Source organism: Streptomyces sp. NPDC001492 (assembly GCF_053597275.1).
Map to the genome: position 1 here is coordinate 1 of NZ_JBSFHW010000057.1, position 54,615 is coordinate 54,615.

The following is a 54,615-nucleotide window of genomic DNA, read 5'->3' on the forward strand; positions in this document are numbered from 1 at the left end:
TGGGGGTCCCTCCGTAGCGCTCCGGGCGGCGTTCTCGCTCCACACGTCCGCAGTCGGTGTGCTGCTTGTTGGGGCGGTGGGTCCCGCGCCCACGCAGACACCCCCGCCGCCCGCCTCGCGGCGACGTCAGCTTCCACAGGTGATCTGCCGTGCCGTTGCCGTCCCACCAGCAGCAGCCCGCTGTTGCAGTTGGCGATCTTGTAGTAGCCGTCGCCGGCCGGGACGAGCTGCCAGAGGTGGTCGGCGTAGAGGCCGGAGCCCGCGGCCGTCAACGTCCACGGCCGGCTGCTGCCCGTGCTCGGCGTGGCCTGGACGGCTGAGGTGCCCTGCGCGGTGCCCGCACCCGAGGTGTCGAGGGCGAGAGCGCTGTTCTTGTTGGTGATCACCACGATCGACATGGACCTCACCGAGATCGGCCGCCCCGCCGCTCCGAAACTGCTGGAGACCATCGACTCCGAGGCCGTGCCTGGGGTGCACACGGTGCCGTGCCGGCTGGTGGTGCGCGAGTCGACCTGACCGCCCTCGCCGCGGCGTTGACGGATACCCGCCGGGCTCCCGACGATGATCGGCATGCGTTTCCTACGGCGACTGCGCGGTGACCTCTCCGCGGGAGAGAACCTGGAGCTCTACGTCACGGCTCTCCTCTCCCTGACCCTCGCCGTACTCGGCGTGTTCGACGTGGCCGGCGGCAAGGTCCTGGCCGCCGCCACCCTGGCGACGCTCGCCCTGCTGGCCGGGAGCCTGCTGGGCAGCAGGCGCCAGATCGCCGACCTGGCCGCGGAGGTCCGGGCCGGCCGCTCCGGCGAGGTCTCCGCGGCGGACTTCTTCAGCCGGGACAAGCCCGAGGCCGTCGAACAGGTGCGCGCCGCGCGGGACATCAGGATCGTCGGGATCACCCTCGCCCGCACCCTGCGCAACCTCGTCGACGAACTGGAGCACCGCGCCACGGCCGGTGCGGTCGTCAAGGTCGCACTCATCGACCCCATGTCCACGGCACCCGCGGAGGCCGCCCGGCGCAGCACCATCGCCGACCGGCCCGAGGTCTACGAGAACCGGTTGCGCCCCTCGATCGACCTGCTCAAGGAGCTCGTGGAGAGGCCGGGAGTGGACGGCAGGGTCGAGGTCAGATTCCTGCCCTTCGTGCCCGCCCACGGGCTGATGCTCCTGGATTCCGGACGGTCCAACGGCATCATCCACGTCGACGTGTATTCCCACAGCTCCGCCAGCGGCGATGCCGTCTTCACGGTGCGGCCGGGGCGGGACGGCCACTGGTACGAGCACTTCCAGACCGAATTCGAGCGCGTGTGGGAATCGGGTCGTCCGGCCGGTGCGGCGGACGGCTTTCCCCCTGCCCGGTGACGGGTGGGACGAGCTGTTCACCGGACGTTCAGGCAGGCGACAATTTGTTCGGTCCCCAGTGAGTAGGTTCCCTTTCATGGCGACTGCACAAGCAACTGACAACAATCCCGGCGAGCTGAAAGACGTCCCGGGCTGGTTTCCGCCGCTGGACCAGGTCCTGTTCACCTGGTTCCTCGAGCGTCAGGAGACGCGTGGCTTCAGGGGCGACTTGCTGGAACTCGGCGCCTACATGGGCAAGAGCGCGATCCTGCTCGGCCGGCACCGCCAGGACGGCGAGGAGTTCACCGTCTGCGACCTCTTCGGCGGTGACGCCCCGGACGGAGCCAACCAGGCCGAGACGGCGAAGTCGTACTCCTCGCTCACCCGCCAGGCCTTCGAGCGCAACTACCTGTCCTTCCACGACGCCCTGCCCAGGGTGATCGAGGCCCCCACCTCCGTGATCTCGAAGGAAGTGGCCCCGGGCAGCTGCCGCTTCGTCCACATCGACGCCTCGCACCTGTACGAGCACGTCCACGACGACATCGGCGCGGCCCGCGACCTCCTGGTGCCCGAGGGCATCGTCGTCCTCGACGACTTCCGCTCCGAGCACACCCCCGGCGTCTCGGTCGCCACCTGGGAGGCCGTGCTCAACCGCGGACTGCGCCCCATCTGTCTCAGCACCCAGAAGCTGTACGGCACCTGGGGTGATCCGCAGCCGGTGCAGGAGGAGCTGCTGGCGATGCTCAGGGACCGCACGGACGTCGGCCTGAGCGTCCAGGAGGCCGCGGGACACTGCCTGGTCCGCACCCGCGCCCAGAAGGGGATCCAGCCGCCGCCCTTCCCGCGCTCCCGGTACTACACGGCGCCCGAGCCCCCCACATCCCCGACGCCCGCCCCCGCTCCCACTTCCGCCGTCCCCGCGGCTTCCGTGCGCCGCCGTCCCCGCTCCCGGGTCCGCCGCATCGGCGTGGACCTGCTGCCCCCGATCGTCACCCGGGCGATACGCCGGGCCCTCGCGCCCGGCGACCAGGGTGCACCGCGGCGTCCGTTCGCGCAGTAGTCCGGATTCCGTCCGCGGTGAGCGGGCGGGCCCCGCCTGCCCGCTCCGTTTCCGCCGGGCCCTGGCCGAGGAGAAGCTCCGCTAGCCCTTCCCGGCAAGGTTCTGCGTGCCGATCACGGAGATGAGATCCAGCTTCTCGGCGGCCTCGGTGCCCGGTTCGGCCGAGTACACGAGGATGTGCAGGTCGTTCTCCTCCACCCGGAGCAGGTCGCAGTCCAGCGTGAGCACACCCACCTGCGGATGCTCGACCGTCTTGCGCGAGCCCGCCAGCCGGCCGACCACGCCCGCGTCCCACAGCTGGGCGAACCGCTCGCTCTTCGCGCGCAACTCCGTTATCAGGCCTCGCAGTCGACGGTCGGCCGGATAACGGGCGGCGGCCGTCCGCAGCTCCGACACCATGCCGACCTGAAAGGCGCTCCATTCCTCCGGTGTGTGCCGCACCCGGCTGGGAAAGCCGAGGAAGTTGCGCCACACGCCGTTGCGTTCGAAACCCCGCAGGCCGGACGGGTCGCCCATCACCGCCGCGTACATCGGGTTGGCCAGCAGCAGCGTCATGGCCGCGTCGGAGACCGCGACGGGCGTGTCCACCAGCCGGTCGAGGAGTCGCTGGACGCTGGGCGTGATGAACCCCGGCACCACGTCCGGGCCCGGCGGCACCAACCCCGCCAGACCGTACAGATACGCGCGCTCGTCCCCGGACAGCCGCAGCGCCCGGGCCAGCGCCTCGACGACCTGTCCCGAGGGGTTGGCCGCCCGTCCCTGCTCGAGACGCGTGATGTAGTCGACCGAGATCCCGGCCAGCAGGGCCAGCTCCTCGCGCCGCAGACCGGCCGCCCGCCGGTGGCCGCCGGAGGGCAGCCCCGCCGCCTCCGGGGCGACCCGGTCGCGCCAGCGCCGCAGCGCCCGTCCGAGTTCCGTCGCCGTCATGCCCCCAGTGAACACCGCGGTCCCCGCATGTGCCTGGTACTCCGAGTCCCAGGAAGAAGGGTCTCCTGGCTGCTGGGGGTGGGGCGCCGCAGTCTGGACGCATGACGACAACACTGATCACCGGAGCCAACAAGGGCATCGGCCACGAGACCGCCCGCCAGCTCATCGCCGCAGGTCACACCGTGTACGTAGGGGCTCGCGACGCCGAGCGCGGACGCCGGGCCGCCGAACGGCTGGGCGCGCGCTTCGTCCTCCTCGACGTCACCGACGACGCCACGGTCGAGGCCGCGGCCAAGACCGTCGAGGCCGACGGCGGACTCGACGTACTGATCAACAACGCGGCCATCGAGACCAGGGGTGAGGGCAACACCGTGCCCACCCCCGAGACCGTGACCGCCGACCAGATGCGCAACACGTTCGAGACCAACGTCTTCGGCGTCGTCCGCGTCACCCACGCCTTCCTCCCCCTGCTGCAGCGCTCCGCCGCACCGGTCGTGGTCAACGTCAGCAGCGGCCTGGCCTCGCTGACCCACCTCTCCGACCCCGACCACCCCGCGCACTTCTACCCGGGCGTCGCCTACCCGACCTCGAAGACCGCGGTCAACATGCTCACCGTGCAGTTCGCGAAGGCGTTCCCGAACATGCGGATCAACGCCGTCGAGCCCGGCTTCACCAAAACGGACCTCAACGGCAACACCGGCACCCAGACCGTCGAGGAGGCGGCCCGGATCATCGTGCGCATGGCGCAGATCGCGCCCGACGGCCCGACCGGCGGCTTCTTCGACGTCAACGGCCCGCTGCCGTGGTGACGTCTCCCGACCGACAGGCGCCTGCGGCTCCACAGTCCGAGCGGCCGCTCCTTCTGACCGCCTTCGTGCAGTCCGCCCCGGGTGCGACAAAACGGGCTTAGGTGAATATTCGGCGCTCTCCGCTCGTACTCATGGGTGCGACCAGCGAGCGGAGGTGTCGGCTGATGACCGTCGACGACCGGCAGATCCAGGACCGTTCCCACCGGCATGCGGGCAGCCCGCCACGGCTGACACGGCGGGGAGTGGAGATCGCGCTGGGCGTCCTGTGGCTGCTGGACGGGGCGCTGCAGTTCCAGCCGTCCATGTTCACCCGGGGCTTCTTCGTCGACACGCTGGGCATGGCGAACATGGGCCTGCCCGGGCCTGTGGCGACGGTGGAGTACGACCTGACGAGCATGCTCGCCGCACACCCCGCGCTGTGGAACGCGCTGTTCGCCTCGCTGCAGGTCGCGCTCGGCGTGGGCCTGCTGTGGCGGCGCACCGCCCGCCCGGCCCTGGCCCTCTCGGTCCTGTGGGCGCTGGGGGTGTGGACCGTCGGCGAGGGCTTCGGCGGCTTGTTCATGGGCGGCACCGACCTGCTGACCGGCGCCCCGGGCGCGGCGCTGCTCTACGCACTGGTCGCCCTTACGCTGTGGCCGCGGACCGGCCCCGCAGGGCCGAGCATCGCCGATGGCGGGGTGCTGGGTGGTGTGGCGGCCCGCTGGGCGTGGCTCGTGCTGTGGCTCGGCATGGCGGCACTGGAGTTGGAGCCCGCCGCCCATGTGCCCGCCGCCCAGCTCTCCCACACCGGCGAGGACGAGCCGGCCGTGATCGCCGCCGTGAACCACACGGTCGGCGGGCTCGTCAGCGGATGGGAGGGGATGTTCGTCCTCGTCCTCGGGCTGCTCCAGGTGGCTGTCGGTGTCGGTGTCCTGGCCCCTCGCACGCGGCGCGCCGCGCTGTCGGCCGGCATCGCCCTGGCGGTCGCCGCCGGCCTCCTGGGACAGGACCTCGGCGGACTCCTCACCGGCCACGCCACCGACCCGGGCACCGGCCCTCCACTGCTGCTGTTCGCCCTGACGCTGTGGCCCCGCGCGACCACAGATGTCGGACCGGAGTCCCGCCGAGTTCCCGCCGATTTCCGTGGTCTGGATCACACGCTGTGAATTGAGTGGGGGCACCTGCGGGTTTCCGTACCCCTGCATGACGAGCGACGCCCGGATGCAAGGATGAGGCGCCATGACAGCAGGGTGGTGTTCTCGCACGATACGGGCCGCGGTGTTCGCGGCCGTCTGCGTGCTGCTCGCCGCCCTGGGCCACATCCTGATGTCCGGCAGCGAGGTGCCCGCCTGGGCGCTGGCCACCGGAGCGGGCGCCACCGGGGTCGTCGGCTGGTGCCTGGCGGGGCGGGAGCGCGGGCTGCCGTTGATCGTGGCGGTCGTGGTCGCCGTCCAGACGGTGCTGCACGAGGCGTTCTCGCTCGCCCAGTCGGTGACCGAGGCGTCCGGCGCGTCGGCCGCCATGGACATGCGTGGCATGGGCGCGATGCACATGGACACCATGGACATGGCCCACATGGATCACATGGGTCATACGGCGGCCGGCACTGCGCCGTCGGCGGGCATGCTCCTCGCCCACCTTTCGGCCGCGCTGCTGTGCGGGCTGTGGTTGGCGTACGGAGAGAAGGCCGCCTTCCGCATTCTCCGGGCCGTCGCCGGCCGGCTTGCCGCGCCGCTACGGCTGCTGCTCGCCCTGCCGGACACCCCGGAGCGCCCTCGCCCGCACCTGCGGCGTCGCCGCTCGGACCGCGAGCCCCGTCTTCTCCTTCTCGTCCATGCGATCGCCTCTCGGGGGCCTCCCGTGGGGACGGCTGTCGCCTGACGACAGCCGGCTTCCCGAGGCTGCCCGTGCGCGCCTCGGGTCATGGCCGTACGGCCGCACCGGCGCCGTAGCGCCCTTGTGCCGTAGGCCGTCCCCCACTCACCGGACCCCTCGCGCCCTCGTGCGCCCCGGTCCGGATCAAGGTCGACCTGAGAAGGACACCAGGTGATTACCTCTGCCCTGCCGACCTCGCGCGCCACGGACAAATCGGCGGCGCTCGACGAGTCGATCACGGCCTGGGCTCTCGCTGCCCGGAGCGGCGATGCGGACGCCGTCGAGCAGTTCGTACGCGCCCTGCAGCGCGACGTCCAGCGCTACGTCGCCCACTTGTGCGCCGACCCGCAGGCGGTCGACGACCTCGCGCAGGACACGTTCCTGCGCGCACTCGGCAGCCTGCACCGCTTCGAGGGCCGCTCCTCGGCGCGGGCGTGGCTGCTGTCCATCGCCCGCCGAGCGGTCATGGACAGCTACCGCCACGCCGCCGTCCGGCCCCGCCTGTCCGACGCGGCGGACTGGCGACTGGCCGTCGAACTGTCCCAGCCGCGCGACCTGCCCGGCTTCGACGATGGCATCGCCCTGCTGGACCTGCTGGCCGCCCTGCCCGACGAGCGCCGGGAGGCGTTCGTCCTCACCCAGCTGGTCGGTCTCCCGTACGCGGAGGCCGCCGAGGTCAGCGACTGCCCGATCGGCACGGTCCGCTCCCGCGTGGCCCGCGCCCGGGCGAGCCTGCTGGACCTGCTGGAGGACGCGGAGGAGCCCGCCGTGCCGGCGGCGGTCTGAACCGTCGTACGAGGGTGCCGGGGCGACAGCCCCGGCACCTGCACTGAGTTGACCGCCACGATCGTCTTCGAGGTCTACAGGGCAGCCCTTCACTGACCGCTGCGCCGCAGCCGCACGCGGTACGAGTAGTACTCGGGCAGGAAGTGGCTGATGGCCAGTTCGACGAGCTGACCGGCGACCGTCCGGTAGACGCGGTCGATGCGCAGCAGGGCGCGGCCGGGCTCGCAGCCCACATGCTCGGCGATCTCCGGGGAGGCCTCGGCGACGGTGATGCTCTGCTCGGCCTCGGCGATCGGTTCGGGCAGCCGCTGGTCGAGCAGGCCGATGACGGTGAAGGCGTTCGGTGTGCCCGGCAGCATCAACTCGTCGAGGGTCTCCAGCAGTCGGCCGACGGCGGGCGGCAGCCAGACCGACGTGTGGCAGAACGCGACGCCCTCGTGCAGCCGGAGAAAAGCCAGCTTGTGCACCCGGTCGGTGTTCAGGCCCAGTCGCCCGGCCGCGTCGAGGTCGACCCGTCGGTGCAGGGGCGTGACGACGTCCATACGGGTGTCGATGGACAGGCCCATCAGGTCGTCCACCGAGCCGAACTGCCGCAGATACTGCTCCTCGCGGGGAGCGGCGAACGTGCCGCGCCCGGGCACCCGGTAGACCAGTCCCTCGGCCACGAGGTCCTGGAACGCCCGGCGCACGGTCTGCCGGCTCACGCCGTAGGTCTCGGCCAGCTCCGCCTCGGTGGGCAGCCGGACACCGTCCGGGTAGTCGTGCCGCAGGATCGCCGCCCGCAACTCCTTCCCGAGCCGCGCGTACGTGCTCTCCCGCTGCGGTTGCTCAGCCATCGAGACCGCCCCTCGCCACCAGCTGCGCGGCGATCACGTTCCGTTGGATCTCGTTCGTGCCCTTGCCGACGATCATCAGAGGCGCGTCGCGGAAGTACCGCTCCACGTCGAACTCCGTCGAGTAGCCGTAACCGCCGTGGATCCGCACGGCGTTGAGCGCGATCTCCATCGCCGTCTCCGACGCGAACAGCTTGGCCATGCCCGCCTCCATGTCGACCCGGCGCCCGGCGTCGGCCTCCCGGGCCGCATGCAGCGTCAGGTGGCGGGCGGCCGTGAGCTTGGTCGCCATGTCGGCGAGATAGTTGCCGATGGACTGGTGGCGCCAGATGGGTTTGCCGAACGACTCCCGTTCCTGGGCGTAGCGCAGCGAGTCCTCCAGGGCCGCCCGCCCCACCCCGAGGGCCCGGGCGGCGACCTGCAGCCGCCCGGTCTCCAGCCCCTTCATCATCTGGGCGAAGCCGTGGCCCTCCTCCCCGCCCAGCAGGGCGTCGGCCGGTACGCGGTAGTCCTCGAAGGACAACTCGCAGCTCTCGACGCCCTTGTAGCCGAGTTTGGGCAGATCGCGGGAGACGACGAGGCCCGGTCCGTGCTCGGCGAGCAGGACCGAGATGCCCGTATGGCGGGGGCTGGCGGCCGGGTCGGTCTTGCACAGCAGCGCGATCAGGCCGGCGCGGCGGGAGTTGGTGATCCAGGTCTTCGCCCCGTTGACGACGTACTCGCCGTCCTCGCGGCGGGCGACGGTCGTCATCGCCTGGAGGTCCGAGCCGCCGCCCGGCTCGGTGAGCGCCATCGTGGCGCGCACCGCCCCGGTCGCCAGCCTCGGCAGATACCGCTGCTTCTGCTCCTGCGTGCCGTACAGCACCAGGAGTCTGGAGACGACGGTGTGCCCGCCCATCGCTCCGGCCAGGCTCATCCAGCCACGCGCGAGTTCCTCGGTGACGAGTACGAAGCACGGTGTGGAGACCGGGTTGCCGCCGTACTCCTCCGGGACGGCCAGGCCGTAGACGCCTAGTTCCTTCATCCGCTCGATGAGGTGCTCGGGATAGGTGTCGGCGTGCTCCAGCCGCTGGACGACGGGCTTGACGTCCTTGTCGACGAACTCCCGCACGGTCCGGACGACGAGGCGTTCGTCGTCGGAGAGAATGTCCAGGACGCTCATGGGGCGCAACTCCACATCGTCGGGGGTCAGATGACGGCGTCGGCGCGCAGCGCCCGGATGTCGTCTGGGCTGAGGCCGAGGCCGGTGAGGATCGTGTCCGTGTGCTCGCCCACCGCCGGCACGGGATCCATGCGCGCGGGGATGCCCGCGAGGTCGGCCGGCGGGAGCAGCGCCTGCACGGTCGCGCCGGGCACGGCCACCTCGCGCCAGCGCTCGCGGGCCGCCAGCACCGGATGATCCAGGAACGCGGCGACGTCGTTGACCCCGGCGCAGGCGATGCCGATCTCCTCCAGGTCCTTGAGGATCTCCTCGGCGTCGGAGCGGGCGCAGCGCTCGGCGACGATCGCGTTGACCTGGTCGCGGTGCGCGACGCGGTCGGAGCCCGTCGCGAAGCGCGGATCATCCGTCAACGCGGGCTGTCCGAGGAAGTCCGCACACAGGGCGACCCACTCGCGCTCGTTCTGGATGGAGAACAGCACCTGCTTGCCGTCGGCCGTCGTGAAGGCGCCGTACGGTGCGATGGTGGCGTGCTGGGTGCCGAGCCGGGCGGGCTGACTGCCGCCGTAGCGCGTGTAGTTCGCGGGCTGGCCCATCCACTCCGCCAGCGCCTCGAACAGGGAGACCTCCACCGGGTGCGTCCGCCCGGTGGTGGCCCGGGTGTACAGGGCGGTGAGGACGCCCGTGTAGGCGTACATCCCGGCGGCGATGTCGGCGACGGAGATGCCGACACGCGCGGTCTCGTCCGCGGTTCCGGTGAGGGAGACCAGGCCGGTCTGGCACTGCACCAGCAGGTCGTACGACTTGCGGTCGGCCCATGGCCCGCTGGTGCCGTAGCCGGAGATCGTGCACGGGATCAGCCGCGGGTAGCGCTCGGCGAGCGCATCGACGCCGAGCCCCAGCCGGTTGGTGGCGCCGGGAGCGAGATTCTGTACGAACACGTCGGCGCCGTCGAGGAGTTGGTGCAGGATCTCCATGCCACGGGGATCCTTGAGGTCCAGTGTGAGGGACTCCTTGGAGCGGTTGAGCCAGACGAAATAGCTGGAGTGGCCGTGCACCGTCGTGTCGTAACGGCGCGCGAAGTCGCCCTCGCCCGGTCGCTCGACCTTGATGACCCGGGCGCCGAGATCGGCGAGCTGCCGGGTGGCATAGGGAGCGGCCACGGCCTGCTCCAGGCTGACCACCGTGATGCCCGACAGGGGAAGCTGGTGCACCGTCATGCCTCCTGGCCCTCGTAAGGGATGTAGGGGAAGTGCTTGCGCAGCAGTTCGACCGTGCCCGTCCACGTCAACCCGTCCGGCAGCGCCGGTGGGGTACCTGCCTCTCCGCGGATTTGTACGGCCAAATCAGTGGCCCTGTCAACGACGTCTTCGGTGCCATGACCTGTGTCTCAGTGCGCTGTCTCGATGGGTCGGAGCAGAAATCCGTCCGATGGCGAGACTTTGTACGCAGCAATGCGCCGGACCGCGAGCCCGCGGCCCTCGCCGCTGTGTCAGCGCCACGTCAGTGTTTGCCCGATGCCCGTCAGCGTTGCGTCATGAGCCGGCGGATCACCGGGGCGGACAGGCATAGCGTCATCGGTGCGCCCCGTTCCGCCTCCCCGCGTTCGGGGCGCCCAGCCACTCGCCCGACCCGGACCCACTCGGGTCCCCCGTCCCCCTGGAGGCGTTTCATGGCAGACATCCTGTGCGGCGAAGACCCGGAACCTTCTGATCCGTTCCCGGTCGGACCACTGTTCGTTCCCGTCCGGCCGGGACCCCAGGGGTGTGTGACGCGTGTCTTCCGCACCCCTCTCGGCGACCGTACGGCCGTCGCCTTCACCTCCGAGAGCCTGCTGACGGCGACGCTCGGCCCCGGGCAGGCGTGGATCAGGCTCGCCGAGCCGGCTCTGCGCGCGCTGACCGAACCGCTCGGCGTCACCACCGTCACCTTGGATCCCCAGTTCACGGCCCGGGCCGCCCGGCCGGTGAACCCCGCCGTTCCCGCGCTCGCTGTACGCGTCGGCTGAGAGAGGACACGATGACCACCCTTCACGACGGTTCCGTCACCACCGTCGACGGCGACCTCTCGGTCTGGCCCGCGTCCACCACCGAGACCCGGCCCGGCGACCTGGCAGTCGGCGGCGTACCGCTCGCCGAGATCGCCGACCGCTTCGGCACACCCGTCTACGTCCTCGACGAGGCCGAGGTCCGCGATCGCTGCCGTACCTATCGCAACGCGTTCCCCGACACCGAGATCCTCTACGCGGCCAAGGCGTTCCTGTGCCGCGCGATGATCCACTGGATGGACGAGGAGGGCCTCGGGCTCGACGTCTGCTCGGCCGGTGAACTGGAGCTGGCGGTCATGAGCGGATTCCCGCCCGAGCGCATCGTGCTGCACGGCAACGCCAAGTCCCCACGCGACCTGGAATCGGCGCTGCGCCTCGGCGTGGGCCGCATCGTCATCGACAGCCCGTCGGAGATCGCCCGGCTGGCCGCCGCCGTCGGCCCCCAGGGCCACCAGAAGGTCATGGTCCGTGTCGTGCCCGGCATCAGTGCCGGCGGCCACGAGAAGATGCGCACCGGCACCGAGGACCAGAAGTTCGGCCTCAGCATCTCCGACGGGTACGCCCAGCACGCGATTGCCCGGATACTCGACCAGCCGCAGCTCGAACTCACCGGCCTGCACTGCCACCTGGGCTCGCAGATCACCAGCGTCAAGCCGTATCTGGCCGCCGTGCGGCGCATCGTGGGCCTCATGGCCCGCCTGCACGAGCAGCACGGTCTCGTCCTGCCCGAGCTCGATCTCGGCGGCGGCCATGGCATCGCCTACCGCTTTGGTGAGCAGGCGCTGGACCTGACCGTCCTGGCCCGCAAGGTCCGTGCCGAGCTCACCGAGGCGTGCGCGGCGGCCGGGCTGGCCGTTCCCCACCTGATCATCGAACCGGGACGGGCCATCGCCGGCCCCGCGGGCATCGCTCTGTACCGCGTGCTCGTCGTCAAGCACACCGGCGGTCACACTTACGTCGCCGTCGACGGCGGCATGAGCGACAACCCGCGCCCGGCCCTGTACGGAGTGCGCTATGCGCTCCGGCTCATCGGCCGCCGCACCAACGCCGACCGGGCGCCCGTCACCGTGGTCGGCCGGCACTGCGAGGCCGGCGACGTGCTCGCCGCCGACGTCGAACTACCCGCGGACGTACGCCCCGGAGACCTGCTCGCGGTCCCCGTGGCCGGCGCCTACCACCTGTCCATGGCCTCCGGATACAACCTCGTCGGCCGCCCACCCGTCGCCGCGGTGTGCGACGGCCGCGCCCGGCTCCTCGTGCGCCGTGAGTCACTGGACGACATCCGCAGCCGCGACGTGGGCCTCTGAAGCCGGTTGCAGAAGTCGTGCCGTCCCCTCTCCTCGGGGAAACCTCAGCTCACGTCAGTAGAGAAGCGAGCTTGCTCCAGGCCTCCCTCGGGAGGGACTCCCGCGATGGTGTGTTGCCGTCCACGATGTTCAGGGCCACGTGGTCCGCGCCCGCGGCGATGTACTCGTCGATGCGGGCGCGGATCTGTGAGTCGTCGCCCCAGGCGTAGACCGCGTCGATGAGGCGGTCGCTGCCGCCGTTCGCCAGGTCGTCCTCCGTGAAGCCGTTGCGGAGGAAGTTGTTGGTGTAGTTGGGGAGGGTGAGGTACATGGCGAGGTAGTCGCGGGCCACGGCGCGGGCCCGGGCCGGGTCGGGCTCCAGGACGACCTTCAGCTCCGGGGCCAGCAGCGGGGCGTCGCCCAGGCGCTCCCGGGACGTGGCCGTGTGGTCGGCGGTGACCAGGTACGGCATGGAGCCGGCGGCGCGTTCCCGGGCGAGGTCGATGGTCTTGGGCCCGAGGGCCGCGAGGAGGCGGCGGTCGGCGGGCTGGCCCGCTTCGTCCAGGGCGTCCAGATAGGACACCAGGGCCGAGTAGGGGCGCCGGTACTGCTCCGCGAACTTGGCGTGGCTGACGCCGAGGCCCAGGACGAAGCGGCCGGGGTGGGCGGAGTCCAGCTCGCTGAAGCTGGTGGCCGAGGCGGCGGGCTCGTGCTCCCAGATGCTCTGGATGCTGGTGCCGACCACGATCCGGGAGGTCGCCTCGATCAGCGGGGCCGCGTCGCGGGCGGAGGCGTTGCCGCCGAGCCAGAGCGCGCCGTAGCCCAGTTCCTCCAACTCCGCTGCCACCTCGGCGAGTTCACCGTTGCGGGACGGGTCCCCGAAGTGCAGGGCGCTGCTCCAGACGCCGTACCGTCCGACGGTTTCCTTCACGTGGGCGGTCATGAGTGGCGTTTCCCTCCGGTCGCTGTGCGTGGCAGCCGTACACCGGTGGCAACCGGAGGGTGCCGCCGGATCTTCCCGTCAGCCTTGGGGAAGCCGCGGCGCTGCTACCGTGGCTGTCATGTCCAACGAGCCGCCCGGCCTGCGGGCATCGCATGAGGACCGCGACCGGGTCGTGGAGGTGTTGCGGGTCGCCGCCGGGGACGGCCGACTCAGCGCCGAGGAACTGGACAGCCGGCTGGAAAGCGCGCTGACGGCGCGGACGCTCGGCGAGTTGGCCGAGCTCACCACCGACCTGCCCCTCGGGCCCGCGATGAACGGGAAAGACCTCCTCGTCGTCGAACAACACGGCGGCAAGTACGTACGGGACGGACGCTGGTCGGTACCCGCGCGCATCGAGCTGCGCACGCAGTTGTGCCGCGTCACCTTCGACTTCACCCACGCCGTGACCACCTCGGACGTCCTGCGGATCGAGACGGAGATGGCACACGGCAAGCTGGTTCTCGTCGGCTCGTCCGACCTCGTGATCGACACCGACCGGCTCAACCTCACCTACTCCAAGCTGAAGCTCCGCTCCCGGAAATCCGCTGACGCTCCGCGCCTGCGCATCGAACTGGTCGGAACGCTCGTGCATGCGAAGGTCGTCGAGAAGCGACGGTGACGTGAAGCGCGGGCAGCCGTGACTCAGCACCCTGCCCGCGGCGATGAGCGGCAACTCCGGGTCAGGCTGCTTCCTTGACGCTCGGCTGTGCCGTCTCCGAGGGGCCCGCGATACGGCGGGGCAGCAGCAGCGGGGTGGCCAGGACAAGGACGCCGGCGGCGGCGATCGCCGCGCGGGGGCCGGTCAGGCCGGCCAGCAGGCCCCACAGGGCGGTCATCGCGGCGGTCGTCGCCTTGGTGGTGACCGACCAGGCGGAGAGCGTGCGCGCCACCCGGCCCGGGTCCGTCTGCCGCAGCCGGATGGTGGCGTACACCGGGTTGAAGACGGCGCAGGACACGATCACCCCCAGCTCCACGACCATCACCAGCACCAGCCCCGCCGTGCCGGGCCCGACGAAGGCGAGGCCGATCGGCCAGAGCGCGCGCAGCGTCCCCGCGACGAGCAGCACCCGGCGCTCTCCGAACCGCGGCACGAGCCGGCGGGCGAGCCGCGAGCCGATGAGGCCGCCGACGCTGGGTACGGAGAAGGCCAGGCCGTACTGCCAGGCCGCGAAGCCGAGATCGCCGACCATCAGCACGGCGAGCAGCGGAAGCGACACCATGATCAGGGCGTTGTACAACACCGTGTTGAAGAACATTGGTCGCAGCGTCGGATGGGCGAGGATGTAGCGCCATCCTTCGAGCAGGCTGCCGCCCGGCGCCTGCCCGGGTCCCGGTGCCGGCCGTACGGGATGCGTCTCGGTACCGCCGATCGCGCGGATCCCGACGGCCGACAGGAGGAAGCTCACCGCATTGGCCACCACGGTCATCACCGGCCCGAACAGGCCCATCGCGGCCCCGCCCAGGGGCGGCCCCAGGATGGTCGCGGTCCACTGGGTCGCCTCGAACCGCGCGTTCGCGGCGAGCAGGTCCTCCGGCGGCAGCAGCGACTTGACGAAGGCCCCGCTTGCCGCGGTGAAGCTGATGTCGGCCGCGCCGACGACGACCGACACAACCAGAAGTTGTACGAAGGTGAGCGCGTCGAGCGCGAACGCGACCGGAATGGTCAGCAACACCCCACACCGGACCAGGTCCATGGACATCATCACGGGCCGCTTGCGGCGGAACTCCATCCACGGTCCGAGCGGTGTCGCCACCGCCGCCCCCACCGCGAGCCCGGCAGCCGACAGCACCGCCACCTCGGTCGCCCCGGCATGCAGCACGATCACCGCTATCAGCGAGAACGCGTCGAAGGCGAGCCATGTCCCGATCGCGCTGACGGTGTACGCCCCCCACAGCCATCCGAACTGCCGCCCCAACGCCTGCCCGCCCCGCATGCCGGCCTCCCCGTCTCGCCCGAATCCCGACCGGCGACATCAAAGCCGGTCGCGCGGCGCGGGGGCAAACAACCGACGCGCCGGTCACACGACAACCGGAAGTTGTGGGCCGATCGACAACCGGCCGTTGTAGAAAGGGGCGCGTGGACATCGACGCAGTGCGCACCTTCGTGGCCGTCGCGGACGCCGGACAGTTCCGGGAAGCCGCCCTCGGCCTGGACGTCACCCAGCAGGCCGTCTCCAAGCGGGTCGCCGCGCTGGAGAAGGACCTCGGTGCGCGGCTGTTCACCCGCACCGCGCGCGGCGCCCAGCTCACTGTCGACGGTCAGGTCTTCCTGCCCCACGCCCGCGAACTCCTGAAGGCCGAGGAGCGCGCCGCTGCCTCCGTGCGGCCCGGCCGCCGTGCCCTGCGCGTCGACGTGATCGGCCGCCGGCTCGCCCCGGCCGACCTGGTCCGGGATTTCCACCGGGCCCACCCCGACTCGGCCCTCGACGTGGTGACGCTCTTCGACGCCGACGCGGCGATCTCCGCGGTGCGCTCCGGCACCATCGACGCGTCCTTCCGCGCCCTCACCCTCCCGGCGCGGCAGCTGCCCGAGGGCATCGAGGCAGCGCGCGTCCACGACGAGCCCCTCGAACTCCTCACCGGCCCCCGGCACGCGCTCGCCTCGGCCCGTTCCGTCACCCCGGCTCAGCTGGCCGGGCACCGGATCTGGATGCCCGGCAACGTCGCCGGCACCGAATGGGCCGCCTTCTACGACGACCTGGCCGCGGCCTTCGGCTTCACCATCGAGGTCACCGGTCCCGACTTCGGCACCGAACCGCTCCTCGACACCATCGCCGACTCCCCGCTGCTCGCGACGTTCGTCGGCGTACAGACCCGGATGGTCTGGCCGGCCGACCACGACCTGCGCCGCATCCCGGTGCGCGCCCCCACGCCCGTCTACCCGCACTCGCTGGTCTGGCGCGCCGACAACCCGCATCCGGCGCTGGCTGAGCTCCGCGCCCACCTCGGCACCGCCCGGCGGGACGCAGGCACCTGGACCCCGAAATGGGCCCAGTGACAGCCTGAACCGGCCGCGTCCGGCGGCCGGTTGAGGCTGTCCGTGTCGGGGGCTGGTGCGCAGACCGGGGTCTGTGGCGGCGATCAGGCGTGACGGGATTCGGGATCACCCCGCTCACCCCGGCGGGGATCAGTGCCGTGCGGTGGCCGGGACGTGCTCGGCGGGTGCGGACGCGGCCACGACACGGCCGGCCGGACCGGTGCGGCGGTCGAGGAAGGCCGCCAGGAAGGACAGGAGCAGTGCGCTGCCGGCCAGCAGGGCGCCGACCCAGTTCGGCGCCGTGTAGCCGAGCCCGGCCGAGATGACGAGACCGCCGAGCCAGGCGGACAGCGCGTTGCCGAGATTGAAGGCACCGATGTTGGCGGCGGAGGCCAGCGTCGGGGCGGCCGAGGCCTGGTCGAGCACCCACTTCTGCAGGGGAGGCACGGAGGCGAAGCCCAGCGCACCGATCAGCGTCAGGGTGAGCGCGGCCAGGACCTTGTGGTGGGCGGTCGCCGTGAACAGCAGCAGCGCCAGGGACAGGGCACCGAGCGCGGTGAACAGCATGGGCATGAGGGCACGGTCGGCGAACCGGCCGCCCACCAGGTTCCCCAGGAACATCCCGGCCCCGAACAGCACCAGCAGCCAGGTCACCGCACCGGCCGAGTAACCGGCGACCTCGGTCATCATCGGCGTGATGTAGGTGATCGCGGCGAACACCCCGCCGAAGCCGAGGACCGTCATCGCCATCGCGATCCACACCTGCACGTTGCGGAAGGCGGCGAACTCGGTACGAATGGTGCCGGACTGCGGGCGGCCCAGCTCGGGCACCAGCTTCGCCACCCCGACGAGGCCCGCGATGCCGAGCGCGGCGACCGCGGTGAAGGTGACCCGCCATCCGGCGGCCTGGCCGATGAACGTGCCCAGCGGGACCCCCACCACGTTGGCGACGGTCAGGCCCGTGAACATCAGGGAGATCGCGGAAGCCTTCTTCTCCGGGGCGACCAGACCGGCCGCGACCACGGAGCCGATGCCGAAGAACGCGCCGTGCGCGAGAGAGGCGATCACCCGGCCGGCGAGCATGACGCCGAAGGTGGGGGCGAACGCGGACAGTGTGTTGCCCACGACGAACAGACCCATGAGGAACATGAGCATCTTCTTGCGGGAGACCTTGGTGCCCAGGACCGTCAGCAGGGGTGCACCGAAGACGACGCCCAGGGCGTAGCCGGAGACGAGCCGGCCCGCGGTGGGGATGGAGACGCCGAAGTCACCCGCGACCTCGGGCAGCACGCCCATGATCACGAATTCCGTGGTGCCGATCCCGAAGGCCCCGATGGCCAGGGCCAGGAGGGCGAGAGGCATGGGAAGTACCTTCCAGGCGATTGCGTGTAACGCTTACGGGCGTCGACAATAGTTGCAGACGCGCTATAAATGCAACCGCATCGAATGGCTGAGGCGGGTAGCAGGTGTGTGCAAGTATTGGGGCAAGTGAAAACCCCCGCAGTGAGGCTGCGGGGGTCTCGATGTGTCAGGCAGGAACGCGAAGCGTCTCGACGGCTTCGACCAGCGGGGCGAGCTCCGGGCTCCGGGCGGCCTCGTCCAGGGCCTCGCGCAGGGCCGCCTCATTGGTCGGGCGGGCCTCCTCCAAGAGTGCGAGGCCGGCCTCGGTGACGTTGGTGTAGATACCGCGCCGGTCGGTGGGGCACAGGTACCGGGTCAGCAGTCCGCGGTCCTCCAGGCGGGTGACCAGCCGCGTCGTGGCGCTCTGGCTGAGCACCACCGCGTCGGCGACCTGCTTCATCTGCAGGTGCCCGCCCTCCCCGTCGTGCTGGCGGCTCAGCACGTCCAGCAGGGAGTACTCGCGCACGCTCAGATCGTGCCCGGCCTGGAGCGCGCGCTCGATGTGGGCCTCGATCCTGCCGTGCAGCAGCGACAGGGCGGACCAGCTCGAGGCGAGCGCGGTGAGCGCCGGATCCGTCGCGGTCATGGGCTGGGTCCTCCGTCCCGAGTGCCTGCGGTCCAGGATAGGACATCTGTGAAATTGTCGGCGAGGGATGGTATGGCGCGTATGCAAGTGTGTCGGGTCGCGGCCGCGGGCATCCGCCTGGTACACCCATGGCATGGCAGACGAGCAATCCGGTCGTTTCACAGCGGGGCAGACGGCGCTCGTCGTACCCGTACCAGAGGCGGAAGCGGTGGTCCGGCCCTGGCGGGACCGCTTCGACCACGCGGCCCGAGCCGGTGTCCCGGCCCACATCACCGTGGTCTTCCCCTTCCTGCCCGCCTCCCTCGTCGGCGCCGGGACCTGCGCCGCCCTCGACGAGATCGTCGGGCGCCACCGCTCCTTCGAGGTGCGGTTCGAAAAACCCGGGCGTTTTCCCGGGGTGGTCCACCTCGAGCCCACCCCCGACGCTCCGTTCCGCAGGCTCACCGAGGCGGTCGTCGAACGCTGGCCGGAAGCCCCGCCGTACGGCGGGAAGTACGAGCCCCACCCGCATCTGACGGTCGCTCAGGGCCAGGACGAGGCCGTGCTGGACGAGATCGAGGCCGGTCTGCGCGCCGCCCTCCCCTTCACGGCCCGCGTGCCCACGGTCGACCTCGTGGCCTACGACGGCACCGACTGGCTGCACCGGGCGTCCCTCGCCCTCCGGTAGCCGTCCGGAACCACGCCGTCCTCGCCCGAAACCGCTTGGCCGCCGTACCGGCCTCGCCGGTATCGTCCGGACTCCGCCCGCCCCACCGCGGCCGATCCCTCCGGAAAGCGAACGCCATGACCAGCCCACGACCGACGACGACCCTGTGGCGCCCCACCGGCCCCAAGGAGCTGGACCTGGTCCGTGCGCTGGAGTGGCGCGCCTGGCCGCCGCGCCTGCCCGAGCAGCCGATCTTCTACCCGGTGCTCAACGAGGACTACGCCGTCAGGATCGCGCGGGACTGGAACGTCAAGCACGACGGCGCCGGCTTCGTCACCCGCTTCGAGGTCGACACGGAGTTCCTGAGCCGGTACCCCGTGCGGCAGGCCGGCGGCGAGACCATCCTCGAGCTGTGGGTGCCGGCCGAGGAGCTCGACGAGTTCAACGCCCACATCGACGGCGAGATCCAGGTGATCCACGAGTTCCGGTGAACCGCACCCGACGAAGGGCTAAGGCCGCGCCAAGTGCCGCATCGTCAGCGCCAGTTGCAGCCTGAGCCGGCCCTGCGGGGTGCGCAGCGGCCAGCCGAGCAGGTGCTCGGCCTGGGTGAGACGGTCCTGGAGCGTGGAGTGGTGCACGTTGATCTCGGCGGCCGCCGCGCGCTGGCTCGCCGTGGCGGCCACGGCGTGCAGTGTGGCCAGCAGCCCGGGCAGTGCGCGCGCCGCCGCTTCCAGGGCCCGGACATCGGGCGGCGGCTCGGCGCCCGGCACGACGAGATCCGCGAGCAGCGCGACGCCGCCCAGCTCGTCGGCGTACACCACACGCGGGCCGGGATCCCGTGCCGTGCCGTCGGCCGTGAACCGCAGGGCCGTGCGGGCCGCCACCCACGAGCCCGGCAGATCGAGCACCGGCACAGCAGGTCCCACACCCAGGCGACCGGCGGGCAACTCGGCGTCGCCGGGTCGGGCACCCGCGCGGGCCGCCAGGATGCGGGGCGGGCCGTCGCCGGGGGCGAGGGCGCGGATCCGTACGGCCGGGTCGGCGGGGTCGATGCCGAGGCAGCGGGCCGCGTGCAGCCGGGCCGGTTCGGGCACCGTGACGTCGAGCAGTGTCTCGATCAGAGCCGGGTCGTCGGCGGGGGAGGCAGGGGCGCGGCCCCGGGTGCGGTCCAGCACCAGCCGTATGGCACCGGCGGCACGCTCCAGGATCACCGCGTCGACGACGCTCGGTCCGGTTCCCGCCCGCTCCAGCCACAGGGCCGGGGTGCCGTCGGGCTCCAGTGCCGCGCACGGCCAGTCCGGCTCCGGCGGCGCTTCGGTGTCCCTGCGGGTGCCGTCGGGCTCGACCCGCACCCGTACGCGCCGGCCGGCATCGACGAGCCGCGCCGGACATCCGGCCAGCACGGCCGCCCCGCGCACCAGCCCCTCCAGACCGGCCCTGGTCTCGGCCAGCCGGTCGAAGTAGGCGATGACGCGTACAGCGGCACCGGCATCGGGATCCAGCGCGGTCAGGCGCCCGGCCAGCTCTTTCATACGGGCCATCATGCGCCATGGCGCACTCGATGAGGAGCGCCGGACTGCGCCGCTGTGTGCCCTCGCACGTCTGCCGGCGACGGCCCGTGCATCGTTCGAGGAGACCCTGGTGCCGGTCCTGGTCCGCCCCCGGCCCCCTCGCCCGGCTCCTCGGACCCGCCTGGGCGGATCCGCGGTACGAGACCGCCACACGAGGTCTCGCCTCCAGCACCGCACTCGCCGGCACGGTCGTCGTGTCCGTGCCCTGCGCGAGCCGGCAGCTCACGGTGGTGCGCGAGGCCGGCCTCGTCAGCGGCCGCCGGGACGGCAAGTCACAGCATCGCCCCGCTGGGCCTGCGACTGCTCGGAAACCGCGCCGGAGCGGCAGCCGAGGAACCCTCCTGACCGCCGCCCCGCCCGTTACCGCGCCAGCAGCCGCCGCAGCCAGTCCAGCTGTGCCGCGCGGGCCGCCTGGGACAGCGTCGCCTGCGGGGCGAAGCCGTCGAAGCCGTGGAAGCCACCCGGCCACACATGCAGCTCGGCCGCCCCGCCGGCCTGCCAGATCCGCGAGGCGTAGGCCACGGTTTCGTCGCGGAAGGTCTCCGCGGAACCGACGTCCAGGAAGGCCGGCGGCAGACCGGACAGGTCCGCGGCGCGGGCGGGCGCGGCGTACGACGGCACGTCCGGGCCGCCGCGCTCCTCGCCCAGCAGCGCCGTCCAGCCGGTCTCGTTGGCCGTGCGGTCCCAGATGCCGAGGCCCGCCATCTGGTACGTGGACGGGCTGTCGTTGCGGTCGTCCAGCATCGGGCACATCAGTATCTGGCCCAGCGGTCGCGGGCCCTTGCGGTCCCGGGTCAGCAGGGCCAGCGCCGCACACAGCCCGCCGCCCGCGCTGGCACCCGCGACCACGATCCGCTCCGGGTCGGCACCGAGCCCTGCGGCGTGCTCCGCCGTCCACAGCAGACCGGCGTACACGTCGTCGATCTGTGCCGGATACGCATGCTCCGGAGCCAGCCGGTACTCCACCGACACCACGACCGCGTCCAGCTGCCGCGCCCACTCCAGGGCCACGTCCACACCGACCCGGTTGTTGCCGATGATCAGGCCGCCGCCGTGGACGTGGTAGACGACGGGCCGCGGACCCTCGGCCGGCGGGGTTGCCGGGCGGCAGATCAGCAGGGAGATGTCGGGCGCGTTCTCGGGACCGGGCACGGTGCGGTCCTCGATCTCGAAGAAGCCGCCCGCGGTCAGGTCGAGCTGGGCGAGCATCTCGATGCCCGGCCCCTGGCGCACCAGGTCGATCTCGTCGAGGGTGAGACCGGGCCGCACCACGTCCTTGATCAGCTCGAGTGCTGCGGCAAGTTCGGGGTCGAACGGGGGCGGGACCAGGGTCATGACTGTCTCCTCGTGCAGGGCGCGGTGGCTCTGGCCGACATGATTCACGCACCGGCCGTCACGCGGAGCGCCGCCGTCCGGCGGAACCTGCCCGCCGAACGGCGGGTGCCGCCCGACATCTGCTCATGGCGCGACGGTGACGACGAGCCCCAGCCTGTGGGCCTCGAAGAAGCAGGAGACGCAGGCGGCGCCCTGAAGGGGTGCGGGACCGCCTTGACTTCGAGAGCACTCGAAGTCCTAGCGTCACCGGGGACGACAACGGCCCGGGCGGACGGAGACGGTCATGCGGGTGGGCGTACACATCAACCGGTTCAACCACAGCGGCGGCGGGCCCGCCCTCGGGGCGGAACTCGCCGCGACGGGCGCCGCGGCCGAGGCAGCAGGCATCAGCCGGCTGTCGGTCATGGACCACTACTTCCAGATGGAGTTCAACGGTGGCGCCGAGGACCCCATGCTGGAGGCCTACACGACCCTCGGCTATCTCGCGGGCCACACCTCCACGGTGCAGCTGGGTGCGCTGGTGACCGGCGTGACGTACCGGCACCCCGGACTGCTTGCCAAGATCGCCACGACGCTGGACGTCCTGTCCGGCGGTCGCGCCACCCTCGGTATCGGCGCCGCCTGGTACGACCGCGAGCACGCGGGCCTCGGCGTACCCTTCCCGCCACTCGCCGAGCGCTTCGAACGGCTGGAGGAGACCCTCCGGATCTGTCTGCAGATGTGGGACCCGCAGACGAACGGTCCCTTCGAGGGCAAGCACTACAAACTGGCCGAGACCCTGTGCGTCCCGGCGCCGGTCAGCAGCCCCCACCCCGAGATCATGATCGGCGGCGGGGGTGAGAAGAAGACCCTGCGCCTGGTCGCCCGGTACGGCGACGCCTGCAACCTGTTCGCGACCTCGCCGGAGGAGGTCCGCCACAAGCTGGACGTGCTGCGCGGGCACTGCGACGCCGAGGGGCGCGACTACGACCGGATCAGCAAGACGGTCGCCTACACGGGCGAGTCGGCCACAGCAGGGGACCTCGACACCTTCACGCGGGACATCTCCGGCTACACCAAGCTGGGCCTGGACACCGTGATCCTGGTGCCGCGTCTCGGGGAAACCGCGGCGTGGATCGAGAGCTTCGCGGCCCCGGCCGTTCAGCGGCTGGCCGGGCTGGACTGAGGCGCCGCGGGGCCGCTGCGCGAGACGACGCGCATCCCGCAACCGTCGACCACCCGGACCTGCAGCGAGCCGCAGCCGCAACGCGTCCACTCGGTGCGGCCCGCCGCGGTGCCGTGCCTCGACACCACCTGGAAGGGCTCGGCGCCGTCCGGCCAACCGCAGTGCGGGCAGGCGGTGCCGGTCGTGCTGGTCATGGCAACTCCTCGGTACGTCCTGACGGGTGGACCGTCGCGACACACCCAGAGTGCGGCGCAGCATCCGTACACGTCCAGGTTGACTTTGTGGACCCGACCTTGAAGCCTGGGCTTCATGATTGACCTGCGCCGACTGCACGTCCTGCGGGCCGTGGCCCACTACGGCACGGTCACCGCGGCCGCCCGTGCCCTGCACTTCACCACGTCCGCGGCCTCCCAGCAGATCCGCCAGCTCGCCCGCGACCTCGGCGTCGATCTCCTGGAACCGCAGGGCCGCGGGGTGCGGCTCACCCCTGCCGCCGAGAGCCTGCTCGCGCACGCGGACGCGATCCAGGCCCGCTGGGAACAGGCCGAGCTCGAGCTGCGCGCCGAACACACCCCCGCCGGGCCGCTGCGTGTCAGCGGGTTCCCGGTGGCCGTCTCGGTGCTGCTGGCCCCCATGGCGGTCCGGCTGCACCAGCGGCATCCCGGGCTGTCCGTGCGCATCCAGGAAGCCGGCGTCCCCGGCAGCTTCGACCTGCTCTTCGAGGGGGAGACCGACCTCGCCGTGGTCGAGGCCACCCCGCACAACCCGCCCCTGAGCGACGTCCGCTTCGACCAGCAGCCGCTCCTGGACGACCCGTTCGACCTCGTCGTCCCCGAGGACCACCCGCTGGCCGGGCGCGAGCGCGTCGACCTGTCCGAGGCGGCGCACGAGGACTGGATCGCCCCGGTCGCGGACAGCCCCTGCCGCCCGCACGTGCTGTCCGCCTGCGGCGAGGCAGGGTTCAGCCCGGACATCGTCCACCACGCGCTGGACTGGAACGTCACGGCCCACCTGGTCGCGAGCCGCCTCGGCGTCGCGCTGGTCCCGCGGCTGGCCCAGCTCACCCAGCACCTGCCGATCACCCGGGTGCGCTGCACCGGCAACCCGCACCGCAAGCTGCTCACCTGCACCCGCCGGGGCGCCCGGGAACGGCCCGCGGTCGCGGCCGCCCTGGGGGAACTGCGCGAACTGGCGACGGCAGTGGTGGCCTGACACCCGGACCCGACACGCAAAGGGGCCGGAGCTGATCCGCTCCGGCCCCTCAGGTTCTGCTGCGGTTGCGCCCGCTCAGGCGGCAGCGGCCTCGTCCGCGTGGCCGTGGATGCGGGCGATGACCTCGGTCAGCTGCGCGGCGACCTCGGCGTCGTCGGCCGGGTGGGTCTCGGCGAAGCGGACCACGGAGCCGGGGATGGAGAGCTTGACGTCCTCCAGCACCTTGCCGCCGGCGATACCCACGGCCTTGCGGGTCTCGTCCTGCGCCCACACGCCGCCGAACTGGCCGAAGGCGGTGCCGACCACGGCGACCGGCTTGCCGCCGAAGGCGCCGGCGCCGTAGGGGCGGGACAGCCAGTCGATGGCGTTCTTCAGGACGGCCGGGATGGTGCCGTTGTACTCGGGGGAGAAGAACAGGAACGCGTCGGCGGCCTGCGCGGCCTCGCGCAGCTTCGTGGCGGCGGCCGGGACGCTGCCCTCGACGTCGATGTCCTCGTTGTAGAAGGGGATCTCGGCCAGGCCCTCGAACAGCACGACGTCCGCGCCCTCGGGGGCCAGCTTGACGGCCGCCTCGGCGAGCTGGCGGTTGTGCGAACCGGCGCGAAGGCTGCCGACGAGCGCAAGGATGCGAACAGACATGGGGTACTCCAGGGGATGCTGAAACATTGCCGTTACGATCCGGACCGAGGTCCGTTTAGTTTCTAGCACCCTAACCGGACCGCGGTCCAGTTTTGTTCCCGATGCTTTACGCTGTCTTCATGTCCGCCACGCTGCCGCCCTTCCCGAGGCCTCAGGAGCCCGCCGGCGAGCCCGAGTTGCTGCAGCTCAGCTCCGCCGAGGACGAGCCGTGCCTGCGCGCAGACGCCGCCCGCAACCGGGCCCGGCTGCTGGAGGCGGCCACCCGGCTGATCGCGGAGCACGGGGCGGCCGGGGTCACGATGGAGGCGGTCGCCGCGGCGGCCAACGTGGGCAAGGGGACCGTCTTCCGCCGCTTCGGCGACCGCACCGGGCTGCTGATGGCGCTGCTGGACCATTCGTCGAGGAAGCTCCAGGCCGACTTCCTCGGCGGGCCGCCGCCGCTGGGCCCCGGGGCGCCGGCGATCGAGCGGCTGCGGGCGTTCGGGGTGGCGGTGCTCTACCGCTCGGTCGAACAGCTGGACCTGCAACTGGCCGCCCAGCCGGAACCCACCCGCCGCTTCGGCCACCCCTCGCTCCAGGCCCTGCACACCCACGTCACGATGCTGCTGCGGCAGATCGCCCCGGACGCCGACTGCGAACTCCTCGCCCAGACCCTGATGGGCTATCTCGACCCCGCCCTGATCCACCATCTGACCAAGCAGTGCGGCATGCCGCTGGAGCGTCTGGAGAAGGGCTGGATCGACCTGGTCGACCGCGTCACCCACGGCCGCCCGCCCTGCTGAACCCCGCCCGGACACGGTCTCCGGCGCCCCGCCTGTGGCCTCGGCCACAGGTTCTGCGAAGATGCCGTACGTCATGGTGCAGATACCGAAAACGCCCGCGTCCTCGTCACCCGCACCGCGCTCCGTGCCCACGAGCGCCGATGTGGCCCGCCTGGCGGGCGTCTCGCGCGCGACCGTCTCCTACGTCCTCAACAACGCCAGCGCCGTACGGATCAGCGAGCCCACGCGCCGCCGTGTCCACGAGGCCGCCAAGGAACTCGGGTACGTCCCGCACGCGGCCGCCCGCAGCCTGCGCGCCGGGCACAGCCGCATGGTCCTGATGCCCGCGCCCAGCTTCCCGGTCGGCCCCCTCTACAGCCAGTTCATCAGCGAGCTGCAGTGGGCGCTGGGCCGGCTCGACTACACGGTCGTGCAGTACGGCTCCGTCGGCGTGCACGGCGACGAGGCTGCCCGGGCCTGGGCCGAGCTGCGCCCGGTCGCGGTCCTGGTGCCCGGCCCCGGCTCCCTCACCCCGCAGGGCGTGACCGTGCTCAAGCGCTCCGGCGCCCGGGCCGTCGTCACCCTCGGCCCCCACTCCGTCGACGGCGCCCACGCCCTGCTCATGGACCACGAGACCGTCGGCCACTGCGCAGGCAGCCATCTCTTCGACCGCGGCCGGCGCCGCATCGGCGTCGTCGTACCCGAGGAGGACGGCCTGGAGTCCTTCTCCCTGCCCCGCCTCGAAGGCGTGCGCCGCGCCCTGCACGGCACCGACGCCACCGTCACCGAACTGCCCCTCGGCTACGCGGAGGAATCCGCCGCGCGCCTCGCCGCGCGCTGGCGCGAGCTCGACCTGGACGCCGTGTTCGCGTACAACGACGAGTACGCGATGCTGCTGATGCGCGCCCTGCAGGACGCGGGGGTGCGCATCCCGGAGGACACGGCCGTGATCGGCGCCGACGACCTCATGCTCGGCCGGCTGCTCAGGCCCCGGCTGAGCACGGTCCACATCGAGCTGCCGTCCGGCCGCGACCTCGCCGAACTGGTCGACCGCGCGGTCCGCAACCCGGGCGCCGCGCCCGAGACGCACAAGGTGCTGGGAGCCACGGTGGTCCACCGCGACTCCAGCTGAAGCCAGGGGAGGCGCCCATGCGCACGACGGTCGGCATCATCGGCGGCGGTCCCGCCGGGCTGCTCCTGGCCCGGCTGCTGCACCGCACGGGCATCGACTGCGTCGTCCTGGAGGCCAGGACCCGCGAGTACGTCGAGCACCGCCAGCGCGCCGGCATGCTGGAGCAGGGCACCGTGGACGCCCTGCGCGAGGCCGGTGCCGCCGAGCGCATGAACGCCGAGGGACTGGTCCACCAGGGCATCGAGCTGCGCTTCGACCGCGAACGCCACCACATCGACTTCCCCGCCCTCACCGGCGGTCGCACCGTCACCATCTACGCCCAGACCGAGATCGTCAAGGACCTCGTCGCCCTCCAACTGGCCGACGGGCCACCCCTGTTGTTCGAGGCGGTGGCCCTCGCGATCGAGAAGCCGGAGAGCGCCTCGCCCGTCGTACGCTTCCTGCACGAGGGCCGCGAACAGACGCTGACCTGCGACTGGGTGATCGGCTGCGACGGCTTCCACGGCATCTCCCGCGACACCTTCCCCGCCGCGAGCAGCCGCGCGTACGCGCACGACTACCCGTACTCCTGGCTCGGCATCCTCGCCGACGTGGCGCCCTCCTGCGAGGAGCTGATCTACGCACGCGGCGAGAGCGGCTTCGCCCTGCACAGCATGCGCTCCCCGCACCTGTCCCGCCTCTACCTCCAGGTCCCCCACCACACCGACCCCGAGGACTGGCCCGACGAGCGCATCTGGGACGAGCTCGCCGCCCGCTTCGCCGTCGACGCCGACTGGACCCTGCACCGCGGTCCGATCACCGCCAAGTCTGTGACCTCGATGCGCAGCTACGTCCACGAACCGATGCGCCACGGCCGGCTGCTGCTGGCCGGCGACGCCGCCCACATCGTGCCGCCGACCGGGGCCAAGGGCCTCAACCTCGCCGTCTCCGACGTCCGCGTCCTCGCCCGCGCCTTCGCCGAGCTGCACCGCAGCGGATCCGAGCAACTCCTCGACACCTATTCGGAGATCTGCCTCGCACGGGTGTGGCAGGCCACGCGCTTCTCCTACGACATGACTAAGATGTTGCATGCTCAACCAGATGGGGATGTGTTCGAGAACCGCCTGCAGTTGACACGCCTGCGCCGGATCGCCGCATCCCGCCACGCGGCCGCCGAACTGGCCGCCAACTACACGGGACTTCCGCTGATGACGTGAGTCCCGCCGGTGACGAAACGGAGAGCCGTCATGCCGTTGCTCGACCCGAAGACCTGGCAGCCCCGACCCCTGTCGGGACCGGAGTACGCCGTGACGGAGCCCGCCACCGGGGACACCCTCGCGACCGTCACCCTCGCCTCGGCCGCGGACGTCGGCCCGGCCGCCGAGGCCGCCCGCGCCGCCCAGACCGAGTGGGCCCGAGCCCCGCACTTCGTCCGCGCCGGCGTCCTGCGCAAGGCCGGTGACCTGTTCGCCGCGCACGCCGACGAGCTGCGCGAATGGCTCGTGCGCGAGTCCGGCTCGATCCCCGGCAAGGCCGAATTCGAGCTGCACGTCGCCGCCCAGGAGTGCTATGAGGCCGCCGCCCTCGCGTCCCGCCCGGCCGGACAGATCCTGCCCAGCGAGGCGCCCCGCCTGTCGTACACGCGCCGTATCCCGGTCGGCGTGGTCGGCGTGATCTCCCCGTTCAACGCCCCGCTGATCCTCTCGATCCGCTCGGTCGCCCCGGCCCTCGCGCTCGGCAACGCGGTCGTTCTCAAGCCGGACCCGCGCACCGCGGTCTGCGGCGGGCTCTCCCTCGCCGCGGTCTTCGCCGAGGCAGGCCTGCCCGAGAACCTGCTGCACGTCCTGCCGGGCGGCCCGGACGTCGGCCAGGCCCTGGTCGCCGACCCGAAGGTGCCCGTCATCTCCTTCACCGGCTCCACGGCAGCGGGCCGCGCGGTCGGCGAGGCGGGCGGCCGCCACCTCAAGCGCGTCCACCTGGAACTCGGCGGCAACTCCGCGATGGTCGTCCTCGAGGACGCCGACCTCGACGCCGTGATCTCCACGGCCGCCTGGGGCTCGTTCTTCCACCAGGGCCAGATCTGCATGACGACCGGCCGCCACCTGGTGCACCAGTCGCTCTACGAGGAGTACGTCGAGCGCCTCGCCGCCAAGGCCGACTCCCTCGCCGTCGGCGACCCGCACCGCGAGCAGGTCCATCTCGGGCCCATCATCGACGACGCCCAGCTGACCAAGGTGCACGGCCTGGTCGAGGCCAGCACGTCGGGCGGCGCCAAGCTGGCCGCGGGCGGGACCCACGACCGCCTGTTCTACCGTCCGACGGTCCTCGCGGGCGTCGACGATCACAGCCCCGCCTATGCCGAGGAGGTCTTCGGCCCGGTCGCGCCGGTACGGTCCTTCGCCACCGTCGACGAGGCCGTGGCCCTCGCCTCGGCGGGGGAGTACGGGCTGTCCCTGGGCATCGTCACGCGCGACGCCGCCCGCGGTCTCGACCTCGCCGAACGCATCCCGACCGGCATCGTCCACATCAACGACCAGACGGTCAACGACGAGGCCGTGGCGCCCTTCGGCGGCGTCGCCGCGTCCGGCACCGGCGCCCGCTTCGGCGGCGAGGCCAACCTGGAGGCCTTCACCGACGTGCGCTGGACGACGGTGCGCGGTGACGTGGCGCCGTATCCCTTCTAGAGAGGGCTACTGCTCCAGAGAGGGCTACTGGCCGTTCTGCTCGGCCTGCGCCTGCTGCTCCGCGACCGCCTTGCGGACCTCGTCCATGTCCAGCTTGCGGGCCTGGCCGATGACATCCGTCAAGGCGGCCTCGGGCAGTGCGCCCGGCTGAGCGAACACCGCGACCTGGTCGCGGACGATCATCAGCGTCGGGATCGACTGGATACCGAAGGCCGCGGCCAGCTCCGGCTGCGCCTCGGTGTCGATCTTGCCGAACACCAGGTCCGGGTTGTCCTCGGCCGCCTTCTCGTAGACCGGCGCGAACTGACGGCACGGCCCGCACCACGACGCCCAGAAGTCGATCAGGACGAAGTCGTTGTCCGTGACCGTCTGGTCGAAGTTCTCCTTGGTGAGCTCCACGGTGCTGCTCATGACCTGAATTTCCTCTTCCTGCTGTCGGGGCGAAGCCGTCGGCACAACACGGCCGGCCGGTCACGTATTCCGCGCCCCTACCCGTGTGGCCTGAGCGCACACCACCCACCAGACTGACCTCATGACGGAAACGGAAACCATCGCGTACGACGTCGTGGTGCTCGGGGCCGGGCCCGTGGGGGAGAACGTCGCCGACCGCACCCGCGCGGCCGGCCTGTCCACCGCGGTCGTGGAGAGCGAGCTGGTCGGCGGCGAGTGCTCGTACTGGGCCTGCATCCCCAGCAAGGCCCTGCTGCGCCCGGTCATCGCCCGCGCCGACGCCCGCCGCGTACCGGGCCTGCGCCAGGCGGTGCAGGGCCCCCTCGACGCCGCAGCGGTCCTCGCGCACCGCAACTACTACACCTCCGACTGGCACGACGACGGCGCCGCCGGATGGCTCGACGGCATCGGCGCCGACCTGCACCGCGGCCACGGCCGCCTGACCGGCCCGCGTACGGTGACCGTCACCGGCTCCGACGGCGGGCAGAAGGTGCTCACCGCCCGGCACGCCGTCGCCGTCTGCACCGGCACCGACGCCGTCCTGCCCGACCTGCCGGGCCTGGCCGACGTCAAGCCGTGGACCAGCCGGAACGCCACCAGCGCACAGGAGGTACCGGGCCGGCTGGTCGTGGTGGGCGGGGGAGTGGTCGCCACCGAGATGGCCACCGCCTGGCAGGCCCTCGGCTCCCAGGTCACCGTTCTCGTCCGTGGCAAGGGCCTGCTCAACCGCATGGAACCCTTCGCCGGGGAGCTGGTCGCCGAGGCCCTCACCGAGGCCGGCGCGGACGTGCGCACCGGCACCTCGGTCGAGTCGGTCACCCGCGAGAACGGCACGGTGGTCGTGGTGACCGACCAGGGCGACCGCATCGAGGCCGACGAGATCCTCTTCGCCACCGGCCGCCGCCCGAAGACCGGCGACATCGGCCTGGAGACGGTCGGACTGGAGCCGGGCGGCTGGCTCCCGGTCGACGACAGCCTGCGCGTGGCCGGCAACGACTGGCTCTACGCGGTCGGCGACGTCAACCACCGCGCCCTCCTCACCCACCAGGGCAAGTACCAGGCCCGCATCGCGGGCGCCGCCATCGCCGCCCGCGCCTCCGGCGTCCCGCTCCTCGAATCCGACCCCTGGGGCGCCCACGCCGCCACCGCCGACCACCACGCCGTCCCCCAGGTCGTCTTCACCGACCCGGAGGCGGCTGCCGTAGGCCTCTCCCTCGCCGAGGCGGAACAGGCCGGCCACCGGGTCAGGGCCGTGGACGTCGAGATGACCTCCGCATCCGGCGCCGGTCTGTACGCCGACGGCTACCGCGGCCGAGCCCGTATGGTCGTCGACCTGAACGAGGAGATCCTGCGCGGAGTCACCTTCGTCGGCCCCGGCGTCGGCGAACTCATCCACTCGGCCACCATCGCGGTCGCCGGCCAGGTCCCGATCAGCAGGCTCTGGCACGCGGTGCCGTCGTTCCCGACGATCAGCGAGGTGTGGCTGCGGCTCCTGGAGGCGTACCGCGACAACTGACGCCTGTTGCAAGGGACTTCACGCGGGCACCACCAGCTCCAGGTAGTCCTCGCTCCACAGGTCCTCCTCGGACTCCGGCAGCAGCAGCACCCGGTCCGGGCGCAGCGCCGCGACGGCGGCCTCGTCGTGGGTGACCATGACGATCGCGCCCGGATACGTGCCCACCGCCGCCAGGACCTCGGCTCGGGATGCCGGGTCCAGGTTGTTGGTGGGCTCGTCCAGGAGCAGCACGTTCGCGCCGGAGTGGACCAGGCCCGCCAGGGCGAGTCGGGTCTTCTCCCCGCCGGACAGCACACCGACGCGCTTGTGGACGTCGTCCCCCTGGAACAGGAACGAGCCCAGTACACCCCGCACTTCGCCGTCCGTCAGGTGCGGGGCGGCGGACGCGAGATGGGCGCCGACCGTCGACTCGGCGTCCAATGTGTCGTGTTCCTGCGCGAAGTAGCCGAGCCGCAGCCCGGGCCCGGGCGCCACCCTGCCGCCGTCGGGCGCGACCTGACCGGCCAGGATCCGCAACAGGGTCGTCTTTCCGGCCCCGTTGGGCCCGAGGACCACCAGCCGGCTGCCCCGCTCGACCGCCAGATCCACGCCGTCCAGGACGCGATGGCCGCCGTAGGACATCGTCAGGCTGATCGCGCCCAGCGGGATCCGCCCGCACGGAGCGGGTTCGGGGAGACGGATGCGGGCCACCTTTTCCGTGCGCCGCACCGGTTCGAGGTCGGACAGCAGGCGGTCGGCTCGCCGGGCCATGTTCTTCGCGGCCACCGCCGTCGACGCACGGGCGCGCATCTTGTTCGCCTGTGTGTGCAGCGACGCCGCCTTGCGCTCCGCGCTCGCCCGCTCCCGCTCCCGCCGCCGGTCGTCGGCCGCGCGCTGGGCGAGGTAGGTGCCCCAGCCGGTGTTGTGGACGTCGATCGCGGCGCGCTGCGGGTCCAGGTGGAAGACCCGGTTGACGGTGTGGGCGAGCAGGGAGGTGTCGTGGCTGATGAGGACCATTCCGGCCTTTGATGGTTCGTCAAGTACGTGCGCAGCCAGGCGATCGCGCCGACATCCAGGTGGTTCGTCGGCTCGTCGAGCAGCAGTGTGCCGTGGTCCGCGAACAGGATGCGAGCCAGTTCCACCCGGCGGCGTTGCCCACCCGACAGTGCGCCGAGCGGTCGACCGAGCAGTTCGTCGGGCAGGCCGAGCCCGGCGGCGATCCGAGCCGCCTCGGCCTCCGCCGCGTACCCACCGCGGGCCTGGAACTCGGCCTCCGCCCGCACATAGGCGTCCATCGCCCGCTCCGACCCGTCGGCCATGGCCGCCTCGGTACGGTGCAGCGCTCGTACGGCCTGGTCGAGACCGCGCGCGGACAGGATGCGGTCGGTGACCGTGACCGCCGGATCGGCTGCCCGCGAGTCCTGCGGCAGGTGGCCGACCGCACCGGTACGGGCGACGGTCCCTGCGGCCGGACGCAGCGTGCCGGCAAGGGTGTTGAGCAGAGTGGTCTTACCGGCCCCGTTGCGGCCCACCAGGCCGATGCGGTCGCCGGGGGAGATGTGGAAGGAGATGCCGGACAGCAGCAGACGCGCGCCGACGCGCACGTCGACACCACGAACGGTGATCATGAGAAACGCTCCGAAGCAAGCAAAGAGGACACACGGGTGGCGTGGAAGCGGGTCCTGTAGCTAGGAGATTCGGGGCGTTGACATACGGCCACCGTAGCGGTGGCGACGTCATGGGCGCCTGGGATTTTTACCGACGCGAGGCGGGGCCGTTGCCGTCGCAGGGGGAGCAGGCAAGATCGCCGTCGGGAAGGGCCGATCCAGCAGCGCTCCTACCTGGACAAACGTACTTCACGGCTGTGACGGCAGAGCGAATCCCAGGGCGTGCGCCGCCTCCTTCGGCGTCGGCTGAGTCCACCGCTGCGCCATCGCCTGGTTCGAGGACAGCGAGCGCAGCTCGGCCCGGTCCAGATACAGCGTCCCGTCGAGATGGTCCGTCTCATGCTGCACGATCCGTGCCGGCCAGCCGCTGAACACCTCGTCCACGGGGCGCCCGTACTCGTCCTCACCCCTCAGCCGCACCTCTGCGGCCCGTGCCACCACCGCCTGCCAGCCCGGCACACTCAGACAGCCCTCGAAGAAGGCGGCCTTGGCGGCGCCGACGGGCTCGTACGCCGGATTGACCAGTACCCGGAACGGCTGCGGCACCCGGCCGCGAGCCAGCCGTACCTCCTCCGGCACCGGTGCCGGATCCTCGATCACCGCGATCCGCAGCGGCACGCCCACCTGCGGGGCGGCGAGGCCCACGCCCGGCGCTTCGTGCATGGTGAGGCGCAGGGCCTCGATGAAGCGGGCCAGCAGCGCGGGGTCGAGCTGGCCCTCGAAGCGCTCGGTGCCGCGCCTCAGGACCGGGTCGCCCGCCGCAACGATGGGCAACGGGCCGCCGGCGGCGAGGAGTTCCTCGACCTGCTCGGCCAGGGGCGCGTGATCACGAGGAGTTGCCATCGGGCCAGGATGCCATGGACCTGGGCCACTGCCGTCTCGGTGTGTGACGCGGGCCACTTCTGTCACCGGGAACTCGGCGGGCCCCGCCCCCGACTACTGGACCGCTACGCCACTTCACGTCCACGCCCCCCGGGAGAAGCCCTGCCGATGTCCACCGCTCCCTCGACCTCCCCCACTTCCGGCTCCGCTCCAGCGGGGGGACCCCCACCGGACGGGACCCCGCAACCGGCCGCCGCCGCCCCGGCGCCGTCCCCGAGCCGACTGGCGCCGCTGCGTCCGCTGGTGCTGCGACTGCACTTCTACGCCGGCGTGTTCGTCGCGCCGTTCCTGCTCATCGCCGCCGTCACCGGCTTCCTCTACGCCGGTGCGTTCCAGGCCGAGAAGCTCCTGTACGCCCACGAGATGACGGTTGCCAAGGTCGGCGACACCAAGCTGCCGATATCCCAGCAGGTCACTGCGGCGCGCAAGGCGCACCCCGAGGGCGCCGTCTCGGCGGTACGGCCATCTCCGGAGGCCGATGCCACCACCCGTGTGATGCTGTCCGGCGTCAAGGGAGTCGACCCCGACCACACCCTCGCCGTCTTCGTGGACCCGTACACCGGCACGGTGCGCGGCGCGCTCGAACAGTACGGCTCTACGGGCGCGCTGCCGCTGCGGACGTGGATCGACGAGTTCCATCGCGACCTGCACCTCGGCGATACCGGCAGGCTCTACAGCGAGTTCGCCGCGAGCTGGCTGTGGGTGATCTCCGGCGGTGGCCTGGTGCTGTGGTTCTCCCGCCGCCGGGCCCTGCGCAAGGTGCGCGGCACCAGCGGGCGGCGCCGCACGCTCGGTCTGCACGGCGCCGTCGGCGTGTGGGCCGCCGCCGGGTTCATCTTCCTGTCGGCGACCGGTCTGACCTGGTCGACCTACGCCGGGGCGAACATCGACACGCTGCGTACCTCGCTCGGTCAGGCCACTCCGTCGGTCTCGGCGGCGGCGCGCGGCGACCACGCGGGGCACGGCGCCTCCGCCGCCACCGGGTCCGGCGAACACGGCGTCGGCCTCGACAAGGTGCTGGCGGCGGCACGGGCCAAGGGCCTGTCCGACCCGGTCGAGATCGTGCCGCCCGCCGATGCGAACTCCGCATACGTCGTCAAGCAGGTGCAGCGCAGCTGGCCCGAGAAGCAGGATTCGGTCGCGGTCGACCCGTCCACCGGCAAGGTCACCGACGAACTGCGCTTCGCCGACTACCCGCTGCTCGCCAAACTGACCCGCTGGGGCATCGACCTGCACACCGGCATCCTGTTCGGCCTGGTCAGCCAGATCGCCCTGATGCTCCTCGCGCTCTGCCTCATCCTGCTGATCGTCTGGGGCTACCGCATGTGGTGGCAGCGCGGCCGCGGCTCCGCCTTCGGCCGGCCGATCCCACGGGGCGCCTGGCAGCAGGTACCCCCGCAGATCCTCGTCCCGGCGGTCGCCGGCATCGCCGTCCTCGGCTACTTCGTGCCACTGCTCGGCATTCCGCTGGCCGCTTTCGTCGTCGTCGACGTCCTCCTCGGCGAGATCGCCCACCGGAAGGGGCGGCCCACACCGGCCCCGGCTGCGAAGTAGCGGGCCGGGGCAGGGCGGAGACATGGCCGGGGCCCGGTTCCTTCCCGGAACCGGGCCCCGGCCGCACAGCTGCGGCGCCGCTCAGACCTGCTCGAAGTCGCCCGCGAGAGCCGAGGCGATCCGCATGTGCGACTCGGCCTCCTCGTGCCGTCCCTGCCGCTGGAGCGTGCGGCCGAGCATCAGCCGGGCGTAGTGCTCCACCGGGTCGCGCTCGACGATGACGCGCAACTCGCTCTCCGCGCGCCGCAGTTGGGCCGAGTGGTAGTAGGCACGCGCCAGCAGCAGCCGCGGTCCGGTCTGCTCCGGCACCTCCTCGACCAGCCCGCCCAGCACGCGCGCGGCGGCGGCGTAGTCCTTGGCGTCGAAGAACATCTGCGCGCGCTCCCAGCGCTCCGCCGGTGTTCCGTGGTCGTAGTACGTCATCTCCACTCGTGACCTCCTTCGTGCACTCCAACCGAACGAGGTCGTTGAACATTCCACTACGCATGCGGTACGGCCGAGAGGGGCGCTCAGGCCGCCAGCGCCGCCAGCTCTGCGTTGGCCCGCTCGGCCACCAGAGCCAGCACACGCCCGGCCGCCGCCAGGTCCTCCGCGGGGATACCGGCATAGATCCGGGCGGAGATCACCGCGGTCTCAGCGCTGACTTCGGCGTGGAAAGCCCGTCCGGCATCGGTGGCACGGACATCGGTCGCCTCGTCGGCCACCAGTCCCTTGGTGATGAGCTCCTCTATGACGCCCTGCACTTCGGCCGCGTCGACCTTGAGCGCACCGGCGACCTGCCCGACGAGCTCTTCGCGTTCGAGGGGCCCTTCGACGGTGAGGGGCCGCAGGGTGATCTGCTGCTGGAAGGTGGCGCCGTGACCGGCCAGTACGTGCTCCAGGACGGCACGGCCTGCGTAGTGGGCCAGGGCGATGACGCGAGGATCGGCGGGCGGTGCGCTGTGGTAAGTGGTGGTCGGTGCCGTGGTGGTCATGACTACTCCTTCTCGCTCTCAGTGTTCTCGCCGAACGGATCAAGAGGTGCGTCGAGCAGGGTCGCCAGCTCCCGGGTGAACTCCCGCGTGCGGGGGCTGTCGAGGCCGCCGAGCGGCTGCAGCAACTGCTGCAGAAGCCCCTGTACGACCTTGATCGCGCGCCCGGTGACCTCGCGGCCCTGCTCGGTGAGCGCCAGCTGCACCGCACGCGGGTCCTTGGGGTCCCGGGTGCGCTCGATCAGGCCGGCCGCTTCCAGGGTGCGGGCCAGTTTGGACACGTACAGCGGCTCGAGGCCCGTCACGTCGGCGAGGCGGCGCTGGCTGGGACGCTCCCCGCCGCGCTGCATGCCGTACAGCGAGGCCACCAGCGAGTACTGCGCGTGCGTGAGCCCGAGCGGGGCCACTGCCCGGTCGACGGCCACCCGCCACTTCATCGACAGACGCCACACCAGGAAGCCGGGCGTGGCCTTCTCGGAACCTGTGCTCATGACGAATACAGTACATGGCTACTATGTCCATGGCTACTATTCCTATGAGGGTGAGCGAGAACGCCCGGGTGACGGACTGACGAGATGCCCTCGACGGGGCTAGGTTGGCGCCATGAGCAATCTTGATCGCGAGCCGGTTCCCGCCGTGTGCGGCGGCCGTGGATTCGTCGTGGCGGAGCCCGTGCGTGAACTCCTCAGCCCTCGCCGTGTCAAGCTCGGCGAGTCGACCGAAGTGCGCCGTCTGCTGCCCAACCTGGGCCGCCGCATGGTCGGCGCCTGGTGCTTCGTCGATCACTACGGCCCCGACGACATCGCCGACGAGCCCGGCATGCAGGTGCCGCCGCACCCGCACATGGGCCTGCAGACGGTGAGTTGGCTGCACGAGGGCGAGGTGCTGCACCGCGACTCCACCGGCAGCCTGCAGACGATCCGCCCCCGTGAACTGGGACTCATGACCTCCGGCCGGGCCATCAGCCACTCCGAGGAGAGCCCCCGGCAGCACGCCCGTTTCCTGCACGGCGCCCAGCTGTGGGTCGCCCTCCCGGACGGCCACCGCCACACCGACCCCCACTTCGAACACCACGCCGAACTGCCGCGCGTCACGGCTCCCGGCCTCAAGGCCACGCTGATCCTCGGCACCCTCGACGGCGCGACCTCGCCCGGGACGACGTACACCCCGATCGTCGGCGCCGACCTGACGCTCGCCCGAGGCGCGGACGTACGCCTGCCGCTGGAGCCGGACTTCGAGTACGCCGTCCTGTCCATGTCCGGCGAGGCCCACGTCGACGGCGTGCCCGTCCTGCCGGGTTCGATGCTCTACCTCGGCTGCGGCCGCACCGAACTCCCGCTGCGCGCCGAGTCGGACGCAGGCCTGATGCTCCTGGGCGGCGAGCCCTTCGAGGAGGAGCTGATCATGTTCTGGAACTGGATCGGACGCTCCCAGGAAGAGATCGTGCAAGCCCGCCGGGACTGGATGGAAGGGGCGCGCTTCGGTGAGGTGAAGGGGTACGACGGGGCGCCACTGCCTGCTCCGGAACTGCCGCCGGTGCCGTTGAAGCCGCGGGGGAGGGTGCGCTGACCTGCGGAAACGCGTAAGCATCGGTGACCGCAGGGTGGAAGGCGGTCGGGTAATTCTCACTGTCTTCCACCTGCTTGCCGGGAGGTGTCTGAACAACTGGCCGGCTCAGCCGGTGCGGTTGGCGATTCCACGGTGTGGCTGTCTGTGGGTGACTGTGGCAGGACTCTTGCTGACCCAATGCTGACTTTGCTGACGCCTCGTCAGGTCGAGTGATGGGCTCTTTTCCAAGCTCCGGGGCTTGCGGAGGCGTTTGCAGGTTCGGTGGTGTCCGGACCGATGCTGACCTGGCTGGCGGTCGAGTGGGGCGTTGCGGGAGGGGCGCGGGCCCGAAGCCGGGGGCCGTCTGCGCGTCGTGCTTCTGATGGCCGGCAGCTGTCTGCCGATCCTCGGCGCGGTGCTGCTCGCTCCGGTGCTGCCGAAGATGCAGGCGCACTTCGCCACAGTGCCCGGCGCCAAGGCGCTAGTCCCGCTGGTCCTGACCGTCCCCGCACTCGCGCTCGCCCTGCTGGCCCCTTCGCGGGCGTCATCATCGACCGGCTGGGACGCAAACGCCTCCTGATCGTCGCGGCCGTCCTGTACGCCCTGTTCGGCACCGCACCGCTGTGGCTGGACTCCCTCGGTGCCATCGTGGCCAGCCGCGCCCTCCTCGGCGTCACCGAGGCCGCCATCATGACCTGCTGCACCACACTGATCGGCGACTACTACGGGGGCCGGGCACGCGACCGCTACCTGGCCCTGCAGACGGTGTGCGCCACCATTTCCGCCACTGCCTTCTTCATACTCGGCGGGGCGATGGGCACCTCGGGCTGGCGGGCCCCGTTCCAGCTCTACGCCGTCGGGCTGCTCCTCGCCCCCTCGATGGCCGCATTCCTGTCCAGGCCCAGGCCGGGCGCCCCCGTGGACGAGGCGCTCACCGTCGGGCATCGACGCTCCTCGGCCGGTCGGCTGGCCGGCATCTGCCTGCTCACGCCTGTGCCGTCGCCCTCGACGGCGCTCTCGTACTTAAGCGTCAGCCTCCCGCCGGGTGAATCTTGTGCTGGGCTCCGTGCACCACACCTGTTGCACCGCTATGGTCGTCCCGATCGCTTCTGAGCTGCATGAACTCGAACCGCACGCTCGCGGCGCCCCAGAACTGACCTACAACCGGACCGTATGGCGGACCGGGAAGACGGCGAATCCCGTGCGGTGCGCGAGCGTTCCCCACAGTCCTCGCGGCAGGTACAGCGAAACCACGATGGCCGCCGCGCCGACCACGATCAGGTACCAGACGCCGCTCTGCGCGAAGTACTTGTCGAGGAGGAAGTACGCGATCGCGCCGACGACGGGGCCCTCGATCGTGCCGATGCCGCCGATGATCACCATGAAGACCATCAGGGCCGAGTACTGCACCCCGAAGATCTGCGTCGGTGATGCCACCCCCAGGCTGTTGACGCAGATCACCGCGCCGGCGGCGGCACATCCGGCGGCCGCGGTGATGTAGATGATCCGCTTGCCTCGGGTGACGTTCACGCCGAGGGAACCGGCGGCGGTGTCGTCGTCGCGGATGGCTTGGAGGCTCAGGCCGAGGCGGCTGCGCAGGACGGCGTAGGTGCCGAGGACGGCCGCGGCCATGACGGCGAGCGCCAGCCAGTAGGTGAAGGCGCGTCGCAGCACCGGATCGGCGGTGACGTCCGAGAGGGAGCGTCCGCTCGCCGCGCCCAGGGAGTGGAAGCGGACCACGATCAGGCGGACGACCTCGGCGATCACCCAGGTGCCGACGGCGAAGTAGCCGCCGCGCAACCGGAAGGCGAGGTACGACACCGGCCAGGCGAGCAGCGCCACCACGGCGGAGACGACGAGCGTGCCCGCGTAGACGTTCACGCCGTGGTCGTTGACGATGAACAGCAGGTAGGCGCCCAGGCCGATGAACGCCTGCTGGCCCATCGACATCATGCCCGCGTAGCCCGCGAGCAGGTTCCACATGGAGGCCAGGGCCACCAGGTAGCAGAGCTTGACCAGTTGGGCCGTGACGCCCGATTCGACGACGTAGGGGAGGGCCGCCATCGCCAGGAGGACGACGGCTGTGCCCGTGAGCCCGAGGACCGTGGCGCGGCCACCCCGGTGTACGGCCGGCAGTGCGGTCGCCTCGGGGGCGGGGGCTGTCTGGACGGTCATGCGAGGACACTCCTGCCGAACAGGCCTTGCGGGCGGAATACCAGGACCAGGAGGAAGACCACGTGCCCCGCGAGCAGGGGGAGGTCCGGGGAGATCTGGGCGCCGACGGACTGGGCAACACCGAGTACCACGCCTCCGGCGAGCGTGCCCCACAGGGAGCCGAGGCCGCCGATGATGACCGTCTCGAAGGCGAACAGGACGGTGAGCTGACCCTCGAAGGGGGTGACTCCGCCCTGCCGCATCGTGTAGAGGACACCGGCCAGGGCCACCGTCGCGAAGGCGATGACCGAGGTCAGGGCGTACACGCGGCGGTTGTCGATGCCCATCAGGCGGACCACCGCGCGGTCGTCGGACGTGGCCCGGACGATACGGCCGGGCTGCGTGCGGAAGAGGAAGAGGTGCAGGGAGACGAGGACCGCCACCGCCGCCGCCACCGTGATCAGGGGGAACCAGCCGATGGCCAGGCCGCCGCCCAGGTCGATGCTCGCGGTGCCGAGCGAGCCGATGGGCACGGGCTGCGCGTCGCTGCTGAACAACTGGACCAGAACGTTCGGGATGATGACCGAGATGCCGAACGTGACCAGCATCGGGGCGAGTTCGCCGATGCCCATCGCCCGGTCCAGCATGGAGCGTTGGACCAGGTAGCCGAGCGCGCCCACCGCGACCATCGACACGACGATGGTGACGGGGACCGGGACGCCGTAGTGCGCCGCGGTCACCGAGGCCACGTAGCCGCCGAGGATCATCAGGTCCCCGTGGGCGAGGTTGGCGATCCGCATCACGCCGAAGACGAGGGACAGGCCCGCGGCGGCCATGGCGAAGATGCCGCCGAGCAGGACGCCCTGCAGGATTGCGTTGAGCCAGGTCATGGGGTCTTCACCTCCGGGAAGGCACCGGTGCCGAAGTACGCGGCGGTCACCTGGTCGCGGGTGAGTCCGGCCGCCGTGCCGGTCAGCACGATCCGGCCCTCCAGGACACACGCGATACGGTCCGCCACGGCGAACGTGCGGTTGAGGTCCTGCTCGACCAGGATCACGGTCGCGCCCTCGGCACGGATACCGGGCAGCGCCGTGTAGAGCTGGTCCACGACGAGCGGGGCCAGGCCCAGGGAGACCTCGTCGAGGAGCAGCAGACGCGGATTGCCCATCAGCGCGCGGCCGATGGCGACGGCCTGCTGCTCACCGCCGGAGAGCCGGGCCGCCTTGCGGGTACGGCGGTCGGCGACGAGCGGCATCGCCTCGTACACCTTGGCCAGGTTCCAGGGGCCCTTGCGCCCGGTGGCGGCGCCCACCTGGAGGTTCTCCTCCACGGTGAGCGACGGGAAGAGCCGGCGGCCCTCCGGGACCAGGCAGACGCCCTTGCGGGCCCGGCGGATGTCCGGCTCGGCGGTGACGTCCTCACCGGCCAGGCCGATCGTGCCGCGGAAGGGCTTCAGTGCTCCCGCGATGGTTTTCAACAGGGTGGACTTTCCGGCTCCGTTGGCGCCGACGAGGGCGAGCAGTTCACCCTCGGCCACTTCCAGGTCGATGCCGAACAAGGCCTGGAAGTCGCCGTATCCGGCATCGACGGAGTCGACTCGCAGAAGCGTGCTCATGCCGCCGTACCTCCCAGGTAGACCTCCGCGACCTCGTCGCTGGCCAGTACCTCGTGCGGGTCGCCGTCGACGCGGATCTGGCCGTAGGCGAGGCAGACCAGCCGGTCGACGACCTGGACCAGGGCCTTGACGACATGCTCGATCCACAGGATCGTCACGCCGGACTCCTTCAGGGACAGCACGGTGGCGACGAGTTCCTCCGCCTCGGCCTCGGTGAGGCCGCCCGCGATCTCGTCGAGGAGCAGCAGGTCGGGGCCGGTGGCCAGGGCCCGGGCCAGCTCCAGCCGTTTGCGGCCGAGCAGGGGCAGGGAGCCGGCGGGCTTGTTGGCGAGGTGGAGCAGCCCGGCGGTCTCCAGCGCGCGCAGGGCCTGCTCGCGGGCGGGGCCGCCCCGCAGCCGGGCCCCCCGCTCGGCGCCGACCAGCGCGTTCTCGAACACGGTCAGGTCGCCGAACGGGCGCGGTATCTGGAAGGAGCGGCCGACGCCGAGCCGACATCGCTCGGCCGCGGACGTGCGGGTGACATCGCGGCCCGCGAGCCGCACGGAACCGGCGGTCGCGCGCTCGACGCCCGAGATCGCGCTGAGCAGGGTCGACTTGCCCGCGCCGTTCGGGCCGACGATGCCGACCGCCTGCCCGCGGGGGACGGTCAGCTCGACGTCCTCCAGGACCCGCAACTCGCCGAAGTGCACGGCGAGATGGTCCACTTCGAGGAGTGGAGCGGTCACAGTTCTACCGCCTTGGCGTCGGGCTTGACCATCGGCAGCAGGCTGTTGCTGACGACCTTCAGTTCGTACGAGTTCCCGCTCCCCTTGATCCACTGGGTGCCGACCATGGGGATGGTGGCGACGTTCTTGACCGGGTTGGCCGGACCGCCGCCGGTCCAGGTGAGGTGGCCGAGGACGGTGTCGAGGCTGGTCTTCGCGATCTGGGCGGCGACGGCCTCGCGGTCCTTGGGGTTCGCGTTGCGCAGCACGTGGTTGGCCACCTCGAACAGCGCGTGGTTGGGGCCGAGGCCCTGGTTCCACGTCCGGCCCTTCGCCAGCGGGGACTTCTCGTAGTCGTCGGCGAGTGCGGTGGCGGTCTGACCGGTGATCGTGGAGGTGAACGGGAACTGCGGCACCCACCAGCTCGCCGTGCACAGCCCGTTGCCGAGGTTGTTCGGCAGGGAGGCCACCGTCGACTCGAAGAGGATGGCCTTGGAGATGGTGGCGACCTTGGGCTTGAAGTTCTGCTGTGCGGCCTGCGTCCAGAACGTCGCGAAGTCGGGCGGCGAGGGCACGCCGGCGAGGATCTCGACGCCCTCCTTCTTGAAGTTCGCGATGATGGAGGAGAAGTCCTTGGTGCCGGGCTCGTAGGGACCCGGGTCGACGAACCTGAAGCCCTTGGTCGAGGGCTGCGAGCGGTAACCGGTGGTCTTGTCCCGGAAGGCGTTGCCGTCGGAGTCGTTCGGCCACAGCACGCCGACCTTCTTGTTGGTGTGGTGCTGCCGCCACATGTCGGTCTCGACCCTGGACAGGTGCTCGATGCCGTCGAAGAAGTGGAACGTGTACTTGAAGGTCTTCTTCGGCGTTGCGCCACGCCCGAAGAACCAGGCCTGCCAGGGCTCGATGGTCGAGACGCAGGGCACGCCCTCGCTCTCGCACTTGGCCGCCACCGGGTGGATCGTGTCCGGCGTCGCGGTGACGAGGACGAGGTCGACCTGCTGCTGGGAGATCAGCTCGTCCGCGATGGTGGCCGCCTGCTGCGGGTCCGAGCCCGTGTCGCGGTCCAGGATCTTCACCTCGTACTTCTTGCCGTCGTGGGTGATCCCCTTGGCGAAGAAGGCACGCACCTGCTCGAGAATGTAGGCGTCGGACTCGGCGAAGGCCGCGTAGGCGCCCGTGCGGGGGCTGACGTAACCGATCTTGATGGTGTCGCCGGTCGAGCTGCCCGAGCCCTTGAGGCCGGAGGAACAGGCGGAGAGGATCGGGGAGGCCGCAACGGCAGAGACTCCGAGGCCTCTGAGGACGGTACGGCGGGAGGGCTTGGTCGCGGGGTGTTCCATGGCGGGCTCCGGAGGGCCTTGAGCCGCAGGTCATGCACTGCGGCGGGTGGAGGAAGTGGCCGCGAACGTAGGCCCGCCATCCGTGCCTGGACAGGGCACGGATTCGATATGAGAGACGGCGAAGTCGTCGGTGACCCTAATGAAACATCAGCTGTACGCAGAGAGACGTAGAGGGATTACGGCTGGTCCGGCGCGACGTGTCCGGAGTCTCGCATTGCGAAACCACCCTGTTCACCGGCGGCGCCGAGGGCCCCTAGGGTCCGCCCATGCACACCGCCCTCTCCCGGCTCGCCGCCGGGGCGCTCACCAGCGTCTCGCTCACCGAAGAACTCATCGCGCGCGCGGAGCGGGCGGGCGACCTGGGAGCCTTTGTCACCCTCGACGCCGACCGCGCTCTCGCCGAGGCCGCGGCAGCGGACCGCCGCCCCGCTCGGGGTCCGCTGCACGGGCTGCCGATCGCCGTCAAGGACAACATCCACGTCGCGGGACTCCCCAACACCGCGGGTTGCGAGGCGCTCGCCGGGTTCGTCCCGGACCGTGACGCGCAGGCGGTCACCCGGCTGCGTGCGGCGGGCGCGATCGTGCTCGGCAAGGCCAACATGCATGAGCTGGCCCTGGGAGCCACCACCGCGGGTGGCCCGTACGGCCCCGCCCGCAATCCGGCCGACCCCGACCGCTTCGCGGGCGGAAGCAGCGGCGGCACCGCCACGGCCGTCGCCGCCGGTCTGGCCCCGGCCGGTCTGGGCACCGACACCGGGGGCTCGGTCCGTGTCCCGGCCGCCCTGACCGGCATCGCCGGTCTTCGCCCGACGACGGGCCGTTACCCGGCCGACGGAGTGACCCCGCTGTCGTGGACGCGCGACACGATCGGCCCCATGGCCCCCACCGTCGCGGACCTGGTCCTGCTGGACACCGTCCTCGCCGCCGACCTCCTCCCGGCCGAGGCACCCGACCCGCGCGAGGTCGTGCTCGCCGTCCCCGAACACCACTTCACCGAGCCACTGCACCCGCGTACCGCCGAGGTGTGGGAGCACTCCCTGGACGTCCTCAGGGCCGCCGGGGTCCGGCTCGTGCCGGCACGGCTGCCGGAGGTCGAGACGGCCGAGGAACTGGCCGGATTCCCCATCACCCTCTACGAGGCCGCCTGCCGGCTCCCCGGCTACCTGAGCGTGGCGACGGGCGGCACGGAACCGGCGGAACTCCTGGCCCGGATCACCCACCCCGACGTCCGCACGACGATGGAGCGGGTCGTGTTCCCGCAGGCGGTCACCCGGTCGGCGTACGAGGCCGCCCTCGACGTCCGTGACCGTGTCCTCGTCGACGGCTACCGGCGGATCTTCCGCGAAACCGGAGCACACGCCGTGCTCTTCCCCACCACACCCCTGCCCGCCGGACGCATCGACACCGACACCGAGCGGGTACGGCTGGACGGCGACCCGCGTCCGACCTTCCCCACGTACATCCGCAACACGGGACCCGGCAGCGTCGCCGCACTTCCCGGTCTCACCGTGCCCGTCCGGTTGGCGAGCCCGGGACTCCCCGTGGGTGTGGCGCTCGACGCGCCCAGGAACACCGACCGACGGCTCCTGGGCCTCGGCCTGCTGGTCGAAAAGCTCCTGGACGCAGGAGCATGAAGAGAAGGAGACGATCCGACATGACCGAGACCACTCGCCGCTTCAAGGCCGCGGCCGTCCAGGCCGAGCCCACCTGGCTCGACGCGGAGGCCGGGGTCGCCAAGACCGTCGCGCTGATCGCGGAAGCGGCCCGGGGCGGGGCTTCGCTCATCGCCTTCCCCGAAGTGTGGATCCCCGGCTACCCGCACTTCCTGTGGCTGGGCGCGGTCGCCGACCAGGTTCCCTTCGTCGGCCGCTACCACGCCGCCTCGCTCACCCCCGACGGCGACGGCCTGACCACGATCCGCCGCGCCGCCCGGCAGCACGGCATCACCGTCGCGCTCGGATACAGCGAGAAGGACCACGGCTCCCTCTACATCAGCCAGACCGTGATCGCCGCCGACGGCAGCGTGCTCCTGCACCGCCGCAAGCTCAAGCCGACCCATGTCGAGCGCAGCCTGTTCGGCGAGGGCGACGGCAGCGACCTCAAGGTCGTCGACAGCGCGCTCGGCCGCCTCGGCGCCCTGAACTGCGCCGAGCACGTCCAGCCGCTCAGCAAGTACGCCCTGTACGCGCAGAACGAGCAGGTGCACATCGCCAGTTGGCCGTGTTTCGGTCTCTACCGCGACCTCGCCTTCCAGCTCAGCGCCGAGGCCAACACCGCCGCGACCCAGGTGTACGCCATCGAGGGCAGCGCCTTCGTCCTGATGGCCACCCAGGTCATCTCCCCGGCCGGCATCGACATCTTCGCGTCCACCCCCGAGCAGCGCCGCCTGCTCACGGCCGGCGGCGGCTGCTCCCGGATCTTCGGCCCCGACGGGCGAACCCTCACCAAGGATGTCGCCGAGGGTGAGGAGGCACTGGTGTACGCCGACATCGACCTCGACGAGATCGACGTCGCGAAGAACGCCTATGACCCGGCCGGGCATTACGCGCGCGCCGATGCCACCTACCTCGTTCACCGTCGCGAAGCCCGCCGGCCGGTGGTCCGGGAGGGAAGCCCCGCCGAGACCGTGCTCCCGGCGTTTCCGGCACTGGACGACGAGATCCCCGAGCCATGAGACGGCCTGCCGAGGACTCCCCGCCACCGGGCCGGCCCCCCGTCCAGACCCTGGACCGGGGGCTGCGGCTGCTGGAAGTGATCGCGCTGTCGGACGTACCGCTGACGCTGGCCGAACTGAGCGAGCAGATGGGGCTGCACCGCTCGATCGTGTACCGGCTGCTGCGCACCCTCCAGGATCACCACCTGGTCGCGCACACCACCCACGGGTACGTCATCGGCACCCGCGCGCAGTCACTGGGCCGGCGCACCCTGCCCATGCTCCAGCGCATCGCCAAGCCGGAGATCGCCAAGCTGGCCGCGCGCGTGGGCCTGACCTCCTTCTTCGTCGTCCGGGACGGCGAGGAAGCGGTGACACTGGTCTCCGTCGAGGTCGAGAGCACCCGCTCGCGCACCGTCTACAGCCCCGGCGACCGGCATCCGCTGACCGTGGGCTCTCCGGGCATCGCCATGCTGTCCGCCGAGCCGCAACTGCTCGGTGAGCGACCGGAGATCAGCCGGGCCCGGGCCGGCGGATACGCCATCACACGCAACGAGGTCGTGCGCGGCCTCGGGACGATCTCGGCGCCGGTCGTGTCGGCGCCCGGCCATGCCGTCGCCGCCGTGTCGATCGCCTTCACCGTCGAACAGCCCGGCCCGCCACAGATCGAGGCCGTCCTCGACACCGCCCGCCTCATCACCGGCCGACTGCGCGCGGAGCTGTCCACCGGAGCGGTCCTGCCCGGAGTCGACTGACTCGACCGCCGGCTCACGCACGTTTCGCATAGCGAACGTGCCCGTGGCCTCCCGGGGTTGGGCGGCTTAGCTTCCAGTCCTGCCAGAAAGGGGACCCGCGATGACCACGGCCGCCCACACCAGGACCGTCAAGGAACAGACCTTCGACATCCTGCGCCAGTACGACCTCACCACCCTCTTCAGTAACCCGGGCTCCACCGAGGTCGGCTTCCTCGCCGACCTGCCCGCCGACATCTCCTTCGTACTCGGCCTGCACGAGGGCTCGGTCGTCGGGATGGCCTCCGGCAGCGCCCTGGCCACCGGCCGCCCCGCGCTCGTACTGCTGCACACCACCGCCGGATACGGCAACGCGGTCAGCGCCCTTGCCACCGCCCGCGCCAACCGCGCGCCCCTGGTGGTCATCGTCGGCCAGCAGGACCGCCGGCATCTGCCCCACGAGCCGTTCCTCGCCGGGCGGTTGGACGGACTGGCGGGGGAGTACCCCGTGTGGCAGCACACGCCGGCCCGTCCGCAGGACGTCCCCGGCGCCGTCGCCCGCGCCTGGCACGAGGCCCTGGAAGGCCGCGGTCCCGCGGTCGTCGTCGTCCCGATGGACGACTGGTTCGCCGAGGCCGACGACGACATCGCCCAGGCCGCGCCGCGCGGACCGCTCGCAGTACGAGGCGGTCGTACGGCCTCCGACGACGCGCTGGCCGCCCTCGCCACGCTGCTGACGGCCGCCGACTCGCCCTGTCTGGTGGCGGGCGCGGGCAACGACACGGCGGACGGCTGGCAGGCGCTCGTCACGCTGGCCGAGCGCCTGGACTGCCCGGTCTACCAGGAACCGTTCGGCGCCCGCGCCGGCTTCCCCCAGGACCACCGGCTCTTCGCTGGCCACCTGCCCGCGGTGCGCCCCGCACTGCGCGAGGCGCTCGCGCCGTACGACACGGTCCTCACCGTCGGGGCCGCCGCGTTCCGCCAATACACCTACGCCCCGGGCGACTTCACCGAACCGGGCACCCGGGTCGCCGTCATCACGGACGACCCGGAGGAGGCCCACCGCAGCCCGGCGGAACTGGTGCTGCTCGCCGAACCGGCCGACACCGTACGCCGGTTGGCCCCGCGGCTGCACGCCGTCCCGCATTCCTCGGCGCCGAACCGGCCGACCGCACCCCAGCCGCCGCTGCCCGGTGAGCCCCTGCGTGCCGCTCATGTACTGGCCGCCCTCGCCGAGCGGCTCGACCCGAACGCCGTGGTGGTCGAGGAGACCCCCTCCAGCCGCCCGGACCTGCACCGGCTGCTGCCCGCCAGGGCGCCGCTCGGCTTCCTCAGCGCGGCCATGGGCGGACTGGGCTTCGCCATGCCGGCGGCGATCGGCGTCCGGCACGGCGCCCCGGACCGGCCGGTCGTGGCCGTCCTCGGCGACGGCTCCTCCCTCTACTCGATCCAGGCCCTGTGGAGCGCCGCCCACTACGGCATCGGCGTCCTGTTCGTCGTCCTCGCCAACGGCCGCTACGCGATCATGGACCGCCTGTCCGAACGCGAGGGGTCCGCCGCCCCGGCCTGGCCCGCCTTCACCGAGCTGAGCGTGTCGACCCTGGCCGAGGGCCTGGGCTGCCCGGCCGAACGGGTCGAGGACCACACTGCGCTGCTGTGCGTCCTGGACAAGGTCCTGCCGACCCTGGCGGACCGGCGTGAACCGCTCGTGCTCGAGGTCGCCGTCGAGGCCGACGCCCACTACTCCTCCTGACCCGTTGAACGGAAGGCACACAGTGAAGGTCGTCATCATCGGAGGCGCCGGCGGCATCGGCTCCTCCGCCGCGTTCAACCTGCTCTCCGCGGAGGGGACGTACGAGATCGTGCTCGTCGACACCCGGCCGAACATGATCACCAGCCACACCATGGACCTGGAGAACGCCCTCGGCCTCGGCGCCACCGCCGACACCGTGCGGGGCGGCACTCCCGAGGACGCGCTGGACGCGGACGTGGTCGTGCTGAGCGCGGCCGTCCCGCTGCGGCTGAACTCCTCCCGTTCCGTCTTTCTCGCCGACAACGCGCGGATCGTGAGCGAGTGCCTGCGACCCCTGCGCGCGGCGGGAGCGGACTTCGGCGGGCTGGTGCTCATGCTCACCAACCCCGTCGACCCGCTGCTGACCTGGGTGCACCGGCAGGGCTGGCTGCCGCGCGAGCGGCTGATCGGCTACACCCTCAACGACAGCCTCCGGCTGCGCACCGGCATCGCGTTCGCGCTCGGCGTGCCGCCGAAGGACGTCGACGCCTGGATGCTCGGCGAGCACGGCGAGGGCCAGGTCCCGCTGTACAGCCGGGTCAGGGTCGGCGGGGAGCCCGTCGTACTCACCGGCGAACAGCGCACGGCCGCCGAGGAGTACGTGGACACCTGGTACTCCAAGCACGTCGCCCTCGACTCGGGCCGCACCTCCACCTGGACCACCGGCCTGGGCACCGCCCGTCTCATCGAGGCGATCGCCACCGGCACCGGGACCCTCGTCCCCGCCTCCGTCGTGCTGGACGGCGAGTACGGCGTGCACGGCACCAGCCTCACCGTGCCCGTCGAGCTCGGGCCCGAGGGCGTACGCCGCATCGCGGCCTGGGAACTGTCGGCCGAGGAAGCGGCCGGCATGGTCCGGGCCGCCGACCGTGTCGAGGCGGGCGCCTCCGAACTGACCGACCAGGCCGTGGCTCAACCGTCCTGACCTGGCCCCCCCACGTATCACCACGCAAGAACGCGTACCAACGACGCTACGTAGCAAGGAGAACGACCTCATGGCCATCACCCGAGACCTGTACATCGCCGGCAAAGACGTGCCCGCCGCCTCCGGCCGGACCACCGACGACATCAACCCCTTCACCGGGGAGGTGTACGCCACCGTCGCCGCCGCCGGTCCCGAGGACGTCGTACGTGCCGTGGACGCCGCCGACGCGGCCTTCGAGGCGTGGGCCGCGCTGGCCCCCTTCGCCCGTCGGGCGATCTTCCTCAAGGCAGCCGACCTGCTGGACGCGCGCGGTGCACAGGTCGGCGACCTGATGGCGCAGGAGGCGGGCGGCACACGTCCATGGGCGTTCTTCAACGTGATGCTGGCGGCGAACATCCTGCGCGAGGCGGCAGCCGCGATCACCGCCCCGCGCGGTGAGGTGCTCAACGCGCAGGAGCAGGGCGCGCTGGGCCTGGCGGTACGCGAACCGCTGGGCGTGGTCGCGGCGTTCGCGCCATGGAACGCGCCGGTCATCCTGGGCGTGCGCGCCGTGGCGGCGCCGCTGGCCGCTGGCAACACGGTCGTCGTCAAGGCGAGCGAGGACGCGCCAATCGCCTGTGGGCTGCTGGTCGCCGACGTGCTGCGCGAGGCCGGGCTGCCGGACGGCGTGCTCAACGTCATCACCAACGCCCGTGAGGACGCTGCCGAGATCGCCGAGACGCTGATCGCCGACGAGCGGGTGCGGGCAGTGAACTTCACCGGCTCCACCGCTGTCGGGCGGATCGTCGGAGAGCTGGCGGCCCGTCACCTCAAGCCCGCCGTACTGGAGTTGGGCGGCAAGAACGCGGTGCTCGTCCTCGACGACGCGGACGTGGACTACGCCGTGGACGCCGTGACGTTCAGCGTGTTCATGAACGCCGGGCAGATCTGCATGTCCGGCGACCGGATCCTCGTCCACGAGTCCCTGGCGGAGGAGTTCACCCGCAAGTTCACCGCGAAGGCAGGTTCGCTGCCGGCCGGCGACCCCGGGGAGCCGTACACGGTCGTGGGCCCGCTGGTGAGCGCACAGGCCGCCCGGCGGGTGGCCGACCTGGTCGCGGACGCCGTGGCCAAGGGCGCGAAGGTCCTGGTCGGCGGCGGCGAACCGGACGGCGCGGTTCACCCGGCGACCGTCCTCACCGATGTCCCGAGGGACGCGACCCTGTACCACGCGGAGGCGTTCGGCCCGGTCTGCGTGATCGAGTCCTTCACCGACGACGACACCGCGGTGGCCCTCGCCAACGACACCGACAACGGCCTGACCTGCGGCATCATCACGGAGAACGCCACCCACGGACTGAGGGTGGCGCGCCGGATCCGTACGGGCATCGTGCACATCAACGACCAGTCGGTGGCCGACGAGCCCCAGGCCCCGTTCGGCGGTGCGAAGGCCTCCGGGTACGGACGCTTCGGCGGCCGGTGGGGGATCGAAGCGTTCTCCAACAGCCGCTGGGTGACCATCGCCACGCAGCAAGCGCACTACCCCTTCTGAACCGGATCGAGCGCCGGGGTCCACTGGGCGATCAAGGGGGATCGGCGAAGCCCGGACCATCGGACGGCCTGTCGGGCACGTCGCGACAGGGCTGGGAACACGCTGCCCACGCGCCGTGGAGTATCGGTGAGTGAATCCGCTGCGTGACGGTTCTGCCGACTCGGGTGCGCAGGGAGCCCTGGCTCATGCTGCACCGGCGCCTGGCGCGCGACTACGAAACCCACCCGCACCGCTCCGAAGCCATGATCCACATCGCCATGACCGACCTCATGGCCCGCCGCCTCACCGGCGAGACCACCACCTCCTGGCGCGACCCGACATCACCGAATCAAATTCGCATCCCGGGATAAAACAAAGGGAGAAAACGACCTCTAACTGAGCGTTTGGTCCTGTCTCGGTCGAGTTGGTGCCGTTTCCAGAGTCCTGCGGCGCCGGGGCCGCTGTGCTTGACGGGGCAGTCGACGCGTCCGCGACGCCTGGGAGTCGTTTAGTTCCGGCTGCTCCTGTCTGCTCCCAACACGCCCCCGAGCGCCGCCCTTTGACCGCTGGCAGGGCCGGCCGCGGTCGGCTACTTCGCAAACATGACCCCGCACGGCCCCTATCCCAGCGACCTGTCGGACGCGCGCTGGGAACTGATCGAGCCCGTCCTGACGTCCTGGCGCAACCAGCGCCGCGGCCGGGCGCTGGACATCGGCCGACCGCCCGAACACGACCTGCGCCAGATCATGAACGCCATCCTGTACGTGGACCGCACCGGCATTCCCTGGCGCTACCTCCCGCACGACTTCCCGCCCTGGGCCACGACTTACGGGTACTTCGCCAAGTGGCAGCACGACGGGGTATTCGAGCAGCTCACCGGCCTGCTTCGGCACCTGGTCCGCGAAGCCGAGGGCCGAGACGCGGAGCCATCGGCCTGCGTGCTGGACTCCCAGACCATCAAGACCTCCGCCAACGTGCACCTCGCGGACCAGGGCACGGACGCCGGGAAACGGATCATCGGGCGCAAGCGCCACCTCGGCTGCGACACCCTCGGCCTGCTGCTGACCGTGCTGGTCACCGCCGCCAGCGTTTCCGACACCGCAGCCGGCGTGACCCTGCTGTCCCGCATCGCCGCCGCCCACCCCCACATCACGAAGGCCTGGGTGGACGCGGGCTACCGCACCACCGCCATCGACCACGGCGCCCGCCTCGGCATCGACGTCCACCCCGTCCAACGCCCGCCCGGCGCCCGAGGGTTCACGATCATCCCGAGACGGTGGACCATCGAGCGCAGCATCGGCTGGCTCATGCACCACCGCCGCCTCGCCCGCGACTACGAGACACACCCGCACCGCTCCGAAGCCATGATCCACCTCGCGATGATCGACCTCATGGCCCGCAGACTCACCGGCGAAGCCACTCCGAACTGGCGCGGAACCTGACCCGGGACCAAACACGAATCAACGGACCAAACGCTCAGTAAGTCTCAGCAGGTTCGATCACCTCTGGTCGAACTCATGCTGTCCCCATGCTGACCTCCTTGATGCGCTGTCAGGTTCGTTCGAGGGGCGCTGTACCGGCCTGGCGGCCTGTGCCGAGGCTGATCGGAGGGCGCTGTTCGCCGTGCACAGCAAGCGCGCCAGCGCCGTGTGAGGGGGCTCTCGCTGCGTACCGGCCGCTGCCACGATGATCTCATGCGCTTCCTCCGGCGTCGCCGCCTAGCTTGGTCGCGGGTTCGCACTTGGTGAGCGAAGGGGCGAACGGGGTGCCTGTCAGGACGAGATCACCCGCCGGGAGACCGTTGCGTTCCAACGGCGTTTGCAGCGGGCCAAGTTCGAGCAGCAGGTCACCCTGGAGGTGGTCCGCGGCATCCCACCCATCCGCTCCCGTCGCGGCCCGCGACGCCGACGGCCCGCCAAGCTGCACGGTGACAAAGGATACGACTACCACCACCTGCGGCGATGGCTCGCTTCCCGCGGCATCCGGCACCGCCTTGCCCGCAAGGGCATCGAGTCGTCCCAGCGGCTGGGTCGGCACCGCTGGGTGGTGGAGCGGACCGTGTCATGGCTGTCTGGCTACCGCCGCCTGCACCGCCGCTACGAGCGCAAGCCGGAACACTTCCTTGCCTTCACCGCCATCGCCGCGACCCTCATATGTCACCGCCGACTGGCCAAGTGAAATGACGTCTTATGCGGCGAGGTCGAGGTTGAGGATCTTGGCGGCTTTGCTGATGGAGCCTGGCATGAGGTGGCGGTAGATCTTGAAGGTGATCTCGATGGTCTTGTGGCCCATCCACTCGGCGACGTCGGTGATGGGAATGCCGTGCGTGAGGCAGTTGGAGGCGAAGAAGTGCCGCATGCCGTAGACGACCATCCCATCAGGGATCTCGACCTGACCGGCCTTCTTGATCCGCTGCCACTGGTTGGCGATGTGGTAGTGCGGGAACGTGCGGGACGGGTCGCCCGGGTGGCGCAGCAGGTAGCCGTCGACGGTGCCGTGCTTGGCGGCGTACCACTCGATGCTCTGCCGCACCCGCGCCGGGAGGGGCACGTCCCGGTACTCGCCCACCTTGCGGTGCTTGAGCCGCTCGTACTGGCAGGTGGTCCGGTTGACCTGCTCGGTGACGCGGTAGACGTCGTCAGCGACGATGTTGTTCAGGTTGACCGCGAACGCCTCGCCGTTGCGCATGCCACACCCGCTCATCAGATCGGAGACCAGCAGGAAACTGTCGTCACCGGCGGTGCGTATCTGCTGCAACTGCGCCGGTGACGGGATCACCACCCGCTTGGGGTCGTACTGCGGCGGCTTCACCCCGGCCACCGGGTTGTCGTCGAACAGCCCGAGCCGGTTCGCGTCCAGCAGGATCGCCTTGAGCTTGTCGAAGGCGTTCGCCTGAGCGGCCAGGCCGATGCCGTTGCGTTCCATGGTCTGCAGGAAGCCTTCGACCACCTTGTGGTCGAAGGAGTTCATCCTCCGGCTGCCCAGCAGCGGCAGCAGATGGATGTTCAGCAGCGACTCCAGGTGCACCACCGACGCCGGCCCCAGATCCCGCTGACCGGCTTTCCACTCGGTGGCGTACTCCTCGAACCGCATCGCCCCGTACCGGGCGATCCGCTCCGCCTTCGCCTGACCCCGCGGGGCCGCCTTCTTCGCCTTGTACATCTCCGTCAAACGCTCGATGGCCGCATCCTGGGTCACGAACCCGGACTCCTCCAACTGCTGCCCCGCGGCCGACCGATACCGGACCTTGTAAGGGTGAGGGCACTTCGACCACCGCGACCGCGGATGCTCACACTCCTTGAAAAACGAACCCCTCCCACGAACCAGGACAGCGGAACCCATGGTTGCTGACTCCTCCACGACCGATGCTGGCAGCTTGCTGACCCTCACCGGTTCGGAACAGCGCTGACCTGCGGAAAAGCGCGCGGGATCCGCTATGTTCTGGAACTGGATCG

General features: G+C 71.3%; 52 protein-coding genes and 7 pseudogenes (1 of these 59 only partly in view). 34 read left to right on the plus strand and 25 right to left on the minus strand.

Translation table 11 applies throughout. The features are described from left to right. A pseudogene (locus ACWC1K_RS43655) lies at window positions 1-398 on the minus strand (hypothetical protein); the annotation flags it as partial. Between ACWC1K_RS43655 and ACWC1K_RS43660 the strand changes: the two are divergent. From ACWC1K_RS43660 to ACWC1K_RS43670, 3 genes are all read left to right on the plus strand, one after another. After that, a complete protein-coding gene (locus ACWC1K_RS43660; protein ID WP_450839033.1) occupies window positions 397-516 on the plus strand; it encodes a hypothetical protein in 120 nt (39 codons plus the stop codon). The pseudogene ACWC1K_RS43655 and the gene ACWC1K_RS43660 sit on opposite strands and share 2 nt — an antisense overlap. Before the next feature lie 54 nt (window positions 517-570). After that, window positions 571-1,359 (plus strand): hypothetical protein, encoded by a 789-nt coding sequence (locus tag ACWC1K_RS43665; protein ID WP_450839034.1) that lies wholly within the window; start codon window positions 571-573, stop codon window positions 1,357-1,359. Between the two features lie 76 nt (window positions 1,360-1,435). Further along, on the plus strand, window positions 1,436-2,398 hold the full coding sequence (locus tag ACWC1K_RS43670) for a class I SAM-dependent methyltransferase (RefSeq protein ID WP_450839035.1): 963 nt from the start codon (window positions 1,436-1,438) through the stop codon (window positions 2,396-2,398). 81 nt (window positions 2,399-2,479) lie between these two features. Here the strand turns inward: ACWC1K_RS43670 and ACWC1K_RS43675 are convergent, their stop codons facing one another. Then, window positions 2,480-3,325 carry a helix-turn-helix transcriptional regulator gene (locus tag ACWC1K_RS43675; protein WP_450839037.1) on the minus strand — a complete coding sequence of 282 codons (846 nt, stop codon included), beginning with the start codon at window positions 3,323-3,325 and terminating at the stop codon, window positions 2,480-2,482. A gap of 101 nt (window positions 3,326-3,426) precedes the next feature. Here ACWC1K_RS43675 and ACWC1K_RS43680 point away from each other — a divergent pair, with 101 nt between their 5' ends. The 4 genes from ACWC1K_RS43680 (at window position 3,427) to ACWC1K_RS43695 (ending at window position 6,774) form a co-directional block, all read left to right on the plus strand. Next, a complete protein-coding gene (locus tag ACWC1K_RS43680) occupies window positions 3,427-4,134 on the plus strand; it encodes an SDR family oxidoreductase (RefSeq protein ID WP_450839039.1) in 708 nt (235 codons plus the stop codon). Between the two features lie 164 nt (window positions 4,135-4,298). Continuing rightward, the gene (locus ACWC1K_RS43685) at window positions 4,299-5,279 is read left to right on the plus strand and encodes a hypothetical protein (protein WP_450839041.1); all 981 of its coding nucleotides are present in this window, start codon (window positions 4,299-4,301) and stop codon (window positions 5,277-5,279) included. 73 nt (window positions 5,280-5,352) lie between these two features. Then, window positions 5,353-5,994 carry a hypothetical protein gene (locus tag ACWC1K_RS43690; protein WP_450839042.1) on the plus strand — a complete coding sequence of 214 codons (642 nt, stop codon included), beginning with the start codon at window positions 5,353-5,355 and terminating at the stop codon, window positions 5,992-5,994. Window positions 5,995-6,159: 165 nt separating this feature from the next. Next, the gene (locus ACWC1K_RS43695) at window positions 6,160-6,774 is read left to right on the plus strand and encodes a sigma-70 family RNA polymerase sigma factor (protein WP_450839044.1); all 615 of its coding nucleotides are present in this window, start codon (window positions 6,160-6,162) and stop codon (window positions 6,772-6,774) included. 89 nt (window positions 6,775-6,863) lie between these two features. Here ACWC1K_RS43695 and ACWC1K_RS43700 read toward each other — a convergent pair whose 3' ends face one another. From ACWC1K_RS43700 to ACWC1K_RS43710, 3 genes are read right to left on the minus strand one after another with little or no spacing between them, the layout of a single operon-like run. After that, window positions 6,864-7,610: a GntR family transcriptional regulator gene (locus tag ACWC1K_RS43700; protein ID WP_450839046.1), complete on the minus strand. Its 747-nt coding sequence runs from the start codon at window positions 7,608-7,610 to the stop codon at window positions 6,864-6,866. Then, window positions 7,603-8,769: an acyl-CoA dehydrogenase family protein gene (locus ACWC1K_RS43705; protein WP_450839048.1), complete on the minus strand. Its 1,167-nt coding sequence runs from the start codon at window positions 8,767-8,769 to the stop codon at window positions 7,603-7,605. Before ACWC1K_RS43705 ends, ACWC1K_RS43700 begins: the two co-directional genes overlap by 8 nt. 26 nt (window positions 8,770-8,795) lie before the next feature. Beyond that, window positions 8,796-9,986, minus strand: a complete 1,191-nt coding sequence (locus ACWC1K_RS43710) for a CaiB/BaiF CoA transferase family protein (protein ID WP_450839050.1) — start codon at window positions 9,984-9,986, stop codon at window positions 8,796-8,798. A gap of 452 nt (window positions 9,987-10,438) precedes the next feature. On the opposite strand from ACWC1K_RS43710, the gene ACWC1K_RS43715 reads away from it, so the two are divergent. Both ACWC1K_RS43715 and lysA read left to right on the plus strand, forming a co-directional pair. Next, window positions 10,439-10,774 carry an SAV_915 family protein gene (locus tag ACWC1K_RS43715; protein ID WP_450839051.1) on the plus strand — a complete coding sequence of 112 codons (336 nt, stop codon included), beginning with the start codon at window positions 10,439-10,441 and terminating at the stop codon, window positions 10,772-10,774. A gap of 11 nt (window positions 10,775-10,785) precedes the next feature. Beyond that, window positions 10,786-12,120: a diaminopimelate decarboxylase gene (gene lysA, locus ACWC1K_RS43720; RefSeq protein ID WP_450839053.1), complete on the plus strand. Its 1,335-nt coding sequence runs from the start codon at window positions 10,786-10,788 to the stop codon at window positions 12,118-12,120. A gap of 49 nt (window positions 12,121-12,169) precedes the next feature. Here lysA and ACWC1K_RS43725 read toward each other — a convergent pair whose 3' ends face one another. Continuing rightward, window positions 12,170-13,042: an LLM class F420-dependent oxidoreductase gene (locus tag ACWC1K_RS43725; protein WP_450839055.1), complete on the minus strand. Its 873-nt coding sequence runs from the start codon at window positions 13,040-13,042 to the stop codon at window positions 12,170-12,172. A 118-nt stretch (window positions 13,043-13,160) separates the two neighbouring features. On the opposite strand from ACWC1K_RS43725, the gene ACWC1K_RS43730 reads away from it, so the two are divergent. Beyond that, window positions 13,161-13,700 (plus strand): DUF1707 SHOCT-like domain-containing protein, encoded by a 540-nt coding sequence (locus ACWC1K_RS43730; protein ID WP_450839056.1) that lies wholly within the window; start codon window positions 13,161-13,163, stop codon window positions 13,698-13,700. Between the two features lie 61 nt (window positions 13,701-13,761). On the opposite strand, the gene ACWC1K_RS43735 is transcribed toward ACWC1K_RS43730, so the two are convergent. Then, on the minus strand, window positions 13,762-15,015 hold the full coding sequence (locus ACWC1K_RS43735) for an MFS transporter (RefSeq protein ID WP_450839058.1): 1,254 nt from the start codon (window positions 15,013-15,015) through the stop codon (window positions 13,762-13,764). Window positions 15,016-15,158: 143 nt separating this feature from the next. On the opposite strand from ACWC1K_RS43735, the gene ACWC1K_RS43740 reads away from it, so the two are divergent. Continuing rightward, window positions 15,159-16,079 (plus strand): LysR family transcriptional regulator, encoded by a 921-nt coding sequence (locus tag ACWC1K_RS43740; RefSeq protein ID WP_450839059.1) that lies wholly within the window; start codon window positions 15,159-15,161, stop codon window positions 16,077-16,079. A gap of 129 nt (window positions 16,080-16,208) precedes the next feature. On the opposite strand, the gene ACWC1K_RS43745 is transcribed toward ACWC1K_RS43740, so the two are convergent. Beyond that, window positions 16,209-17,420, minus strand: a complete 1,212-nt coding sequence (locus ACWC1K_RS43745; protein ID WP_450839061.1) for an MFS transporter — start codon at window positions 17,418-17,420, stop codon at window positions 16,209-16,211. Between the two features lie 166 nt (window positions 17,421-17,586). Further along, window positions 17,587-18,045 (minus strand): MarR family winged helix-turn-helix transcriptional regulator, encoded by a 459-nt coding sequence (locus ACWC1K_RS43750; RefSeq protein WP_351464266.1) that lies wholly within the window; start codon window positions 18,043-18,045, stop codon window positions 17,587-17,589. 133 nt (window positions 18,046-18,178) lie between these two features. Here ACWC1K_RS43750 and ACWC1K_RS43755 point away from each other — a divergent pair, with 133 nt between their 5' ends. Beyond that, complete coding sequence (locus tag ACWC1K_RS43755) at window positions 18,179-18,712, plus strand: 2'-5' RNA ligase family protein (RefSeq protein ID WP_450839062.1); 534 nt, start codon at window positions 18,179-18,181, stop codon at window positions 18,710-18,712. A 116-nt stretch (window positions 18,713-18,828) separates the two neighbouring features. Continuing rightward, window positions 18,829-19,182: a hypothetical protein gene (locus tag ACWC1K_RS43760; RefSeq protein WP_450839064.1), complete on the plus strand. Its 354-nt coding sequence runs from the start codon at window positions 18,829-18,831 to the stop codon at window positions 19,180-19,182. Between the two features lie 18 nt (window positions 19,183-19,200). Here ACWC1K_RS43760 and ACWC1K_RS43765 read toward each other — a convergent pair whose 3' ends face one another. Both ACWC1K_RS43765 and ACWC1K_RS43770 read right to left on the minus strand, forming a co-directional pair. Then, the gene (locus tag ACWC1K_RS43765; protein ID WP_450839065.1) at window positions 19,201-20,223 is read right to left on the minus strand and encodes a helix-turn-helix domain-containing protein; all 1,023 of its coding nucleotides are present in this window, start codon (window positions 20,221-20,223) and stop codon (window positions 19,201-19,203) included. A 399-nt stretch (window positions 20,224-20,622) separates the two neighbouring features. After that, complete coding sequence (locus tag ACWC1K_RS43770; RefSeq protein ID WP_450839066.1) at window positions 20,623-21,597, minus strand: alpha/beta hydrolase; 975 nt, start codon at window positions 21,595-21,597, stop codon at window positions 20,623-20,625. A 283-nt stretch (window positions 21,598-21,880) separates the two neighbouring features. On the opposite strand from ACWC1K_RS43770, the gene ACWC1K_RS43775 reads away from it, so the two are divergent. Next, window positions 21,881-22,762 (plus strand): LLM class F420-dependent oxidoreductase, encoded by an 882-nt coding sequence (locus tag ACWC1K_RS43775; RefSeq protein WP_450839067.1) that lies wholly within the window; start codon window positions 21,881-21,883, stop codon window positions 22,760-22,762. Here the strand turns inward: ACWC1K_RS43775 and ACWC1K_RS43780 are convergent. Continuing rightward, the gene (locus ACWC1K_RS43780; RefSeq protein ID WP_450839069.1) at window positions 22,738-22,956 is read right to left on the minus strand and encodes a hypothetical protein; all 219 of its coding nucleotides are present in this window, start codon (window positions 22,954-22,956) and stop codon (window positions 22,738-22,740) included. The genes ACWC1K_RS43775 and ACWC1K_RS43780 overlap by 25 nt on opposite strands. A 115-nt stretch (window positions 22,957-23,071) precedes the next feature. Here ACWC1K_RS43780 and ACWC1K_RS43785 point away from each other — a divergent pair, with 115 nt between their 5' ends. Continuing rightward, complete coding sequence (locus ACWC1K_RS43785; protein ID WP_450839070.1) at window positions 23,072-23,974, plus strand: LysR family transcriptional regulator; 903 nt, start codon at window positions 23,072-23,074, stop codon at window positions 23,972-23,974. A 75-nt stretch (window positions 23,975-24,049) separates the two neighbouring features. On the opposite strand, the gene ACWC1K_RS43790 is transcribed toward ACWC1K_RS43785, so the two are convergent. After that, a complete protein-coding gene (locus ACWC1K_RS43790) occupies window positions 24,050-24,613 on the minus strand; it encodes an NAD(P)H-dependent oxidoreductase (RefSeq protein WP_389081995.1) in 564 nt (187 codons plus the stop codon). A gap of 101 nt (window positions 24,614-24,714) precedes the next feature. Between ACWC1K_RS43790 and ACWC1K_RS43795 the strand changes: the two genes are divergently transcribed. From ACWC1K_RS43795 to ACWC1K_RS43810, 4 genes are all read left to right on the plus strand, one after another. After that, on the plus strand, window positions 24,715-25,395 hold the full coding sequence (locus ACWC1K_RS43795; RefSeq protein WP_450839073.1) for a TetR/AcrR family transcriptional regulator: 681 nt from the start codon (window positions 24,715-24,717) through the stop codon (window positions 25,393-25,395). A 61-nt stretch (window positions 25,396-25,456) separates the two neighbouring features. After that, window positions 25,457-26,506 carry a LacI family DNA-binding transcriptional regulator gene (locus ACWC1K_RS43800; RefSeq protein ID WP_450839074.1) on the plus strand — a complete coding sequence of 350 codons (1,050 nt, stop codon included), beginning with the start codon at window positions 25,457-25,459 and terminating at the stop codon, window positions 26,504-26,506. Window positions 26,507-26,523: 17 nt separating this feature from the next. Then, window positions 26,524-27,702 carry a 4-hydroxybenzoate 3-monooxygenase gene (locus ACWC1K_RS43805; RefSeq protein WP_450839075.1) on the plus strand — a complete coding sequence of 393 codons (1,179 nt, stop codon included), beginning with the start codon at window positions 26,524-26,526 and terminating at the stop codon, window positions 27,700-27,702. Window positions 27,703-27,732: 30 nt separating this feature from the next. Continuing rightward, the gene (locus ACWC1K_RS43810) at window positions 27,733-29,169 is read left to right on the plus strand and encodes a benzaldehyde dehydrogenase (protein WP_450839076.1); all 1,437 of its coding nucleotides are present in this window, start codon (window positions 27,733-27,735) and stop codon (window positions 29,167-29,169) included. Window positions 29,170-29,193: 24 nt separating this feature from the next. Here ACWC1K_RS43810 and trxA read toward each other — a convergent pair whose 3' ends face one another. After that, on the minus strand, window positions 29,194-29,580 hold the full coding sequence (gene trxA, locus ACWC1K_RS43815) for a thioredoxin (RefSeq protein WP_099933232.1): 387 nt from the start codon (window positions 29,578-29,580) through the stop codon (window positions 29,194-29,196). Between the two features lie 121 nt (window positions 29,581-29,701). Between trxA and ACWC1K_RS43820 the strand changes: the two genes are divergently transcribed. Beyond that, on the plus strand, window positions 29,702-31,135 hold the full coding sequence (locus ACWC1K_RS43820; protein ID WP_450839078.1) for a dihydrolipoyl dehydrogenase family protein: 1,434 nt from the start codon (window positions 29,702-29,704) through the stop codon (window positions 31,133-31,135). Window positions 31,136-31,153: 18 nt separating this feature from the next. Here the strand turns inward: ACWC1K_RS43820 and ACWC1K_RS43825 are convergent. After that, window positions 31,154-32,742, minus strand: a pseudogene (locus tag ACWC1K_RS43825) (ABC-F family ATP-binding cassette domain-containing protein). A 228-nt stretch (window positions 32,743-32,970) separates the two neighbouring features. After that, window positions 32,971-33,624: a peptide deformylase gene (locus tag ACWC1K_RS43830; RefSeq protein WP_450839080.1), complete on the minus strand. Its 654-nt coding sequence runs from the start codon at window positions 33,622-33,624 to the stop codon at window positions 32,971-32,973. A 147-nt stretch (window positions 33,625-33,771) separates the two neighbouring features. On the opposite strand from ACWC1K_RS43830, the gene ACWC1K_RS43835 reads away from it, so the two are divergent. Further along, window positions 33,772-35,217: a PepSY-associated TM helix domain-containing protein gene (locus ACWC1K_RS43835; protein ID WP_450839082.1), complete on the plus strand. Its 1,446-nt coding sequence runs from the start codon at window positions 33,772-33,774 to the stop codon at window positions 35,215-35,217. Between the two features lie 81 nt (window positions 35,218-35,298). On the opposite strand, the gene ACWC1K_RS43840 is transcribed toward ACWC1K_RS43835, so the two are convergent. The 3 genes from ACWC1K_RS43840 to ACWC1K_RS43850 form a co-directional block, all read right to left on the minus strand. Further along, the gene (locus ACWC1K_RS43840) at window positions 35,299-35,646 is read right to left on the minus strand and encodes a tetratricopeptide repeat protein (protein ID WP_123969347.1); all 348 of its coding nucleotides are present in this window, start codon (window positions 35,644-35,646) and stop codon (window positions 35,299-35,301) included. Between the two features lie 80 nt (window positions 35,647-35,726). Further along, window positions 35,727-36,191, minus strand: coding sequence for a MarR family winged helix-turn-helix transcriptional regulator (locus ACWC1K_RS43845; RefSeq protein WP_450839084.1), 465 nt, complete (start codon window positions 36,189-36,191; stop codon window positions 35,727-35,729). A 2-nt stretch (window positions 36,192-36,193) separates the two neighbouring features. After that, entirely contained in the window at window positions 36,194-36,679 is a 486-nt protein-coding gene (locus tag ACWC1K_RS43850; RefSeq protein WP_450839086.1) for a MarR family winged helix-turn-helix transcriptional regulator, read from the minus strand. Window positions 36,680-36,791: 112 nt separating this feature from the next. Between ACWC1K_RS43850 and ACWC1K_RS43855 the strand changes: the two genes are divergently transcribed. Both ACWC1K_RS43855 and ACWC1K_RS43860 read left to right on the plus strand, forming a co-directional pair. Continuing rightward, a complete protein-coding gene (locus ACWC1K_RS43855; protein ID WP_450839087.1) occupies window positions 36,792-37,757 on the plus strand; it encodes a pirin family protein in 966 nt (321 codons plus the stop codon). A 361-nt stretch (window positions 37,758-38,118) separates the two neighbouring features. Further along, window positions 38,119-38,631: pseudogene (locus tag ACWC1K_RS43860) on the plus strand (MFS transporter); the annotation flags it as partial. A 263-nt stretch (window positions 38,632-38,894) separates the two neighbouring features. Here the strand turns inward: ACWC1K_RS43860 and ACWC1K_RS43865 are convergent. The 5 genes from ACWC1K_RS43865 to ACWC1K_RS43885 are packed head-to-tail and all read right to left on the minus strand — an operon-like array spanning window position 38,895 to window position 43,549. After that, window positions 38,895-39,911 (minus strand): branched-chain amino acid ABC transporter permease, encoded by a 1,017-nt coding sequence (locus ACWC1K_RS43865; RefSeq protein WP_450839088.1) that lies wholly within the window; start codon window positions 39,909-39,911, stop codon window positions 38,895-38,897. Beyond that, window positions 39,908-40,780 carry a branched-chain amino acid ABC transporter permease gene (locus tag ACWC1K_RS43870; protein WP_450839090.1) on the minus strand — a complete coding sequence of 291 codons (873 nt, stop codon included), beginning with the start codon at window positions 40,778-40,780 and terminating at the stop codon, window positions 39,908-39,910. The genes ACWC1K_RS43865 and ACWC1K_RS43870 overlap by 4 nt, the downstream gene beginning before the upstream one ends. Continuing rightward, window positions 40,777-41,505, minus strand: coding sequence for an ABC transporter ATP-binding protein (locus ACWC1K_RS43875; RefSeq protein ID WP_450839091.1), 729 nt, complete (start codon window positions 41,503-41,505; stop codon window positions 40,777-40,779). The genes ACWC1K_RS43870 and ACWC1K_RS43875 overlap by 4 nt, the downstream gene beginning before the upstream one ends. Further along, window positions 41,502-42,230, minus strand: coding sequence for an ABC transporter ATP-binding protein (locus ACWC1K_RS43880; RefSeq protein WP_450839093.1), 729 nt, complete (start codon window positions 42,228-42,230; stop codon window positions 41,502-41,504). The genes ACWC1K_RS43875 and ACWC1K_RS43880 overlap by 4 nt, the downstream gene beginning before the upstream one ends. Continuing rightward, window positions 42,227-43,549, minus strand: a complete 1,323-nt coding sequence (locus tag ACWC1K_RS43885) for an ABC transporter substrate-binding protein (protein ID WP_450839094.1) — start codon at window positions 43,547-43,549, stop codon at window positions 42,227-42,229. Before ACWC1K_RS43885 ends, ACWC1K_RS43880 begins: the two co-directional genes overlap by 4 nt. 266 nt (window positions 43,550-43,815) lie before the next feature. Here ACWC1K_RS43885 and ACWC1K_RS43890 point away from each other — a divergent pair, with 266 nt between their 5' ends. From ACWC1K_RS43890 to ACWC1K_RS43935, 10 genes and pseudogenes are all read left to right on the plus strand, one after another. Continuing rightward, complete coding sequence (locus ACWC1K_RS43890; protein WP_450839096.1) at window positions 43,816-45,183, plus strand: amidase family protein; 1,368 nt, start codon at window positions 43,816-43,818, stop codon at window positions 45,181-45,183. 20 nt (window positions 45,184-45,203) lie between these two features. After that, complete coding sequence (locus ACWC1K_RS43895; protein WP_450839098.1) at window positions 45,204-46,223, plus strand: carbon-nitrogen hydrolase family protein; 1,020 nt, start codon at window positions 45,204-45,206, stop codon at window positions 46,221-46,223. After that, window positions 46,220-46,957: an IclR family transcriptional regulator gene (locus ACWC1K_RS43900; protein ID WP_450839100.1), complete on the plus strand. Its 738-nt coding sequence runs from the start codon at window positions 46,220-46,222 to the stop codon at window positions 46,955-46,957. The genes ACWC1K_RS43895 and ACWC1K_RS43900 overlap by 4 nt, the downstream gene beginning before the upstream one ends. 100 nt (window positions 46,958-47,057) lie before the next feature. Further along, entirely contained in the window at window positions 47,058-48,686 is a 1,629-nt protein-coding gene (locus ACWC1K_RS43905) for a thiamine pyrophosphate-dependent enzyme (RefSeq protein ID WP_450839101.1), read from the plus strand. A 22-nt stretch (window positions 48,687-48,708) separates the two neighbouring features. Then, window positions 48,709-49,650: a malate dehydrogenase gene (locus ACWC1K_RS43910; RefSeq protein ID WP_450839102.1), complete on the plus strand. Its 942-nt coding sequence runs from the start codon at window positions 48,709-48,711 to the stop codon at window positions 49,648-49,650. A gap of 70 nt (window positions 49,651-49,720) precedes the next feature. Next, window positions 49,721-51,181, plus strand: coding sequence for an aldehyde dehydrogenase family protein (locus ACWC1K_RS43915; protein WP_450839104.1), 1,461 nt, complete (start codon window positions 49,721-49,723; stop codon window positions 51,179-51,181). 179 nt (window positions 51,182-51,360) lie between these two features. Next, window positions 51,361-51,531: pseudogene (locus ACWC1K_RS43920) on the plus strand (IS5 family transposase); the annotation flags it as partial. 231 nt (window positions 51,532-51,762) lie between these two features. Beyond that, window positions 51,763-52,602: an IS5 family transposase gene (locus ACWC1K_RS43925; protein WP_450839105.1), complete on the plus strand. Its 840-nt coding sequence runs from the start codon at window positions 51,763-51,765 to the stop codon at window positions 52,600-52,602. Window positions 52,603-52,930: 328 nt separating this feature from the next. Further along, window positions 52,931-53,017: pseudogene (locus ACWC1K_RS43930) on the plus strand (ATP-binding protein); the annotation flags it as partial. Next, window positions 53,018-53,338 (plus strand): annotated as a pseudogene (locus ACWC1K_RS43935) (transposase); the annotation flags it as partial. Window positions 53,339-53,347: 9 nt separating this feature from the next. Here the strand turns inward: ACWC1K_RS43935 and ACWC1K_RS43940 are convergent. Then, the gene (locus ACWC1K_RS43940) at window positions 53,348-54,502 is read right to left on the minus strand and encodes a tyrosine-type recombinase/integrase (RefSeq protein ID WP_450839107.1); all 1,155 of its coding nucleotides are present in this window, start codon (window positions 54,500-54,502) and stop codon (window positions 53,348-53,350) included. A 94-nt stretch (window positions 54,503-54,596) separates the two neighbouring features. Here ACWC1K_RS43940 and ACWC1K_RS43945 point away from each other — a divergent pair. Beyond that, window positions 54,597-54,615: pseudogene (locus tag ACWC1K_RS43945) on the plus strand (pirin family protein); its annotated part runs 146 nt beyond the window's last position; the annotation flags it as partial.

Coding starts and splice junctions, on each gene's coding strand:
- ACWC1K_RS43660 (WP_450839033.1), top strand. CDS start 397: ATGGACCTCACCGAGATCGGCCGCCCCGCCGCTCCGAAACTGCTGGAG.
- ACWC1K_RS43665 (WP_450839034.1), top strand. CDS start 571: ATGCGTTTCCTACGGCGACTGCGCGGTGACCTCTCCGCGGGAGAGAAC.
- ACWC1K_RS43670 (WP_450839035.1), top strand. CDS start 1,436: ATGGCGACTGCACAAGCAACTGACAACAATCCCGGCGAGCTGAAAGAC.
- ACWC1K_RS43675 (WP_450839037.1), bottom strand. CDS start 3,325: ATGACGGCGACGGAACTCGGACGGGCGCTGCGGCGCTGGCGCGACCGG.
- ACWC1K_RS43680 (WP_450839039.1), top strand. CDS start 3,427: ATGACGACAACACTGATCACCGGAGCCAACAAGGGCATCGGCCACGAG.
- ACWC1K_RS43685 (WP_450839041.1), top strand. CDS start 4,299: ATGACCGTCGACGACCGGCAGATCCAGGACCGTTCCCACCGGCATGCG.
- ACWC1K_RS43690 (WP_450839042.1), top strand. CDS start 5,353: ATGACAGCAGGGTGGTGTTCTCGCACGATACGGGCCGCGGTGTTCGCG.
- ACWC1K_RS43700 (WP_450839046.1), bottom strand. CDS start 7,610: ATGGCTGAGCAACCGCAGCGGGAGAGCACGTACGCGCGGCTCGGGAAG.
- ACWC1K_RS43705 (WP_450839048.1), bottom strand. CDS start 8,769: ATGAGCGTCCTGGACATTCTCTCCGACGACGAACGCCTCGTCGTCCGG.
- ACWC1K_RS43710 (WP_450839050.1), bottom strand. CDS start 9,986: ATGACGGTGCACCAGCTTCCCCTGTCGGGCATCACGGTGGTCAGCCTG.
- ACWC1K_RS43715 (WP_450839051.1), top strand. CDS start 10,439: ATGGCAGACATCCTGTGCGGCGAAGACCCGGAACCTTCTGATCCGTTC.
- lysA (WP_450839053.1), top strand. CDS start 10,786: ATGACCACCCTTCACGACGGTTCCGTCACCACCGTCGACGGCGACCTC.
- ACWC1K_RS43725 (WP_450839055.1), bottom strand. CDS start 13,042: ATGACCGCCCACGTGAAGGAAACCGTCGGACGGTACGGCGTCTGGAGC.
- ACWC1K_RS43730 (WP_450839056.1), top strand. CDS start 13,161: ATGTCCAACGAGCCGCCCGGCCTGCGGGCATCGCATGAGGACCGCGAC.
- ACWC1K_RS43735 (WP_450839058.1), bottom strand. CDS start 15,015: ATGCGGGGCGGGCAGGCGTTGGGGCGGCAGTTCGGATGGCTGTGGGGG.
- ACWC1K_RS43745 (WP_450839061.1), bottom strand. CDS start 17,420: ATGCCTCTCGCCCTCCTGGCCCTGGCCATCGGGGCCTTCGGGATCGGC.
- ACWC1K_RS43750 (WP_351464266.1), bottom strand. CDS start 18,045: ATGACCGCGACGGATCCGGCGCTCACCGCGCTCGCCTCGAGCTGGTCC.
- ACWC1K_RS43755 (WP_450839062.1), top strand. CDS start 18,179: ATGGCAGACGAGCAATCCGGTCGTTTCACAGCGGGGCAGACGGCGCTC.
- ACWC1K_RS43760 (WP_450839064.1), top strand. CDS start 18,829: ATGACCAGCCCACGACCGACGACGACCCTGTGGCGCCCCACCGGCCCC.
- ACWC1K_RS43765 (WP_450839065.1), bottom strand. CDS start 20,223: ATGAAAGAGCTGGCCGGGCGCCTGACCGCGCTGGATCCCGATGCCGGT.
- ACWC1K_RS43770 (WP_450839066.1), bottom strand. CDS start 21,597: ATGACCCTGGTCCCGCCCCCGTTCGACCCCGAACTTGCCGCAGCACTC.
- ACWC1K_RS43775 (WP_450839067.1), top strand. CDS start 21,881: ATGCGGGTGGGCGTACACATCAACCGGTTCAACCACAGCGGCGGCGGG.
- ACWC1K_RS43780 (WP_450839069.1), bottom strand. CDS start 22,956: ATGACCAGCACGACCGGCACCGCCTGCCCGCACTGCGGTTGGCCGGAC.
- ACWC1K_RS43785 (WP_450839070.1), top strand. CDS start 23,072: ATGATTGACCTGCGCCGACTGCACGTCCTGCGGGCCGTGGCCCACTAC.
- ACWC1K_RS43790 (WP_389081995.1), bottom strand. CDS start 24,613: ATGTCTGTTCGCATCCTTGCGCTCGTCGGCAGCCTTCGCGCCGGTTCG.
- ACWC1K_RS43795 (WP_450839073.1), top strand. CDS start 24,715: ATGCTTTACGCTGTCTTCATGTCCGCCACGCTGCCGCCCTTCCCGAGG.
- ACWC1K_RS43800 (WP_450839074.1), top strand. CDS start 25,457: ATGCCGTACGTCATGGTGCAGATACCGAAAACGCCCGCGTCCTCGTCA.
- ACWC1K_RS43805 (WP_450839075.1), top strand. CDS start 26,524: ATGCGCACGACGGTCGGCATCATCGGCGGCGGTCCCGCCGGGCTGCTC.
- ACWC1K_RS43810 (WP_450839076.1), top strand. CDS start 27,733: ATGCCGTTGCTCGACCCGAAGACCTGGCAGCCCCGACCCCTGTCGGGA.
- trxA (WP_099933232.1), bottom strand. CDS start 29,580: ATGAGCAGCACCGTGGAGCTCACCAAGGAGAACTTCGACCAGACGGTC.
- ACWC1K_RS43820 (WP_450839078.1), top strand. CDS start 29,702: ATGACGGAAACGGAAACCATCGCGTACGACGTCGTGGTGCTCGGGGCC.
- ACWC1K_RS43830 (WP_450839080.1), bottom strand. CDS start 33,624: ATGGCAACTCCTCGTGATCACGCGCCCCTGGCCGAGCAGGTCGAGGAA.
- ACWC1K_RS43835 (WP_450839082.1), top strand. CDS start 33,772: ATGTCCACCGCTCCCTCGACCTCCCCCACTTCCGGCTCCGCTCCAGCG.
- ACWC1K_RS43845 (WP_450839084.1), bottom strand. CDS start 36,191: ATGACCACCACGGCACCGACCACCACTTACCACAGCGCACCGCCCGCC.
- ACWC1K_RS43850 (WP_450839086.1), bottom strand. CDS start 36,679: ATGAGCACAGGTTCCGAGAAGGCCACGCCCGGCTTCCTGGTGTGGCGT.
- ACWC1K_RS43855 (WP_450839087.1), top strand. CDS start 36,792: ATGAGCAATCTTGATCGCGAGCCGGTTCCCGCCGTGTGCGGCGGCCGT.
- ACWC1K_RS43865 (WP_450839088.1), bottom strand. CDS start 39,911: ATGACCGTCCAGACAGCCCCCGCCCCCGAGGCGACCGCACTGCCGGCC.
- ACWC1K_RS43870 (WP_450839090.1), bottom strand. CDS start 40,780: ATGACCTGGCTCAACGCAATCCTGCAGGGCGTCCTGCTCGGCGGCATC.
- ACWC1K_RS43875 (WP_450839091.1), bottom strand. CDS start 41,505: ATGAGCACGCTTCTGCGAGTCGACTCCGTCGATGCCGGATACGGCGAC.
- ACWC1K_RS43885 (WP_450839094.1), bottom strand. CDS start 43,549: ATGGAACACCCCGCGACCAAGCCCTCCCGCCGTACCGTCCTCAGAGGC.
- ACWC1K_RS43890 (WP_450839096.1), top strand. CDS start 43,816: ATGCACACCGCCCTCTCCCGGCTCGCCGCCGGGGCGCTCACCAGCGTC.
- ACWC1K_RS43895 (WP_450839098.1), top strand. CDS start 45,204: ATGACCGAGACCACTCGCCGCTTCAAGGCCGCGGCCGTCCAGGCCGAG.
- ACWC1K_RS43900 (WP_450839100.1), top strand. CDS start 46,220: ATGAGACGGCCTGCCGAGGACTCCCCGCCACCGGGCCGGCCCCCCGTC.
- ACWC1K_RS43905 (WP_450839101.1), top strand. CDS start 47,058: ATGACCACGGCCGCCCACACCAGGACCGTCAAGGAACAGACCTTCGAC.
- ACWC1K_RS43915 (WP_450839104.1), top strand. CDS start 49,721: ATGGCCATCACCCGAGACCTGTACATCGCCGGCAAAGACGTGCCCGCC.
- ACWC1K_RS43925 (WP_450839105.1), top strand. CDS start 51,763: ATGACCCCGCACGGCCCCTATCCCAGCGACCTGTCGGACGCGCGCTGG.
- ACWC1K_RS43940 (WP_450839107.1), bottom strand. CDS start 54,502: ATGGGTTCCGCTGTCCTGGTTCGTGGGAGGGGTTCGTTTTTCAAGGAG.